43 protein-coding genes, 2 tRNA genes and 2 pseudogenes are annotated in these 49,273 nt (G+C 61.6%); 27 read left to right on the top strand and 20 right to left on the bottom strand.

The features are described 5' to 3' along the window. Positions 1-21: 21 nt before the first annotated feature. Positions 22-1,398: an L-serine ammonia-lyase gene (locus V7787_RS35265; protein WP_010951662.1), complete on the bottom strand. Its 1,377-nt coding sequence runs from the start codon at positions 1,396-1,398 to the stop codon at positions 22-24. Positions 1,399-1,850: 452 nt separating this feature from the next. Here V7787_RS35265 and V7787_RS35270 point away from each other — a divergent pair, with 452 nt between their 5' ends. The 3 genes from V7787_RS35270 to choV all read left to right on the top strand — a co-directional run bounded on the left by V7787_RS35270 (position 1,851) and on the right by choV (position 4,903). Next, positions 1,851-2,798, top strand: a complete 948-nt coding sequence (locus V7787_RS35270) for a choline ABC transporter substrate-binding protein (protein WP_014589371.1) — start codon at positions 1,851-1,853, stop codon at positions 2,796-2,798. An 81-nt stretch (positions 2,799-2,879) separates the two neighbouring features. Next, positions 2,880-3,728 carry a choline ABC transporter permease subunit gene (choW, locus tag V7787_RS35275; RefSeq protein ID WP_172830946.1) on the top strand — a complete coding sequence of 283 codons (849 nt, stop codon included), beginning with the start codon at positions 2,880-2,882 and terminating at the stop codon, positions 3,726-3,728. Beyond that, the gene (gene choV, locus V7787_RS35280; RefSeq protein ID WP_010951660.1) at positions 3,725-4,903 is read left to right on the top strand and encodes a choline ABC transporter ATP-binding protein; all 1,179 of its coding nucleotides are present in this window, start codon (positions 3,725-3,727) and stop codon (positions 4,901-4,903) included. The genes choW and choV overlap by 4 nt, the downstream gene beginning before the upstream one ends. Before the next feature lie 173 nt (positions 4,904-5,076). Here choV and hisF read toward each other — a convergent pair whose 3' ends face one another. The 6 genes from hisF to V7787_RS35310 form a co-directional block, all read right to left on the bottom strand. Next, positions 5,077-5,847, bottom strand: a complete 771-nt coding sequence (gene hisF / locus V7787_RS35285; protein WP_003255729.1) for an imidazole glycerol phosphate synthase subunit HisF — start codon at positions 5,845-5,847, stop codon at positions 5,077-5,079. A gap of 10 nt (positions 5,848-5,857) precedes the next feature. Further along, positions 5,858-6,595, bottom strand: a complete 738-nt coding sequence (gene hisA / locus V7787_RS35290; protein ID WP_064490893.1) for a 1-(5-phosphoribosyl)-5-[(5-phosphoribosylamino)methylideneamino]imidazole-4-carboxamide isomerase — start codon at positions 6,593-6,595, stop codon at positions 5,858-5,860. A 27-nt stretch (positions 6,596-6,622) separates the two neighbouring features. Continuing rightward, positions 6,623-6,883, bottom strand: coding sequence for a DUF2164 domain-containing protein (locus V7787_RS35295; protein ID WP_064490892.1), 261 nt, complete (start codon positions 6,881-6,883; stop codon positions 6,623-6,625). Then, positions 6,884-7,522 (bottom strand): imidazole glycerol phosphate synthase subunit HisH, encoded by a 639-nt coding sequence (gene hisH / locus V7787_RS35300; RefSeq protein ID WP_014589369.1) that lies wholly within the window; start codon positions 7,520-7,522, stop codon positions 6,884-6,886. Beyond that, positions 7,523-8,116 (bottom strand): imidazoleglycerol-phosphate dehydratase HisB, encoded by a 594-nt coding sequence (gene hisB / locus V7787_RS35305; protein ID WP_003255736.1) that lies wholly within the window; start codon positions 8,114-8,116, stop codon positions 7,523-7,525. 187 nt (positions 8,117-8,303) lie between these two features. Beyond that, positions 8,304-9,965 carry an OFA family MFS transporter gene (locus V7787_RS35310; protein WP_064490891.1) on the bottom strand — a complete coding sequence of 554 codons (1,662 nt, stop codon included), beginning with the start codon at positions 9,963-9,965 and terminating at the stop codon, positions 8,304-8,306. A gap of 268 nt (positions 9,966-10,233) precedes the next feature. Here V7787_RS35310 and V7787_RS35315 point away from each other — a divergent pair, with 268 nt between their 5' ends. From V7787_RS35315 to V7787_RS35330, 4 genes are all read left to right on the top strand, one after another. Beyond that, the gene (locus V7787_RS35315) at positions 10,234-12,480 is read left to right on the top strand and encodes an AsmA family protein (protein ID WP_064490890.1); all 2,247 of its coding nucleotides are present in this window, start codon (positions 10,234-10,236) and stop codon (positions 12,478-12,480) included. Beyond that, positions 12,477-13,544 (top strand): A/G-specific adenine glycosylase, encoded by a 1,068-nt coding sequence (gene mutY / locus V7787_RS35320; protein ID WP_010951654.1) that lies wholly within the window; start codon positions 12,477-12,479, stop codon positions 13,542-13,544. The genes V7787_RS35315 and mutY overlap by 4 nt, the downstream gene beginning before the upstream one ends. Then, positions 13,541-13,813 (top strand): oxidative damage protection protein, encoded by a 273-nt coding sequence (locus tag V7787_RS35325; RefSeq protein WP_003255742.1) that lies wholly within the window; start codon positions 13,541-13,543, stop codon positions 13,811-13,813. The genes mutY and V7787_RS35325 overlap by 4 nt, the downstream gene beginning before the upstream one ends. 90 nt (positions 13,814-13,903) lie before the next feature. Beyond that, positions 13,904-13,979 (top strand) — tRNA-Phe (locus V7787_RS35330). Positions 13,980-14,166: 187 nt separating this feature from the next. Here V7787_RS35330 and V7787_RS35335 read toward each other — a convergent pair. Continuing rightward, positions 14,167-14,394, bottom strand: coding sequence for a hypothetical protein (locus tag V7787_RS35335; RefSeq protein WP_019439077.1), 228 nt, complete (start codon positions 14,392-14,394; stop codon positions 14,167-14,169). A 239-nt stretch (positions 14,395-14,633) separates the two neighbouring features. On the opposite strand from V7787_RS35335, the gene V7787_RS35340 reads away from it, so the two are divergent. Continuing rightward, complete coding sequence (locus V7787_RS35340) at positions 14,634-15,077, top strand: hypothetical protein (protein ID WP_014589364.1); 444 nt, start codon at positions 14,634-14,636, stop codon at positions 15,075-15,077. 237 nt (positions 15,078-15,314) lie between these two features. Here the strand turns inward: V7787_RS35340 and gabP are convergent, their stop codons facing one another. Beyond that, complete coding sequence (gene gabP / locus V7787_RS35345; protein ID WP_020190016.1) at positions 15,315-16,700, bottom strand: GABA permease; 1,386 nt, start codon at positions 16,698-16,700, stop codon at positions 15,315-15,317. A gap of 630 nt (positions 16,701-17,330) precedes the next feature. Here gabP and V7787_RS35350 point away from each other — a divergent pair. The 5 genes from V7787_RS35350 to V7787_RS35370 all read left to right on the top strand — a co-directional run bounded on the left by V7787_RS35350 (position 17,331) and on the right by V7787_RS35370 (position 21,621). Further along, positions 17,331-18,104 carry an ABC transporter ATP-binding protein gene (locus V7787_RS35350; protein ID WP_336092051.1) on the top strand — a complete coding sequence of 258 codons (774 nt, stop codon included), beginning with the start codon at positions 17,331-17,333 and terminating at the stop codon, positions 18,102-18,104. A gap of 11 nt (positions 18,105-18,115) precedes the next feature. Further along, positions 18,116-18,868: an ABC transporter substrate-binding protein gene (locus V7787_RS35355; protein WP_021782626.1), complete on the top strand. Its 753-nt coding sequence runs from the start codon at positions 18,116-18,118 to the stop codon at positions 18,866-18,868. 54 nt (positions 18,869-18,922) lie between these two features. Then, complete coding sequence (locus tag V7787_RS35360; protein ID WP_003255749.1) at positions 18,923-19,615, top strand: ABC transporter permease; 693 nt, start codon at positions 18,923-18,925, stop codon at positions 19,613-19,615. Beyond that, positions 19,615-20,304, top strand: a complete 690-nt coding sequence (locus V7787_RS35365; protein WP_014589362.1) for an ABC transporter permease — start codon at positions 19,615-19,617, stop codon at positions 20,302-20,304. Before V7787_RS35360 ends, V7787_RS35365 begins: the two co-directional genes overlap by 1 nt. 111 nt (positions 20,305-20,415) lie before the next feature. Further along, a complete protein-coding gene (locus V7787_RS35370) occupies positions 20,416-21,621 on the top strand; it encodes a methyltransferase (protein ID WP_336092053.1) in 1,206 nt (401 codons plus the stop codon). A gap of 355 nt (positions 21,622-21,976) precedes the next feature. Here V7787_RS35370 and V7787_RS35375 read toward each other — a convergent pair whose 3' ends face one another. Continuing rightward, entirely contained in the window at positions 21,977-22,267 is a 291-nt protein-coding gene (locus V7787_RS35375; RefSeq protein WP_003255753.1) for a DUF3077 domain-containing protein, read from the bottom strand. A 525-nt stretch (positions 22,268-22,792) separates the two neighbouring features. Between V7787_RS35375 and V7787_RS35380 the strand changes: the two genes are divergently transcribed. Both V7787_RS35380 and V7787_RS35385 read left to right on the top strand, forming a co-directional pair. Then, positions 22,793-23,041, top strand: coding sequence for a hypothetical protein (locus tag V7787_RS35380; RefSeq protein WP_010951646.1), 249 nt, complete (start codon positions 22,793-22,795; stop codon positions 23,039-23,041). Positions 23,042-23,139: 98 nt separating this feature from the next. Continuing rightward, positions 23,140-23,215: transfer RNA gene (locus V7787_RS35385), tRNA-Thr, on the top strand. Positions 23,216-23,555: 340 nt separating this feature from the next. Here the strand turns inward: V7787_RS35385 and V7787_RS35390 are convergent. The 4 genes and pseudogenes from V7787_RS35390 to V7787_RS35405 all read right to left on the bottom strand — a co-directional run. Then, positions 23,556-23,747 (bottom strand): annotated as a pseudogene (locus V7787_RS35390) (helix-turn-helix domain-containing protein); the annotation flags it as partial. Positions 23,748-24,195: 448 nt separating this feature from the next. Further along, positions 24,196-26,664: a TonB-dependent siderophore receptor gene (locus V7787_RS35395; protein ID WP_064491787.1), complete on the bottom strand. Its 2,469-nt coding sequence runs from the start codon at positions 26,662-26,664 to the stop codon at positions 24,196-24,198. A 99-nt stretch (positions 26,665-26,763) separates the two neighbouring features. Beyond that, a complete protein-coding gene (locus tag V7787_RS35400) occupies positions 26,764-27,747 on the bottom strand; it encodes a FecR domain-containing protein (protein ID WP_064491789.1) in 984 nt (327 codons plus the stop codon). Between the two features lie 5 nt (positions 27,748-27,752). Further along, positions 27,753-28,262, bottom strand: a complete 510-nt coding sequence (locus V7787_RS35405) for a sigma-70 family RNA polymerase sigma factor (RefSeq protein WP_064491786.1) — start codon at positions 28,260-28,262, stop codon at positions 27,753-27,755. A 301-nt stretch (positions 28,263-28,563) separates the two neighbouring features. On the opposite strand from V7787_RS35405, the gene V7787_RS35410 reads away from it, so the two are divergent. The 3 genes and pseudogenes from V7787_RS35410 to V7787_RS35420 all read left to right on the top strand — a co-directional run. Then, a complete protein-coding gene (locus V7787_RS35410) occupies positions 28,564-28,887 on the top strand; it encodes a helix-turn-helix domain-containing protein (RefSeq protein ID WP_064491785.1) in 324 nt (107 codons plus the stop codon). After that, the gene (locus V7787_RS35415; RefSeq protein ID WP_064491784.1) at positions 28,887-30,113 is read left to right on the top strand and encodes a type II toxin-antitoxin system HipA family toxin; all 1,227 of its coding nucleotides are present in this window, start codon (positions 28,887-28,889) and stop codon (positions 30,111-30,113) included. Before V7787_RS35410 ends, V7787_RS35415 begins: the two co-directional genes overlap by 1 nt. A 41-nt stretch (positions 30,114-30,154) precedes the next feature. Next, positions 30,155-30,247, top strand: a pseudogene (locus V7787_RS35420) (DUF3079 domain-containing protein); the annotation flags it as partial. Positions 30,248-30,410: 163 nt separating this feature from the next. On the opposite strand, the gene V7787_RS35425 reads toward V7787_RS35420, so the two are convergent. Beyond that, positions 30,411-32,708: a TonB-dependent siderophore receptor gene (locus V7787_RS35425; protein ID WP_064491783.1), complete on the bottom strand. Its 2,298-nt coding sequence runs from the start codon at positions 32,706-32,708 to the stop codon at positions 30,411-30,413. A gap of 140 nt (positions 32,709-32,848) precedes the next feature. Here V7787_RS35425 and V7787_RS35430 point away from each other — a divergent pair, with 140 nt between their 5' ends. The 3 genes from V7787_RS35430 to V7787_RS35440 all read left to right on the top strand — a co-directional run bounded on the left by V7787_RS35430 (position 32,849) and on the right by V7787_RS35440 (position 36,853). After that, positions 32,849-33,568 (top strand): response regulator, encoded by a 720-nt coding sequence (locus V7787_RS35430; protein ID WP_060545248.1) that lies wholly within the window; start codon positions 32,849-32,851, stop codon positions 33,566-33,568. A gap of 1 nt (position 33,569) precedes the next feature. After that, positions 33,570-34,937: an ATP-binding protein gene (locus V7787_RS35435; protein ID WP_336092058.1), complete on the top strand. Its 1,368-nt coding sequence runs from the start codon at positions 33,570-33,572 to the stop codon at positions 34,935-34,937. 245 nt (positions 34,938-35,182) lie between these two features. Then, entirely contained in the window at positions 35,183-36,853 is a 1,671-nt protein-coding gene (locus V7787_RS35440) for an FMN-binding glutamate synthase family protein (RefSeq protein WP_020190008.1), read from the top strand. A gap of 151 nt (positions 36,854-37,004) precedes the next feature. On the opposite strand, the gene V7787_RS35445 is transcribed toward V7787_RS35440, so the two are convergent. Continuing rightward, complete coding sequence (locus tag V7787_RS35445) at positions 37,005-38,324, bottom strand: OprD family porin (protein WP_003255784.1); 1,320 nt, start codon at positions 38,322-38,324, stop codon at positions 37,005-37,007. Positions 38,325-38,798: 474 nt separating this feature from the next. On the opposite strand from V7787_RS35445, the gene V7787_RS35450 reads away from it, so the two are divergent. Continuing rightward, a complete protein-coding gene (locus tag V7787_RS35450; RefSeq protein ID WP_336092062.1) occupies positions 38,799-40,868 on the top strand; it encodes a TonB-dependent receptor in 2,070 nt (689 codons plus the stop codon). Positions 40,869-40,935: 67 nt separating this feature from the next. On the opposite strand, the gene V7787_RS35455 is transcribed toward V7787_RS35450, so the two are convergent. Beyond that, on the bottom strand, positions 40,936-41,133 hold the full coding sequence (locus tag V7787_RS35455; protein WP_011953221.1) for a hypothetical protein: 198 nt from the start codon (positions 41,131-41,133) through the stop codon (positions 40,936-40,938). A gap of 192 nt (positions 41,134-41,325) precedes the next feature. After that, entirely contained in the window at positions 41,326-42,432 is a 1,107-nt protein-coding gene (aguA, locus tag V7787_RS35460; protein ID WP_010951636.1) for an agmatine deiminase, read from the bottom strand. 277 nt (positions 42,433-42,709) lie between these two features. Between aguA and rfbC the strand changes: the two genes are divergently transcribed. From rfbC to V7787_RS35480, 4 genes are read left to right on the top strand one after another with little or no spacing between them, the layout of a single operon-like run. Further along, positions 42,710-43,255 carry a dTDP-4-dehydrorhamnose 3,5-epimerase gene (gene rfbC, locus V7787_RS35465; RefSeq protein WP_064491780.1) on the top strand — a complete coding sequence of 182 codons (546 nt, stop codon included), beginning with the start codon at positions 42,710-42,712 and terminating at the stop codon, positions 43,253-43,255. A 42-nt stretch (positions 43,256-43,297) separates the two neighbouring features. Continuing rightward, a complete protein-coding gene (locus V7787_RS35470) occupies positions 43,298-45,112 on the top strand; it encodes a sensor histidine kinase (protein WP_010951634.1) in 1,815 nt (604 codons plus the stop codon). Beyond that, positions 45,109-46,515, top strand: a complete 1,407-nt coding sequence (locus tag V7787_RS35475) for a sigma-54-dependent transcriptional regulator (protein WP_010951633.1) — start codon at positions 45,109-45,111, stop codon at positions 46,513-46,515. Before V7787_RS35470 ends, V7787_RS35475 begins: the two co-directional genes overlap by 4 nt. Then, on the top strand, positions 46,515-46,970 hold the full coding sequence (locus V7787_RS35480) for a thioesterase domain-containing protein (RefSeq protein ID WP_010951632.1): 456 nt from the start codon (positions 46,515-46,517) through the stop codon (positions 46,968-46,970). Before V7787_RS35475 ends, V7787_RS35480 begins: the two co-directional genes overlap by 1 nt. 160 nt (positions 46,971-47,130) lie before the next feature. Here the strand turns inward: V7787_RS35480 and cysQ are convergent, their stop codons facing one another. Further along, positions 47,131-47,949, bottom strand: a complete 819-nt coding sequence (gene cysQ, locus V7787_RS35485) for a 3'(2'),5'-bisphosphate nucleotidase CysQ (RefSeq protein ID WP_104886817.1) — start codon at positions 47,947-47,949, stop codon at positions 47,131-47,133. Beyond that, a complete protein-coding gene (gene nudE / locus V7787_RS35490; protein ID WP_003255794.1) occupies positions 47,946-48,512 on the bottom strand; it encodes an ADP compounds hydrolase NudE in 567 nt (188 codons plus the stop codon). Before nudE ends, cysQ begins: the two co-directional genes overlap by 4 nt. A 64-nt stretch (positions 48,513-48,576) precedes the next feature. Between nudE and yrfG the strand changes: the two genes are divergently transcribed. Then, on the top strand, positions 48,577-49,239 hold the full coding sequence (gene yrfG / locus V7787_RS35495) for a GMP/IMP nucleotidase (protein WP_021782608.1): 663 nt from the start codon (positions 48,577-48,579) through the stop codon (positions 49,237-49,239). Positions 49,240-49,273: the final 34 nt, after the last annotated feature.

Genomic DNA, 49,273 nt, shown 5'->3' on the forward strand with positions numbered 1-49,273 from the left:
CCAGAAGGTCAGATCAGGAAATCAGCACTCGATAGCGCTGACCGCCAGGCCGCCGCGCGAGGTCTCTTTGTACTTGTCGTGCATATCGGCGCCGGTATCGCGCATGGTGCGGATTACCTGGTCGAGGGAAATGAAGTGCTCACCATCGCCGCGCAACGCCATCTGCACCGCGTTGATGGCCTTCACCGCAGCAATCGCGTTGCGCTCGATGCAGGGCACTTGCACCAACCCGCCCACCGGGTCGCAGGTCAGGCCAAGGTTGTGTTCCAGGGCAATTTCAGCGGCGTTCTCAACCTGTGGCGGGGTGGCGCCGAGCACTTCGGCAAGCCCCGCTGCGGCCATCGCGCAGGCCGAGCCGACTTCCCCCTGGCAGCCCACTTCGGCACCAGAGATCGAAGCGTTCTTCTTGCACAGGATGCCCACAGCGGCGGCAGCCAGGAAGTAATCGACAACACTGGATTCATCCACCGCATCGCTGAAGCGCATGTAGTAATGCAGCACTGCCGGGATGATGCCCGCCGCGCCGTTGGTAGGCGCGGTCACCATGCGCCCACCGGCGGCGTTTTCTTCATTGACCGCCAAGGCAAACAGGTTGACCCATTCCATGGCACTCATGGTCGAGCCGATCACGTTGGGCTTGCCGATTTCCTGCAGGCTGCGGTGCAGCTTGGCGGCGCGGCGACGCACGTTCAGCCCGCCGGGTAGCGTGCCCTCGTACTTGAGGCCGTTGTTGACGCATTCCTGCATGGCTTCCCAGAGCTTGTGCAGGCCAGCGCGGATGTCTTCCTCGCTGCGCCAGACCTTCTCGTTGGCCATCATCAATTGCGACACGCTGAGGTCGTTTTGCTTGCACAGGCGCAGCAGTTCGGCGGCGCTGTTGAAGTCGTACGGCAGCACTGTCTGGTCAGCATCCAGCACACCGCTGGCGGCTTGGGCTGCATCGACCACAAAGCCGCCGCCCACCGAGTAATAGGTGTCGCGGTGCAACTCGCCCTGCTCGCCTTCGGCAATCAGGGTCATGGCGTTGGGGTGATAGGGCAGGTTCTCGTCCAGCAGCAGCATGTCGCGGGCCCAGACAAACTCGATGGGCAAGCGGCTATCCAGCTGCAGGGTGTTGGTTTCGCGCAGGTCGGCGATACGCGGCACGATCTGGGTCGGGTCAATGGCGTCAGGCCACTCGCCCATCAGGCCCATGATGGTGGCGTTGTCGGTGCCATGACCGATACCGGTGGCCGACAGCGAGCCATACAGGCGCACTTCGATCCGCTTTACACGTTCCAGCTCGCCGCGTTCTCGCAGGCCCTGAACGAACAGGGCGCCAGCACGCATGGGGCCGACGGTGTGGGAGCTGGAGGGCCCGACACCGATCTTGAACAGGTCGAACACGCTGATGGCCATTGTCGAATCACCTCTTGCTGGGCTTGTCTCTGCGCGCCATGCGCAGGGCGGCGTAGCTGCTAGGCTCAAACAGCGGGCCGCCTTGAATGCCAGCATCATCGGGCTTTTACCGCCCACCTCGCCGTCTGCAACCGACGTACTTTTGTCCAGCAGCGCCGCGCTGTTTTCAACCAGGAACTGCGCCCACCGCGCCGTTTTCCAGCGGCCTGGTGACGCAAAAATGCGCGCGAGGGGGTGGAAAAATCCATAAGCGACATCGCCCATACTGGATACGACCCGTTCCGTACTGGATACGACCCCACCAGTAGGCGATTGCCCGGCGCTGGAGGATTATCGAAAGCGACTCGTAAAGCACGGCCACGCATCCTGCCCTCTGCAGGCCTGGTCGACCGGACCCTCAGAAAGCCCGGCGACCCACGCGAACCCGAAGACAATATCTCAGGAGTCCATCCATGAAAGGTTCACCCTCGCTGTTGCTGGTTGCGTTGCTGTCCGCGCCATTGCTGGCCCAAGCAGCCGAACCCGAGCAATGTCAGACTGTACGCTTCTCCGATGTCGGCTGGACCGACATCACAGTCACGACCGCGACCACCAGCGTTGTGCTCGAAGCCCTGGGTTACAAAACCCACACCACCATGATCTCGGTACCGGTGACGTACAAGTCGCTGGCCACCGGCAAGGACCTGGACGTGTTTCTCGGCAACTGGATGCCGACCATGGAGAACGACATCAAGCAGTACCGCGATGCCGGCACGGTAGAAACCGTGCGCGCCAACCTGGAAAACGCCAAGTACACCCTGGCAGTCCCCCAGGCGCTGTACGACAAGGGCCTGAAGGATTTCAGCGACATTCCCAAGTTCAAGAAGGAACTGAACGGCAAGATCTACGGCATCGAACCGGGTAACGACGGCAACCGCACCATCCAGAGCATGATCGACAAGAACGCCTTTGGCTTGAAGGACGCCGGTTTCAAGATCGTGCAGTCCAGCGAGGCGGGCATGCTGTCGCAGGTTGATCGCGCGCAGAAACGCGGCGAGGCCTTGGTGTTCCTGGGCTGGGAGCCACACCCGATGAACACCCGCTTCAAGATGCAGTACCTGACCGGCGGGGACGAATTCTTCGGCCCCGACTTCGGCAAGGCGACCGTGCTGACAAACACCCGCAAGGGATATACGCAGGAATGCAGCAACGTTGGCCAACTGCTTAAGAACCTGTCGTTCGAGCTCAAGGATGAAAGCACCATGATGGGCTATGTCCTGGACGACAAGATGAAACCCGAAGCCGCCGCCAAGAAATGGATCAAGGACAACCCAGGCAAGCTGGATGCCTGGCTGGCCGGCGTTACCACCGTGGATGGCAAACCTGGCCTGGAGGCGGTCAAGGCCAAGCTTACGCAATAACGAACTACGCAGTAGCGCTACCTCGGGGCAGGACCGTGCCTGCCCCGGGTTGATTTCAATCTATGCAGGTGGAAGCTCGCTATCATGCTTATCGATCAGAAAATACCCCTGGGCCAGTACATCGCGTCGTTCGTCGAATGGCTGACCCAGAACGGCGCGAATTACTTCGACGCCATCGCGCAAGGCCTGGAGTTCATGATCCATGGCGTCACCAGCGCCCTGACTTTCTTCAACCCGTTCGTACTTATCGCCCTGTTCGCCGCCCTGGCGCATTTCATCCAGCGCAAGTGGGCACTGACCGCATTTGTCGCCCTGTCGTTCCTGCTGATCCTCAACCTGGGTTACTGGCAGGAAACCATGGAGACCCTGGCGCAGGTCACCTTCGCCACAGTGGTATGTGTGGTGATCGGCGTGCCTCTGGGCATCCTCGCTGCGCACAAGCCGATGTTCTATACCGCCATGCGCCCGGTGCTCGACCTGATGCAGACGGTGCCCACCTTCGTCTACCTGATCCCTACCCTGACCCTGTTCGGCCTGGGCGTGGTGCCGGGGCTGATCTCCACCGTGGTGTTCGCCATTGCCGCGCCCATTCGCCTGACCTACCTGGGCATCTGCGACGTGCCGCAGGAGCTGATGGACGCCGGCAAGGCCTTTGGCTGCTCGCGTCGTCAGCTGCTTACCCGTATCGAACTGCCGCACGCGATGCCAAGCATCGCCGCCGGTGTCACTCAATGCATCATGCTGTCGCTGTCGATGGTGGTCATTGCCGCCCTGGTTGGCGCTGATGGCCTGGGCAAACCTGTGGTCAACGCACTGAACACCGCCGATATCTCCCTGGGCTTCGAAGCGGGCCTGGCGATCGTGCTGCTGGCAATCATGCTCGACCGTATCTGCAAGCAACCGGAACTGCCGGTAAGGGGTGAGGCATGAGCATCATTCGTTTCGAAGACGTCGACGTCATCTTCTCCAACAAGCCGCGCGAGGCACTGGCGCTGCTGGACCAAGGCCAGACCCGCGAGCAGATCCTCAAGCAGACCGGCCTGGTGGTAGGTGTCGAAAAGGCCAACCTCGATATCAACAAAGGCGAGATCTGCGTGCTGATGGGCTTGTCCGGTTCGGGCAAGTCGAGCCTGCTGCGCTGCATCAACGGCCTCAACACTGTCAGCCGTGGCAAGTTGTTCGTCGAACACGAAGGCAAGCACATCGACATTGCCAACTGCTCCGCGGCCGAGCTGAAGATGATGCGCACCAAGCGCATTGCCATGGTGTTCCAGAAGTTTGCCCTGATGCCTTGGCTGACGGTGCGCGAGAACATCAGCTTCGGCCTGGAAATGCAGGGTCGCCCGGAAAAGGAACGGCGCAAGCTGGTCGACGAGAAGCTTGAGCTGGTGGGCCTGACCCAGTGGCGCAACAAGAAGCCGGATGAGCTGTCTGGCGGCATGCAGCAGCGCGTGGGCCTGGCCCGGGCGCTGGCGATGGATGCCGACATCTTGCTGATGGACGAACCGTTCTCGGCCCTGGATCCACTGATCCGCCAGGGCCTGCAAGATGAGCTGCTTGGCCTGCAGGCCAAGCTGAGCAAAACCATCGTGTTCGTCAGCCATGACCTGGACGAGGCGCTGAAACTGGGTACCCGCATTGCGATCATGAAAGACGGTCGGATCATCCAGTACAGCAAGCCGGAGGAGATCGTGCTGAACCCGGCCGACGAATACGTGCGCACCTTCGTCGCCCATACCAACCCGCTGAACGTGCTGTGCGGGCGCAGCCTGATGCGCAGCCTGGACAACTGCAAGCGGGTCAATGGCTCGGTGTGCCTGGACCCAGGTATCGATTCATGGCTGGACCTTGGCGAAGGCGGCGCGCTCAAGCGTGCACGCCAAGGCCAGAACGGGCTGGACATGCAGAAATGGGCACCGGGGCAAGATGTGGAGCTGCTGGAGCGCAGACCGACCGTGGTGCACGCCGACATCGGCATGCGTGAGGCACTGCAGATTCGTTATCAAACTGGCAACAAGCTGGTGCTGCAGGATAACGACAGGGTGGTGGGGATACTCGGGGATACCGAGCTTTACCACGCGCTGCTCGGCAAGAACCACGGGTGAGGCAATTGGGGCCGCTTCGCGGCCCTTCGCGGGCACGCCCGCTCCCACAGGTTAGGACTGCCCCCAAGAAGTTGGACACCAATCCAACTCTTGGGGGGCAGTCCAGGTTTGCTGAGATCTCTGTGGGAGCGGGCGTGCCCGCGAAGGGCTGCAAAGCAGCCCCGATCAATGGATCAGCGAACGACAATCCCGCGCGAAGCCATGTAGGCCTTGGCCTCCGGCACTGTGTACTCGCCAAAGTGGAAGATGCTGGCCGCCAGCACCGCGCTGGCATGCCCTTCCAGAATGCCGTCTGCCAAGTGCTGCAGGTTACCCACACCCCCCGAGGCAATCACCGGAATCCCCAGCGCATCACTGATAGCGCGGGTAACGCCCAGGTCGAAGCCGTTCTTCATGCCGTCCTGGTCCATGCTGGTCAGCAGGATCTCGCCAGCGCCCAGGCCTTCCATCTTCTTCGCCCACTCGACTGCATCCAGCCCGGTCGGCTTGCGCCCGCCGTGAGTGAAAATCTCCCAGCGCGGCGCTTCACCTGGCCCGGACACTTTCTTGGCATCGATGGCGACAACGATGCACTGCGAACCGAAACGGTCCGCCGCCTCACCGACAAACTCTGGGTTGAACACCGCGGCGGTGTTGATCGAGACCTTGTCGGCACCGGCGTTGAGCAGGTTGCGGATGTCCTGCACGGTCCGCACGCCACCACCAACCGTCAGCGGGATGAACACCTGGCTGGCCATGCGCTCGACGGTATGCAGCGTGGTGTCGCGCCCATCGACGCTGGCGGTGATGTCGAGAAAGGTGATTTCGTCGGCACCTTGCTCGTCGTAGCGACGGGCGATTTCCACCGGGTCGCCGGCATCACGGATGTTCTCGAACTTGACGCCCTTGACCACCCGGCCGTTGTCCACGTCCAGGCAAGGGATAATGCGCTTGGCCAATGCCATGGTTCAGTCCTCAGCCTTGGTAGTTGTCACAGAAGGTCTGGGCCTCAGCGACATCCAGGGTGCCTTCGTAGATGGCACGGCCGGTGATGGCGCCGATGATGCCCGGGGCCTTGGCGTCCAGCAGGGCCTTGATGTCGCCCAGGTTGTGAATGCCGCCCGAGGCGATCACCGGGATACGGGTGGCTTCAGCCAGTGCCTTGGTGAAGGGCACGTTGCAGCCCTGCATCATGCCGTCCTTGGCTATGTCGGTGTAGACGATCGCCGAGACGCCATCGGCCTCGAAACGCTTGGCCAGGTCGATGACCTGCACCGAGCTCACTTCGGCCCAACCGTCGGTGGCGACGAAACCGTCCTTGGCGTCCAGGCCGACGATGACCTTGCCCGGGAAGGCTTTGCACGCTTCAGCGACGAACTCGGGCTGCTTGACGGCCTTGGTGCCGATGATCACGTAGCTGACGCCAGCCTTGACGTAGTGTTCGATGGTTTCCAGCGAACGGATACCGCCGCCGATCTGGATCGGCAGGTTCGGGTAGCGCTTGGCGATGGCGGTAACCACTTCACCATTGACCGGCTGGCCTTCGAAGGCGCCGTTGAGGTCGACCAGGTGCAGGCGGCGGCAGCCACCCTCGACCCACTTGGCGGCCATGCTCACCGGGTCGTCGGAAAATACCGTAGAGTCTTCCATGCGGCCCTGGCGCAGGCGCACGCAAGCACCGTCCTTCAGATCGATAGCGGGGATAATCAGCATCTTGGGAACCTGTCTATTTGTTGGGTTTCAGGGCTTCTCGAGTGCCCACAGGTCGCTTTCGATGCTCTCGAACCGCTCCTTGAGGTGCAGCTGAACATCGGCAATCGCCCTGTTGTAGTAATGGGGTGCAATCTCTTTGCTGAACAGCTCGAGGACCTCGGCCACCTCGAACGACCCCAACTGCAGCTCGAAGCGGTCTTCGAGAAAACGCTTCAAGCTGTCGAGCGCTTCGCGCTCCTGCTCGGGGGCCAGGGTGATGGTCGGGGCTTTGGTCTTCGACCTGCTCATTTACCAGCGCCCGTCCCAGGCGATGAAGTTCTGCAGCAGCTGCAGGCCATGGGTATGGCTCTTCTCCGGGTGGAACTGCACGGCAAAACGCGAACCGTCGGCCAGCGCTGCGGCAAAGTCGACGCCATAGTGACCGCGACCCACCACCTGGCCCGGCTTGCCGGCATTGATGTAGTAGCTGTGCACGAAGTAGAAACGTGCGCGGTCAGGGATGTCGTGCCACAGCGGGTGGTCGATGGTCTGGCTGACTTCGTTCCAGCCCATGTGCGGCACCTTCAGGTGCTCGCCCTCTTCTTGCAGGTCTTTGCCGAAAAAGCGCACCTGGCCAGGGAACAGGCCAATGCAGTCGACGCCAGTGTTTTCCTCACTGTGCTCGAGCAGCGCCTGCATACCGACGCAGATGCCGAGGAACGGGCGGTCCTGGCTGACTTCGCGCACCAGGCTGTCGAAGCCCAGGCGGCGGATCTCGGCCATGCAGTCGCGAATCGCGCCCACGCCCGGGAACACCACACGGTCGGCCTCGCGGATCACTGAGGCATCGCTGGTAACCAGCACTTTACCTGCACCTACGTGCTCAAGCGCCTTGGCCACCGAGTGCAGGTTACCCATGCCATAGTCGATTACGGCTACCGTTTGCATTTACAGGCACCCTTTGGTGGAAGGCATCTGCCCGGCCATACGCTCGTCGAGGGTGATGGCCATGCGCAGGGCGCGGCCGAAAGCCTTGAATACGGTTTCGATCTGGTGGTGGGTATTGTGGCCACGCAGGTTGTCGATATGCAGGGTTACCAGGGCGTGGTTGACGAAGCCCTGGAAAAACTCCTGGAACAGGTCGACATCGAAGCCGCCAACGCTTGCACGGGTATACGGTACGTGCATCTGCAGGCCTGGGCGGCCAGAGAAGTCGATGACCACGCGTGACAGCGCTTCGTCCAGCGGCACGTAGGCGTGGCCGTAGCGGAAGATACCTTTCTTGTCACCGATGGCTTGGGCGAATGCCATGCCCAGGGTGATGCCGACGTCTTCGACGGTATGGTGATCGTCGATATGCGTGTCACCCTTGCACTCGATATCCAGATCGATCAACCCATGGCGGGCGATCTGGTCCAGCATGTGTTCAAGGAAGGGCACACCGATATCGAATCGGGCCTTGCCACTGCCATCGAGGTTGATCGAGCACTTGACCTGGGTTTCCAGGGTATTGCGCTCGACGGAAGCCTTACGTTCAACCATCACCAGCTCCGCAAAATCATTGGGCGAAAAGGGTTTCATTATAGGCCCAGAACGCGCCAGCTTGAAACGCGGATGACATATGGCAAAGCCAGGTTTTACGCGGGCTGGATGCCGCTACAGGTCTATACAACCACAACGGCCCGCTCCTGCATCTGCGAAAGGGGCGCAACGCGCCCCCCCCTGCTGATCAATGGAACAGCACAGCGGTCTTCTGCAAGGTCACCCAGACACCCCAGGCCAACGGCACGACCACCACCGCCCAGGCCAGCAGCACCAGTGGCAGGCTGCCTGGAGCCGCTTTCCACTCCAGCGACCGCGCCCCATCGGCGCCCTTGTCATGGCTCAACGCCCGCTCGGCCGCCAGTTCGGCATCACTCATGAAGTGCTTGTCGGCCACCGGGCGCACCAGCATGTTGCAGATAAAGCCCAGCACCAGCAGACCCGCGAGGATGTACAAGGTCATGTCATAAGCCGCCGCCCGCTCCACGCCCGCTGCCAGTTGATACTCGCGCAGGTAGGTGATCAGCACCGGCCCCAGCACCCCTGCTGCCGCCCAGGCGGTCAGCAGGCGGCCATGGATGGCACCCACCATCTGCGTGCCGAACAGGTCGGCCAGGTAGGCCGGCACGGTTGCAAAACCACCGCCATACATCGACAGGATGATGCAGAACGCTGCCACGAAAAGCGCCACGTTGCCCAGGTGCCCCATGTTCGGCACCAGGCTGTACAAGCCCACGCCCAAGGCGAAGAAGGCAAAGTAGGTGTTCTTGCGGCCGATGTAATCGGAGAACGATGCCCAGAAGAACCGGCCGCCAATGTTGAAAAGGCTCAGCAGGCCGGTAAAGCCGGCGGCGATCGCGGCAATCTGCGCCAGCTGCGCAGTGCTCAGCTGGCTGAAGGTCAGTTCGTTGCCCAGTAATTTACCGGCGAACACTTCCTGCAGCAGCGGTGACGCCATGCCCAAAATGCCGATGCCCGCCGACACGTTCAGGCACAGCACCAGCCAGATCAGCGCGAACTGCGGGGTCTTCCAGGCCACACTGACGTGCACATGACGGTCGGTGACCATGGCGTTACCGGCATTCTTCAACGGCGCAGCCCAGCCCTCAGGCTTCCAGCCGGTCGGTGGTACGCGATACGCCAGGGCGCCAGCGGTCATGAACACAAAGTAGATTGCCGCCATGGCGACAAAACTCTGCCATACGCCAACCTCGTGCTCATTGCCAAAATGCCCCATAAGCGCGGTGGCCAGCGGCGCCCCGACCATGGCCCCGCCGCCAAAGCCCATGATCGCCATACCGGTGGCCATGCCGCGTTTGTCCGGGAACCACTTGATCAAGGTCGACACGGGTGAGATGTAGCCCAGGCCCAGACCGATACCGCCAATCACGCCCGAGCCAAGCCACATCAGCCACAGCTGATGGGTTTTCACACCTATCGCCGAAAGCAGCATGCCACCGCACCAGCACAAGGCCGACACCAGGCCAGCCTTGCGCGGGCCGGCGTGCTCCAGCCAGCCGCCCAGCACCGCCGCCGAGCAACCGAGGAAGACGAAGAACAGGGTGTAGATCCAGCTCAGCATCGAGATTGGCCAGTCGCATTCGGCGCTGAACATCCGGGCCATGAAGCCCATGTCTGCCGCACAGGCGACGGGGGCGGTGATCCCCAGGGCTTGCGACAAAGGCAGCCAGAATACCGAGAAGCCGTAAGCCATACCGATGCACAGGTGAATGGCCAAGGCAGCTGGCGGGACCAGCCAGCGGTTGAAGCCCGGGCGGGCGATTATGCGTTCCTTCGACAGGAAGCCTGGCTCACTGGCCGAGCTTCCCGTCGCGACGGTACTGGTCATGAATCTGATCCTTGTTATAGGGAGGGTGCTCGCAAAGCGGCGCAAGGGTAGCAGCATCAGGCAGCATGAAAGCAATCTGCCATCGTTCATTTTCGCCTGACTGAAACGGTCATGTTCCCGGCAAAAGCTCAATATTAGGCTGTCGAAAGCCGTACCCTCTGATGCAGGCGTAGGAATTTCCTACATCTCTAGTCGTACAAGCAGGGGTAACCGCTACAGCGTTATACTCTGCCGCCTGAACTCACTAACGGACTAAAAGGACTCGCCCATGAAAGCGTTCGGCAAAATCCTGGGGCTGGGGCTTCTCGGGTTACTGCTGATCATCGTGGCGCTGGGCTTCGCCCTGACCCACCTCTTTGATCCCAACGACTACAAAGACGAGATTCGCCAGCTGGCACGCGACAAGGCGCACGTCGAACTGACCCTCAACGGTGACATCGGCTGGAGCCTGTTCCCGTGGCTGGGCCTGGAGCTGCACGAAGCCAGCATCGCCACCCTGAACAAACCCAAGGAACCGTTCGCCGACCTGCAGATGCTTGGCCTTTCGGTCCGTGTGCTGCCGCTGCTGCGCCGCGAAGTGCAAATGAGCGACGTACGTGTCGAGGGCCTGAACCTGACCCTGGCGCGTGACGAACAGGGTCATGGCAACTGGGAGGACATCGGCAAGCCGCTGCCCGCGCAGAATGGCGCAAGCACCGATGCATCCGCACAGGCACCTGCCGAGCAGACGCCTGCGACCACCAACAGCAACGACCGCGCCATCAAGCTGGACATCGACAGCCTGACCGTGAACAACGCCCGCGTGCAGTACACCGATGCCAAGACCGGCCACAGCTACAGCGCCGAAAGCATCCAGCTGAGCACCGGCCCAATCCATGAAGGCGCAAACATTGCGCTCAAGGCCAGCGCCTTCATCAGCGCCAGCCAGCCGAGCATCAAGGCCCGTACCGAGCTGGCTGGCGAATTGCGCTTCGACCGCAAGCTCAAGCGCTACAACTTCGAAGACATGCGCCTGTCGGGCGAGACCTCGGGTGAGCCTACCGGCGGCAAGACCGTGACCTTCGCCGCCCAAGGCCAACTGCTGGTCGACCTGGCCGCCAATGTCGCCTCGTGGAACGGCCTGAAACTTTCGGCCAACCAACTGCGCGCCCTCGGTGAGCTGAACCTGCGTGATCTGGACAAGGCACCCCAGCTGAGCGGCGGCCTGTCCATCGCCCAGTTCAACCTGCGCGCCTTCCTTGAAAGCATTGGCCACCCGCTGCCGGCCACCAACGACCCGGCCGCCTTCGCCAAGCTGGAGCTGGTGACTCGCCTGCAGGGCACACCCAGCAGCCTGGCCCTGGAAGACCTGGCAGTGAAGCTGGACGACAGCACCTTCAGCGGCCGCGTGGCCGTCGAAGATTTCGCCAAACAAGCCCTGCGCCTGCAGCTTAAGGGCGACACCTTCGACGCCGACCGCTACCTGCCGGCCAAGAGCGAAGAAGCCAAGGGCGCCACCGCTGCGCGCCAGGCCGAGGTCAAGCAACAAGAGGCCAGCGCCGTAGCCGGTGCCGGCACCACACCACTGCCCAACGCCCCAACACAAGTGGCATGGAGCGACGACAAGCTGCTGCCGGTCGACCGTCTGCGCGCCCTCGACCTGCAGGCCGACCTGGCCTTCGGCTCGTTGACCCTGGATAAGCTGCCGATCGAGAGCGCCCAGCTCAAGGCCGTTGGCCAAGGCGGCCTGTTGACCCTGCAAACCCTGCGCGGAGAGCTGTACAACGGCACCTTCGAAGCCAAGGGCACGGTCGACGTGCGCCCTGCCGTGCCACAGCTGGGTGTGAACACCAATATCCAGCGGGTGCCGGTGGAACACTTCATCAAGACCGAAGGCAAGGAACAGACGCCGCCGGTCAAGGGCCTGCTGACCCTGACCAGTGATCTGACAGCCACCGGTAACAGCCAGAAAGCACTGGTCGACACCCTGAACGGCAGCGCAAACTTCGCCATCAACGATGGCGTGCTGGTCAATGCCAACCTGGAACAGCAGCTGTGCCAGGCCATCGCCACGCTCAATCGCAAGACGCTGAGCAGCGAACCACGCGGCAAGGACACCCCGTTCCAGGAGCTGCGCGGCAGCCTGGTAGTACGCAACGGCGTCGCCAGCAACCCGGACCTCAAGGCGCGCATCCCGGGTCTGACCGTCAATGGCCATGGTGACCTCGACCTGCGCGTGCTGGGCATGGACTACAACATCGGCATAGTCGTCGAAGGCGACCAGCGTGCCATGCCGGACCCGGCCTGCCAGGTCAACGAACGTTATGTGGGTGTTGAAGTCCCCCTGCGCTGCCGTGGTCCGCTGGAACTTGGCGCAAAGGCCTGCCGCCTGGACCAGAACGGCCTGGGCAAGGTTGCCGCCAAGCTGGCCGGCAACCGCCTGAAAGACAAGATCGATGAAAAACTTGACGAAAAACTTGGAGACAAAGTGAGCCCGGAACTGAAAGACGCGCTCAAGGGGCTGTTCAACCGATGAGCCCCGAGCAGTTCTCCAGCGCAGTGCTGGACTGGTATGACGAGCACGGCCGGCACGACCTGCCCTGGCAACAGGGCATCACGCCGTACCGGGTGTGGGTGTCGGAAATCATGTTGCAGCAGACCCAGGTCAGCACCGTGCTCAATTACTTCGACCGCTTCATGCAGGCCCTGCCAACCGTGCAAGCCCTGGCCGAGGCACCGGAGGACGAAGTGCTGCACCTGTGGACGGGCCTGGGCTACTACACCCGCGCACGCAACCTGCAAAAGGCCGCCAAGGTCGTCGTCGAACAACATGGCGGCGAATTCCCGCGCAGTGTCGAGCAGCTTACCGAGCTGCCCGGCATTGGCCGCTCCACTGCCGGCGCCATCGCCAGCATCAGCATGGGCATCCGCGCACCGATCCTCGACGGCAACGTCAAGCGCGTGCTGGCACGCTACACCGCCCAGGCCGGCTACCCTGGCGAACCCAAGGTTGCCAACCAGCTATGGGCCACCGCCGAGCGCTTTACCCCGCAACAACGCGCCAACCACTACACCCAGGCGATGATGGACATGGGCGCCACGCTGTGCACGCGCAGCAAGCCCAGTTGCCTGATCTGCCCGTTGCAGCGCGGCTGCGAAGCGCACCTGCACGGCGAAGAAACCCGCTACCCCGAGCCCAAGCCACGCAAGGCTCTGCCGCAACGGCGCACACTGATGCCACTGCTGGCCAACCACGAAGGTGCCATCCTGCTTTATCGACGCCCTTCCAGCGGCCTTTGGGGGGGCTTGTGGAGCCTGCCGGAGCTGGACGACATCGCCCAACTCGACGACCTGGCCTACCAGCACGGCCTGCGCCTGGCTGGCCGCCACGCCATGGACGGCCTGACCCATACCTTCAGCCACTTCCAGCTGGCGATCGAGCCCTGGCTCGTGCACGTCGACCCGGTCGGCGAGCACGTGGCCGAGGCCGACTGGCTCTGGTATAACCTCGCCACCCCGCCGCGCCTGGGCCTCGCCGCCCCGGTGAAAAAGCTGCTTGAACGCGCGGCCGACGAACTGATCGCAGGAGACGCCCGATGACCCGCACCGTGATGTGCCGCAAATACCAAGAAGAACTGCCAGGCCTGGAACGCCCGCCCTATCCCGGTGCCAAGGGCCAGGACATCTTCGAACACATCTCGCAGAAAGCCTGGGCCGACTGGCAGAAGCACCAGACCATGCTGATCAACGAGAAGCGCCTGAACATGATGAACGCCGAGGACCGCAAATTCCTCCAGGCTGAGATGGACAAGTTTTTCGCCGGCGAAGAATACGCCCAGGCCGAAGGCTACGTTCCACCGGCCGAATGACCCCAAAAATCGTAAGCGACGGAATTAATTTAAAATTTTTTCAAAAAGTCGTTGACGAGCGGTCCGGAAATCTATTTAATTCACCTCGTCGCCCAGATAGCTCAGTCGGTAGAGCAGAGGATTGAAAATCCTCGTGTCGGCGGTTCGACTCCGTCTCTGGGCACCACCTTCAAGCTTCTGGTGGTTGCAAAGTTACCCGAAGCGACAACAAGAAACCCGCCTAGTGCGGGTTTTTTGTTGTCTGTGATTTTTAACTTCAGGCGGCTTCGAAGAACACCAGATTTCACAACGCAACCTGAAGGCTCGCCATGCAATCGAGAAACCCGCAGCCTAAGCAGACTGCGGGCCAACCCTTACTCGTCCGACATGGAACGAAGATGATTGAATGCGTCCTCGGTCATGTGCCCCATGTAGGAGATGCTGTGCAACTGAAGGTGGCCGTGTTGCTTGCCTTTTTCGATAATGGCGGCGATGTCAGCCTTTGTAATCCTTTGCTCGTCGCAACCGGCGAAACCGGTTGGATAGTAAACCCTGCCATCGTCCGTGTAGCCGTACAGGGTGACCAGATAAAAGTGCTTCATGACTCCTCCTTTGTAGCGCAAACGTGCGCATCACTCACAGACGCCGAATTGGCGCAGTGACAGGCTGCCAGCCAGCATGGCTGGCAGCAGGAGAGAAGCTACGCAGGGCCCACGGTCCGCATAATCTGGATATGTATCCCACAGACATCTCAAGCTGCAGCGCCCAGGCGCGCTGCTTGGGTTTATCGGGCAATTGCGCTTCAATACGCGCACTTTCAGACACACCCAAGGATTTCCCCATGGCCACCCCCACCAAGCAACAGAAACGCGCCAAGCGCGCCGCCAGCAAGGCCAAGCAGAACCGCATGGTTCGCAGCGGCCAAGCGGTCAAGGCCAGTGCCGGCGACAGCGCCAGCGTCGAGCAGGTGTACAACAAGGCCATGGAGTCGGGCAGCTACGACGCGATGTTCAACAAGATGAAGGAAGCTCAGGAAGGCGGCCTGGTGCCAATGATCTCGGTGTTCCTGGTGGATCCGCTGCTCGCCCTGGTGCTCAAGGGGCACAAGGAAGAACACGCCACCGACTACATCGTGCTGGTGTTCAACGCCTACCGCAAATGGCTGGACGGCGCTGACGAAGAGACCACCATGGCCTGGCTGGAGAGTGATGAGTTCCAAGACGCCTATATCGCCGCTTCCGAACTGGTGGCCAAACAGCAGCAACAGCAGAAGCAGTTCGGCTGACAGGGCCATATAACCTGTTGCGCCCCCTGTAGGAGCGGGTTTACCCGCGAATACGATGGCGGCTGCAACGGTGATTAGCCAAGGAAATTGGCCAGCAGCCCGGCCCTTTCGCGGGTAAACCCGCGCCTACGGGCCTGTGGTGAACCTGCGGGCTTGCCCGCGAAAGGGCCATCACAGGCCACAAAAAAAGGCCGCACCCTTCACAGGGCGCGGCCTTCTCATTTCAGCCAGCGCCGATCAGCTGTCCAGCGCCGCCCGCCCGGCAGCCTCGCGCTTGCGGTGCACCAGCAAGCCAGCCGCCACCACACCAATACTCAGCAGCGCAGTCGCAATGATCTCCGCACGGTGATCCTCACGCAGCGCCATGACCACCAGAATGGCAACGATGAAGGCAATGGTCGCCCAGGTCAGGCCCGGGAACAGCCACATCTTGAAGGTGATCTTCTCGCCGCGGGCTTCACGCTGGGCGCGCATGCGCAGCTGCGAAACGGCAATCACCAGGTACACCAGCAGCGCGATGGCGCCAGAGCTGGCCAGCAGGAACTCAAACACCTGGGCCGGTGCCACGAAGTTGGCGAACACGCAAAGGAATGCCGCTGCGGTGGACAGCAGTACCGCCACATGCGGGGTCGCCGCCTTGGTGGTGCGCTGGGCGATGGCCGGAGCATCACCACGCTTGCTCAGCGAGAACAACATGCGCGAAGAAGTGTACAGCGCCGAGTTCAGGCAGCTGGTCACGGCAATCAGCACGACAATGTCGACGATCAGCTTGGCATTCGGCACACCGATACGGCTCAGCACGGTCTGGTAGGAGCCCGTCTCGGCAAGGGCCGGGTCGTTCCACGGCACCAGGGCCACGACCAGGAAGATCGACACCAGGTAGAACAGGCAGATACGCCAGATTACCGAGTTGGTGGCACGGCTGATCTGCTTGCCCGGGTCCTTCGACTCGGCAGCGGCGATGGTGACGATTTCGGTACCCATGAACGAGAACATGGTGGTCAGCATGGCTGCCAGCACCGCGCCCAGGCCGTTGGGCATGAAACCCTGGGTATCGAACAGGTGGCTGGCACCGCTCACCTGGCTGCTCGGTACAAAGCCGAACAAAGCAGCACAGCCCACGGCGATGAAGCCGATGATCGCCAGCACTTTGAGCAGGGCAAACCAGAACTCGAACTCACCGTAGTTCTTCACACTGCACAGGTTGGTAAGTGTCAGTGCCAGGGTAATGACGAGGGAGAACGCCCACAGGTCAACCGCCGGGAACCAGGCATGCAGAATGGCTGCGGCGGCGTTGGCCTCCAGCGGAATCACCAGCACCCAGAACCACCAGTACAGCCAGCCAATGGTGAAACCGGCCCAGCGCCCGATGGCACGGTCGGCATACGTAGAGAACGAACCGGTGTCAGGCGAGGCGACTGCCATTTCACCCAACATACGCATGACCAGCACGACCAGCGTACCGGCGGCAGCGTAAGCCAGCAGCACGGCAGGGCCGGCCGCTGCGATGGCGTGGCCGGAGCCTACGAACAGGCCGGCACCGATGACGCCAGCGATGGACAGCATGGTCACATGCCGTTGTTTGAGCCCCTGAGCGAGGTCATTGGAATTGTTACCGCTCATTGAAACTACCTTTGTAAGGAGTGGACCACGCCGACTGCGAGTACAGAGCGCGCCAGGGTTGACCTAGGCGTCGCTGCAATCGGCGGTTTCCAACTGGCAATAAGCGCGCCATATGACGAATGCACTCGTCAGAAAATTCTGCAGGCCTTTTAGGATGCGGCCTGGAGGGCTTTCGGCCATTGCATGACCGAAAGGGCATCAAATCAGCGGATTACTGAAATACCCACTTACAAATGCACCAAAGGTGCTCCTCGGTAACACCTGTGCACCACTGCAATGCCAAAAAGTGCAACCCATGGGTACAACCTTGTGACATCAACATGGCATTCTTGGGTGAACCCGTTTCCATTGCCAAAAGGTCGGGTTTACCCCTCCAATGGGTCAAAACAGCTTCCATGAGCCGGCCAAAGCTGGCACCATCGCGCCTTTTTTCATCAAGGCTCTGGTGCTGGGCGACACCTTCGCGGACATCTGCGCGACGTTACGCTGTAGCGATGCGACAAACTGCCCCACCAGCGCCCCCAGTCCCCGGCGACCCTGTTGGCCGTCATAATGCCGCTATGCTAGCTTGGCGCACGCCAGGAAGGCCGCCAACAGCTGGGAACGCACCCGAACACATGAGGACCGCACATGGCTCAGGCCACGCCCGCGCTGGAAATCCGCAATTTGCACAAACGCTACGGCGAGCAGGAAATTCTAAAGGGCATTTCGCTGACCGCTCGCGACGGTGACGTGATCTCCATCCTGGGGTCGTCCGGCTCCGGCAAGTCCACCCTGCTGCGCTGCATCAACCTGCTCGAGAACCCGCACCAGGGCGAAATCCTGGTCGCCGGCGAAGCTCTCAAGCTCAAAGCCGCCAAGAATGGCGACCTGATCGCAGCCGACAACCGCCAGATCAATCGCCTGCGCAGCGAAATCGGCTTTGTCTTCCAGAATTTCAACCTGTGGCCGCACATGTCGATCCTCGACAACATCATCGAGGCGCCACGCCGCGTGCTCGGCCAAAGCAAGGCCGAGGCCATCGAAGCCGCCGAAGCGCTGCTGAACAAGGTCGGCATCTACGACAAACGCCACAGCTACTCCGCCCAGCTTTCCGGTGGCCAGCAACAGCGCGCCGCCATTGCCCGTACCCTGGCCATGAAGCCCAAGGTCATCCTGTTCGACGAGCCCACTTCGGCGCTCGATCCGGAAATGGTCCAGGAAGTGCTTAACGTTATCCGCGCATTGGCCGAAGAAGGCCGTACCATGCTGCTGGTGACGCACGAGATGAGCTTTGCCCGCCATGTGTCCAGTGAAGTCGTCTTCCTGCACCAGGGCCTGGTCGAAGAGCAGGGATCGCCGCAGCAGGTCTTCGAAAACCCGACCTCGGCGCGTTGCAAGCAATTCATGTCCAGCCACCGCTAACGGAGCAATACATGCACACCTACAAGAAGTTTCTCCTGGCAGCTGCTGCCACGCTGGTGATGTCGGCAAACGCCATGGCCGCAGAAAAACTGCGCATGGGCATCGAAGCCGCCTACCCACCGTTCAACAACAAGGATGCCAGCGGTAACGTGGTTGGCTTCGACAAAGACATTGGCGACGCCCTGTGCGCCAAGATGAAAGTCGAGTGCTCGGTCGTTACCTCCGACTGGGACGGCATCATCCCGGCCCTGAACGCCAAGAAGTTCGACTTCCTGGTGTCGTCGCTGTCGATCACCGACGAACGCAAGCAGGCTGTGGACTTCACCGATCCGTACTACTCCAACAAGCTGCAGTTCATCGCGCCGAAAAACGTCGACTTCAAGACCGACAAAGCGTCGCTCAAGGGCAAGGTCATCGGCACCCAGCGCGCCACCCTGGCCGGCACCTACCTTGAAGATAACTACCCGGATGTCGATATCAAACTCTACGACACCCAGGAAAACGCCTACCTTGATCTGGTTTCCGGTCGTATCGACGGCATCCTGGCCGACAAGTACGTGCAGTACGAGTGGCTGAAAAGCAAAGACGGCTCGAACTTCGAGTTCAAGGGCGAGCCGGTGATGGACAGCGACAAGATCGGCATTGCCGTGCGCAAAGGTGACACCAAGCTGCGCGACGACCTGAACAAAGCCCTGGCAGAAATCAAAGCCGACGGTACGTACAAGAAAATCAACGACAAGTACTTCCCGTTCAGCATCGAATGATCCGCCCTGACCGGCGCGCCCTTGCGGCGCGCCAGTCCCTAATATGACCTGCCCATGAATATCGACCTGCACGGATTCGGTCCGGCCATGATGGCCGGCACCCTGATGACCGTAAAACTGGCGCTTTGCGCCTTGCTGCTGGGGCTGGTCCTGGGCCTGCTCGGCGCCCTGGCCAAGACCTCCCCGCTCAAGCCGCTGCAATGGCTTGGCGGCTTCTACTCGACCCTGGTTCGCGGCGTGCCCGAACTGCTGTGGGTACTGCTTATCTATTTCGGCACCGTCGGGCTCATGAACAGCCTCGGCGAAGCCCTGAACATGCCGGGCCTTGAGCTAAGCGCCTTCGCCGCGGGCGTGATCGCCCTGGGCCTGTGCTTTGGCGCCTACGCCACCGAAGTGTTCCGTGGCGCCATCCTGGCGATCCCCAAAGGCCACCGCGAAGCTGGCCTGGCGCTGGGCTTGTCCAAGGGCCGCATCCTCTCGCGGATCATCCTGCCGCAGATGTGGCGCATCGCCCTGCCCGGCCTTGGCAACCTGTTCATGATCCTGATGAAGGACACCGCCCTGGTATCGGTAATCGGCCTTGAAGAAATCATGCGTCATTCGCAGATCGGCGTGACCGTGACCAAAGAGCCGTTCACCTTCTACATGGTCGCGGCCTGCATCTACCTGGGCCTGACCGTGCTTGCCATGACCGGTATGCATTTCATGGAAAAACGCGCCGCTCGCGGCTTTGCGAGGGCTGAATAATGAATTGGGAAGTCATCTTCAAATGGCTGCCACGCCTGGCCGAGGGTGCGGTCCTGACCCTGGAGCTGGTGGCCATTGCCGTGGTTGCAGGGTTGATCCTGGCCATCCCGCTGGGCATCGCCCGTTCCTCGCGCCACTGGTACGTGCGCGCGGTGCCGTTCAGCTACATCTTCTTCTTCCGTGGCACGCCGCTGCTGGTGCAGTTGTTCCTGGTCTATTACGGCCTGGCGCAGTTCGATGCAGTGCGCTCCAGTTCGCTGTGGCCGTACCTGCGCGATCCGTTCTGGTGCACGGTGCTGACCATGACCCTGCACACCGCCGCGTACATTGCCGAGATCCTGCGTGGCGCGCTGCAGTCGATCCCCAAAGGTGAGATCGAAGCGGCCCGGGCGCTGGGCATGTCGCGGGGCAAGGCGCTGTTCTACATCATGCTGCCACGCGCTGCGCGCATCGGCCTGCCGGCGTACAGCAACGAAGTGATCCTGATGCTCAAGGCCAGTGCCCTGGCCAGTACCGTGACCCTGCTGGAGCTGACCGGCATGGCCCGTACCATCATCGCCCGCACCTACCTGCCGGTGGAAATCTTCTTCGCCGCAGGCGTGTTCTACCTGGTGATCTCGTTCATGCTGGTGCAAGGCTTCAAGCTGCTGGAGCGCTGGTTGCGCGTGGATGCCTGCCAAGGCCGCTGACATCTCCTAGCCTTCTTCGCGGGCACGCCCGCTCCTACAACAGGCCTATGCTGAACCTTCGTAGGAGCGGGTTTACCCGCGAATAGGCCCTCAACCCCAACACACATCCCGATGCCCAGCCCCCTCCACAACCACCACCTAAGCACCCGCTTCCAGGCCCTCGACCAGTTCCTGATCGAGCACCAACAGCTGTGGAAACCCCGCCCCTTCACCACCCTGCAACTGGCCTGGGAAACCCCCCACCCAGAGCTTGCCGCCCACCTGCGCCAATGTTCCCTGGCAGACGCCGAAGCCGACAGCGCCGCTGACCGCTTGCCTGCCCCATTCCCGCAACTGGCCGAACAAGCCCGACTGCTCGCCACGCTCGGCAGCCTTGCGCAAACCGACCTGCCACCTGCCGCCCACCGCTTGGACGTCGCCGTCCCCGGCCGCAAATGGCAGCAGATCGAAGCCTTCGCCAGCCACCTGGCCTTCCGCGAGCAGCCCCGCCACTGGCTGGACTGGTGTTCTGGCAAAGGCCACCTCGGCCGTCGCCTGCTGCAACCCGGGCAACACCTGACCTGCCTGGAGTACGACGCCGACCTGGTCGCTGCCGGTCAGGCCCTGAGTGCACACCACCACTTGCAAGCACAGCACGTACATCAGGATGTGATGGCCAGCGACAGCGCTCGCCACCTGGCTGACGATAAAAGCGTGGTTGCCCTGCATGCCTGTGGCGATCTGCATGTACGCCTGATGCAACTGGCCAGCCAGCAAGGTTGCCGGCAACTGGCCATAGCCCCGTGCTGCTACAACCGCATCGCCGCGCAGCAGTACCAGGCGTTGTCCACAGCCGCGCAGGCGTCGAGCCTGCAGCTGTCGCTGGACGACCTGGGCCTGCCCTTGAGCGAAACCGTCACTGCCGGCGCCCGCGTGCGGCGCCAGCGTGACACCTCGATGGCCCGGCGCCTGGGCTTCGACCTGCTGCAACGCCAGCAGCGCCAGAGCGATGAATACCTGCCGACACCTTCCCTGCCGGTGGCCTGGCTGGAGAAGCCCTTCGAGCAATACTGCCGTGACTTGGCTGAACTGAAGCAATTGCCAGTGAGCGGCGACCCGGACTGGGCAATGTTGGAAGCTGCGGGCTGGCAACGCCTGGCCGAGGTCCGCAACCTCGAGCGCGTACGCAACCTGTTCCGTCGGCCACTGGAGCTGTGGCTGGTACTCGATCGCGCCCTGTTCCTCGAAGAGCAAGGCTATGACGTGCGCCTGGGCCTGTTCTGCGATTACCCACTGACCCCGCGCAACCTGCTCATTCTTGCGGAACGCGACGGTTAGCCGCAGTACAACCTGTGGATAAGTCTGTGAACAAGCTTGTGATTACCTGTTGGATCCAAGCGCTATTTCAAGCGCTTGGCTTATTCCTGCTTGCGGCTGCAGCCCAGTAAAAACAGGCGTTTGCGCAAAGACCAGCGGCGTAGCGATCCGGCATGCCTTTCGCTCAGGTCCCAAATGCCACTTGTGCATAAACATTTCTTGTGGTTAGCGCAAGCGGCTTTTGTGGGAGCGGCCTTGCGTCGCGAAAGGGCCGCAAAGCGGCCCCCGTTTTCAGCGCAATCTCTGAAATCGCCGGGGCTGCTCTGCAGCCCCATTCGCGACGCAAGGCCGCTCCCACAAATGACCGCGTCAATGCCTAATGCGCCTTGCCCTTGGCAATCTCGATATCGTTCATCAGCGCCTTGGCCATGTCGCAAAGGTAATCGGCTGCACCCAGGAATTTATGGTCGTCCTCCATATCCCCCTCGCGCACCAGGTGCTTGATGTAGCCCATCAGGATCGAGACATGCTCGTAGGCCGCGTCGACGGGGACGCCGGGCTCTACGCGTAGCAGATTGAGGGATGGGTTACCGGCTGCGAGGAAGGTTTCCACGCCTGCGGTTGTGATTGGTTTGGGGCTGTTGGGATCAGAATCGATCGTTTTCACTTTTCAAACTCCCTAGTTCAAAAGGAGTTGCCGTGTTCATTCTTTCTCACGGAACAAAGGCGGCAACCGTGCACGAGGTGAGAAACCGAGTGAACGTAGGAAGCTCGGCCAGACCAAGGTCTGCCCGCGCACAGTCGCCATTACGCAGCCGATACGTTCAAAGTCGGGTTCTCACACCCGGTCGCCAGAGCGACCCGAAAACGGTATCCGTGAGCCACTTCCCCGACAACAGCGTTACTTCGGCGGCGCGCGTAGGATACTTCCGAAGCATCCAAACCCTGAAGCTTTTGACCCCATGGTTCAGAATTCCCTTACACAGATAACCCGGCTTACCCGCCCCCGTGTAGGAGCGGGTTCACCCGCGAAGAGGCCATACCAGACAACACAAGGCTAATGCTCCACCGCCGCAACGGTGTATCATCCGCCCCCCAAATCATTAAAAAGTGACGTCGCGCGCTGCCCGCCAGCCCCGCGACCTTCTGGCGTTGCGCCAGAACCGACAATGGACCACCGGACCTGAGCATCGTGACCCGAGCCAACCCCCTCGCCCTGCTGACCTTCGCCCTGGCCCTGACCGGCTGCGCCGGCGGCACCTCGCCCCACCCCAACAGCAACCTGGGCTGGAACCACCCCGGCATGCAGCTGGGCGGCGACAAAGGCCTGCCCCTGCGCACAGAAGCCCCATGCCGCAAGCGCGGCTGCGACAACGACAAGCTGTTTTTCAACCCGGGCAAAAGCGAGCCTAGCGTCACCACCATGCACCGCGGCTGGTAGGAAAATTCTTCTTTTAGGCCGGTGACTTAGGTCTTTTGCGAACATTCGCAAGGAAGTGGTTTACAGGCGCCAAACGATCGCTATAATGACGCCCCATTGCCGGTATAGCTCAGATGGTAGAGCAACTGACTTGTAATCAGTAGGTCCCGGGTTCGATTCCTGGTGCCGGCACCATACGCAGTATCAAAAAAGGCTCACCGAAAGGTGGGCCTTTTTTGTTTTCGGCTAGGAGGTATGACTCAAATGGCGGACTCCCCCAGCCTTGCGCAAGACGCTGTGCACTCAGCTTGCTCACGCTACGGGGCAACCGCCGCGGCGACTCGGCCGTAGAGCTGCCTCAACAATCCCATAGCGCTCTTCCAGGCTGCACCGTCGCACAGAGTAAAAGATTCAAAAGCACGCCGCGTCGTCTGTAGGAGCGGCCTTATGTCGCGGAGGGCCGCAAAGCGGCCCCGGCAATCTCAGGCCAGAATAGCGAAAGCTCAAGCCCTCCGAGATGGCTCAAAAAGCCCTGTCAGGCGGCTTTCTGCTCCAAACTCTCCCAACCTAGGCAAGCTAGCGCCAATGTGCGTGGTACCGCTTCACGACCACTGCTGTAGCGGCTGATGCTACGGGGGCTGACTCCCAGCGCTTCGGCAGCCTGGTCGAGCGTCCGGTTGGAGTTATCCACAGAACAGCATGAAGCTCTTTCGCGCAGCCACGCGGCTAAGGGCCCAAACTAGATGAACAACTTCTGGGCCACGATCAGCTGGGACAACGGGGTCTGTGGAAACCCGATGACTCCACGTAGGAATACGTTTTATCCACAGGCGCTAATCACCTGAAAATGCATTTCTTGACGACCATTGTCCACAAGCGTTGACTGCTGTTTCTAATGCTGCCGGGGCAGCAAAATTTGGCCTGGAGCCGGGAAAGCCACACCGCAACCGGAGTGGTTCAAGCCGAGTAGGATCCGCATCCGACAGTTCGTACGTTCACTACCTATGTGATGCCGAAGAGCTTGGCTGCTCAACTAACCCAGCATTCGCGTAGACGCGCGATTTAGGATGTTTTGAACAGCTCGATTGCTCGGAGGGTTTTCACAAAGCCTCGGTCGATACCCGCCATTCGCCAGTGAGCGCTCTCGACCCAAAGCCAATGCCCGGTGGCTAATTTCAGAAGTCGTATCGCGTGTTCAACATCACATTGCGCGGTTCACCGTAGTACCCGCTGTAGAACGTGGTGTCCAACGCACTGATGTACTTCTTGTCAAACAGGTTGTTCACGTTGAGCGTGGTGGAAAGCTGGTCGGTGAGCTGATAGCGGGCCATGAGGTTGACCACGGTAAATTGCGATTGCTTGGCCTTGACCGTGCCCATCGCCGTGCTCGGCGTAACGGTTATGTGGGTGCCGCTTTGCCAGTTCGCGCCACCGCCAACGGTCAGCCGATCGAAATCGCCCGGCAGCCGGTAGGTGCTCCACAGCTTCACCATGTTGGCAGGGGCTTCGGTGTTCAAGCGCTCGCCGTCGCGATCCTTGGTGATGCCATGGTTGTAGCTGGCGGAAACATTCCAGCCAGGCATCAGCTCGCCATTGGCTTCGACTTCAAAGCCACGGGTAGTCGCCCCGCTTACTGCCTTATAGGCGGCGGTAGAGCCATCGTTGTTGACGGTCTTGCCTTCGTCGAGTACAGCAAGGTTGTCTTGCTTGATCTCGTACGCCGCGATACTGGTGTTCAACAGGCCACCAAAGAATTCGCTCTTCAAACCTATCTCGTAGTTGTCACCTTCACGCGGTTCAAGGGTCGAGCCATCGGCGTCACGCACGCTCTGTGGTTTGAAAATGCTGGTCCAACTGGCATAAACCGAGTGCACGTCGTTGAGGTCGTAAACCACGCCTGCATAGGGTGTCACCACGCCGTTTTCCTTGTAATCCGTCGTGCGATTGCTGCGTGGCGTCGCCGGGTAGGTCAGGTCGTAGTCGTAGTTATACTTGTTGACGCGCGCACCGAGGATCACCGACAAGTTGTCGGTCGGGCGCAGCCGAGTGGCAATGTAGGTGCCACTCTGGTGAATGACGGTGTCGCCATCGTAGAGCTTGCCGCCACCCATGACAGGTTGGTTGGTGTAGTTGTCCCATTCGTAGAAATTGACGAAGGTCCCTTCGATCCCGGTACCACGGGTGGGCGTATGGCGATTCTCGTAACGCGAATAGTTGTAGCCAACGATCAGCTCGTGCTGGCGGCCGAAGAGCTGGAAGGGGCCTTGTGCCTGCAGGTCTACGCCGGTCTGTTTCTGCCAGGTGCTGCCCGCGCCACCGTACAGACGCACGCCAGCGCCCGTGTTCTCGTCAGGGAAGCCCCAGCTGGCGGTGGCCAGCTTGTAGTCGTCACGCTTGATGTACATGCGGTTCACGGAAGCCTTCAAGCTCCAGTCATGAGCCAGCTTCTGCTCGATGCTTGCGAAAGTGTTGAGGGCATCTTGCGGGTTGTGGCTCCAGCGTGCGGCACTGTTGGTCGAGCGAGAGAAATCGGTCTGTTTGCCATTGCTGTAGAACAGTGGGAAGGCCACGGATGACGAGCCTTGCGGGTTATTCTTCTGGTAGTCGGCGCCGACGGTAAGCAGGGTGGTATCGGTCAGGTCGGCTTCGAGGACACCATAGAAAATCTGCTTTTCTTGTGAATAGTGGTCAACGAAACTGTTGTTCTGCTGGTACGCCGCGACCATGCGGCCACGCACGTTACCGGCTGGGGTCAGCGGGCCGGACAGGTCGACTTCGGTGCGATACTTGTCCCAAGAGCCCACTCCAGCGGTGATGTGGCCTTTGAATTGATCAGTAGGGCGTTTGCGCACCAGATTGATGGTGGCCGAAGGGTCTCCCGCGCCGGTCATCAGGCCAGTCGCACCGCGCAGCACTTCGACACGGTCGTAGATGGCCATGTCCGCAAGGCTTTGCGCCGACATTTGCGTTGCGATATCCAGCGTCGTCGGAATGCCATCGAATTGGTAATTATCTACCGAGTACCCACGTGAATAGATGTTGAAGCGTTCGCTCCCCAGGCTCTGCACCGACAGCCCAGGCGTCTGCTGCAGCACTTCGGTAATGTCATTGAGCCCCTGGTCATCCATGCGCTGGCGAGTGATCACGCTCACCGACTGCGGCGTTTCACGTATCGACAGGTTCATCTTGGTAGCGGTGCTGCTTAGCCCTGTGGTGTACGAGCCTGTCCCTTCTGTGGTTGCACCTAATGACCGCGAATTGATCGACGTCACCCCCAGCTCCAACGCCCCGCTCGGCTCAGCGGCCTGCATCAGCAGGTAGTTGCCGCTGTCGGTCCTGAACACGTTCAGACCGGTGCCAGCCAGTAACCTGGCAAAGCCCTGCTCCACGTTGAAACTGCCCTTGACCCCAGGACTGGTCTTGCCGGCCGTTAGGCTGGCATCGATCGATAAAGGGATACCAGCCTGGCGACCAAACTGGCTGAGTGCCAGGTCGAGCGGGGCCGCATCAATGTCGAAACGAATGATGCTACTGGCCGCCGGCTGGGCCAGTGCGGCATTGGTACCAGACAGGCTGCACAGGGTCAGGCCAGTGGCGAAGGCCAGGTGGATGGCGCGGGCCAGCGGGGTGATTCGATGCGTCATGTGGAACGTCCGAAAGGGTCAGAGGAACCGCGGTATTGGCGGGGTATGCCCTGAAGCCAATCGAGAACGAAAAAACTGCGCAGAGGGTGAAAATATTTTTCAGGCGCCAGCTCTCGGTACCACCGTCACCCAGTAGCGGGTTCGCCGTTGAATGCTCACTGGCAGGCTACTTTCCAGCAGTGCGAGGATGCGTTCGTTGTCATCCAGCGGGTAGGACCCCGTCACCCGCAAGCCGGCCACACGCGGGTCGCAACGCAAGATGCCCGGGCGGTAGCGGCCGAGCTGGTCGATCAGTTCGTCCAGGCGTGTGGCCTGGGCAATCACGAAGCCGTCGATCCAGGCATCGTCCTGCACCGCCGGTTGACTGACGACGATCCCCTCGCTATCGAGCCTTGCGCGCTGGCCGCTGTCGATGACGCGCTGACCCCGGCCATGTCGCAGCGTGGCAGCCACGCGCCCGCTGCTGACCGACAGCAGCGTACCCGGACAACCATCCCCGCAACGTACTGTGAAGCGGGTGCCGAGCGGCCGCATCAGCGCATCGTCGGTTTGCACCAGCAGCGGTCGGCCGAAGGGGTCGTGCCCGGTGAGCACGTTGATTTCGCCATACCGCAACAAAATGCGCCGCTCGTTGGCATTGAAATCGATGTCCACCGCCGTGGCGGTGTTCAGCCACAGTTCGGTGCCATCGTCCAACACCTGACGGCGGCGCTCTCCGGTCTCGGTGCTGAGGTCTGCCAAACCGCCCTGCAGCCATTGGCTTTCTCTGTTCTGCCAGGCGATGGCCCCCAGCAAGCTGGCACCCATCAACATTTTCAATACCTGGCGACGGTCACCGCTGACATAGCGGGCCTGCTGTAGCGCAGACCGGGCGACCGGGTCGCCTAGCACGCCAGCGTTGTTGCGCAGCAGCGCCGGCAAACCCACCATGCGCTGCCACGCAAGTTCGTGCTCGCTGTCGGCCTGACGCCAGCGTTCAAGCTCCCGGATTTGCTCGGCGGTGATATCGCCGGACTGGGTCAACGAATACCAGGCGATGGCCTGCTGGCGCACGCTGGCGGAAATCGGCTGGGCTTGGGACATGGCGGTCACTCGAACTGACTGGCATAGCAGCGATCGAAGGCCTTGAGCATGGCCCTCTGAACCTGGTCGACACTCAGCGCCAGCTGCGCGGCGATCTGCTTGTAGGTCAGCCCATCGAGCTGCGACAGCAGAAAAATCTCCCGCACTCGCGGCGACAGCCCGTGCAGCAGCTCATCGAGCTGTGTGAGGGTTTCGATCAGCAAGTGTCGCTCTTCGGCGGAGATCTCGTATTGCTCCGGTTGCGCCGCCAATGCCTCGGTATAGGCACGCTCCACCGCCAGGCGCCGCCAACGGTTGATCAACAGGCTGTTGGCGATGGTGGCCAGGTACGCCAAGGGGCGCTGCACATCGTTGAGCGGGCGTCGCGCGCGCATGATACGCACGAACGTGTCCTGGGCCAGATCATCAGCATCAGCAGCCTCCCCCAGACGCTTCATCAGCCAGCGCTTCAACCAGCTGCGGTGCTGCGTGTAGAGGCGCTCGACATCCAGGTCGAAGGAGCTTGGGGGTCCCATAGGCGAGTGGCCTGTCTGCGTTCTTGTGAGCGGAATATGATAATCACTCGCAATTAAGCAGTGCAAGCAGCGGGGGGGACGGAGTAAAAGGCTCACCGAAAGTTGGCCTTTTTTGTTTTAACCCCCACAGCCCCCACTCCACTCTAGGCCCTGCAAGCTCATCCCCTTTATAAAATATCTTTTGATGATATCTTATCGAATATAAGGTGCCATAAAACGAGACCTTAATTTTCTGATACGTTTTATTAGTGTGTATTGAGTGGTACCTTATCCTCTATAAAATGTCGCTTGGTGCCACTTTATGAAAGACTTTTTCCCTGTTCAGAGCACCTCAGTGCTGCACCGAATAGGCCTTCTGATGAAGGAGGCGCGTCTGCGCATGAGAATGCGTCAGGCAGACCTTGCGGACCTGGCTGGAATTTCTCTCCGCACTGTTCGTCACCTCGAGAGGGGTAAGGCTGACGGTGTTTCGTTGCGAGATTTCATGCTCGCGCTGTTCACTGTTGGAATCTCTGACCGGGTTTTCCAGGCGTTGATCGATGACCCTGCGCTTGATCTCAACTCTTTAGAAACCAACACGACCAAGCGCGTAAAGCTGCCGCGCTGCAACGCGGAGGACTTCTGATGTCACGCGCTTACATCTACATGGAGTGTCCGGAAACAGGTGAGACTGTGACGTTGGGTAGGCTGACCCTTGCTGGTCGCACGGGAACCTTCGTCTATGCGCCGGAGATCGTGGATGCCAAGCGTTGGGTGCCCGACCCGATACGATATCCGCTCTCCGCTCGACCCTTTCCGGTACATAAGAATGGCGGCGTTCCTGGGTTCATTGATGATGCGATGCCAGATGGCTGGGGGGAACGACTGCTGCGCCGCACCCTAAAGGGAGAACTCACTCCGATCCAGCTCCTGCTGCTGTCTCCCAACGAAGATCGCGCCGGAAATATCATGGCTGGCGAAGTTCGCACACCGCGGCCGGGCATAGGCGAAAGGCCGGTGAAAATGCTTGAAGCCAAAGGGCTCGATCACTTCATAGAGGTTTGTGCTGCGATCTATGACAGCCAGCTGAGCGCAGAGCAGCTGGAGGCATTGAGAATACGGGATCAGCGCTCAGCAGTGGGTGGTGCCAGGCCCAAGCGTACGTACCGTTTTGATCACAAGCTGATTCTGGCGAAGCCACGCGATAAATTTGACCACTACGACCTACCGAAATTTGAGTATGCCTGCATGACTTTTGCGGCTACCAAGGGAATGAATGTCGCCCGGACAGCACTCCATCAAAGTGAAAAAGGCAACACGCTGCTAGTAGAGCGATTTGACCGAAAATGGTCAGAGAATGATGCAAGGTTTCGGCGCATCCCGATGATGAGTGGCTTAACTCTTCTCGATGCCGAATGGCATGCGCAGCGCAACAAAGGGTGGATCTACGCGGCGCTCGCCGATGAGCTGTACCGCAGAGGCGCGCCAGATGCTGATAGGCAGGAGCTCTACAGGCGAATGGCCTATAACGCTCTCGTGGGGAACAGTGACGATCACCCTCGTAACCACGCCGTGATTTGGCAGGAAGGGGCTTGGCGCCTCTCGCCAATGTATGACGTTCTTCCCGTACTGGGAGAGGGGCCTGCACAGGGACTGTCAATGGATGTTGGGATCAACGGTCCCCTTCTAAGTCGAGCTAACTTGCTTAGCCAGCATAAGCATTTTGCACTGACGGAAGATGAGGCGGCAGGCATATTGGATGAGGTCGCTTCTTGGCAGTCAGAGCTGATGGAACACTATGCAAAGCATTTGGCTGGGGCTGAGCTGGATGCGGCGGCGGACGCAACAAGCTGCGAGAGACTGCTGGCTTAGGGGCGGGCTGCGAAGGCCTCGCTCGAAAGCTTCGCGCTTACGCAGATCGGACCATGCACCAGGTCGAGCTGTTTGGCGAAGATTGGGATAGCTTCGAGGGCCGATTGGAGATGCCAGTTGAGCCAGCAAGCGCCAGAGCACAGGTGAGAAAGCGCCGCTTGGCGGCCCAGCGCAGGCCTTGGAGCGAGCGCTGGTTCTGTAGGAGCCGGCGCTGCGGTTGCAGGCACCGGCTGCGCCGGTGTTCGCGGGTGAACCCGCTCCCACAGGTACAGCGCCAGGCCTTGTGGAAGGGCTTGATCAGAACGCGGTGCTTACCGTCAACGACAGGTTACGCGGGTCGCCGTAGATGGCCCCGGCATAGAACCCGTACTGGCTGTAGTAGTGCTTGTCGAACAGGTTGTTGGCGTTGAGGCTGACACTGGTGTTGTCGGTCAGCTGGTACTTGGCCATGGCATTCCAGATGGCATAACCGGACCAGTTCACGTCAGTGGCACCATTGCTCACACCGTTCGTGGGCTGGCCAGCCGGGCTGGAGATGGCGCGGATGTTGGTCTGCGCAGTCACGCCGGCGCCCAGGGTCAGGCGGTCGAGCGGGCCGCTCAAGCGGTAGGTGGTGGAGGCCTTGAACAGGTGCGACGGGTCGCTGCGGCCGTCGCTGTCGACGCGGCGGAAGTGCAGGTAGGTGTAACCGGCGTAGACGTTCCAGTTGGGGGTCAGGGCGCCTGCGACTTCCAGGTCGATACCGTCGGTTTCCTGCCCGGAGCCGGCCTTGTAGGCGCTGCCGCCAGTCGGGGTGGTCAGGTCGCCGTCCAACACGGCCTTGTTTTCCTGCTTGGTGCGGAAGTAGGCCGCCGAGGCGTTCAGGCGGCCATCGAACCACTCACCCTTGATACCTGTCTCGTAGCTTTGCCCACGAATCGGCTCGACCTTGCTGCCACTGCTGGTTTCAGAGGTTTGCGGGGTGAAGATGTCGGTGTAGCTGGCGTATACCGAGTAGTTGTCATTGAGGTCATACACCGCGCCCAGGTAGGGGGTGACGATGCCGTTTTCTTCCTGGCTGCTGCGCTCGCCGGCCACGCTGCGGGTGACCGAGGAATAGTTGCTGGTGCGCACGCCAACGATCACCGACAACGGGTCGGTGATGCTCAGGCGGGTGGCGGCGTACATGCCCTGCAGGCGAGTGGTGGTCTTGCTGTGAAGGCCGGTGCGCGAGGCGATGAGGTCGTAGTCGTCATCCACGCCATTGTGCCAGTCGGTGACCGGGAAGCCGTTGTTGGCGCGGAACTGGCAACCCAGTGCAGGCGCGCTGGTCATGCCGTCGCCGACCATGGTGCAGGTGTACTGAGGCGACCAGCCGACGGTGCGGCTGTCGTTGTAGCCGACCATGGCCTGGTGGGTGCGGCCAAACAGCTGGAACGGGCCGGACAGGTCGATCTGCGCCGACTGCTGGGTGGTGTCGCTGGAGCTGTGCAAACCGTTCAGCACGGCGCCGCTGCCGTCCTGGTCCCAATAGCCACCGTAGCTGCCGCGCCCAGCTGAGTTCACCTTGGCAAGGCCGCGATGGTTCAGGGCTTCGGTGGTGGCTTGGGCGGCTTTCAGGTCCAGGGTCCAGTCGTTGTCGAAGCGGTGCTCGAGCGAACCGAACGCAGTGCGGGTGGTGTACTCGCCAAAGCTCCAGCTGGGCACCACGTTGGTGCTGCGCGGCAAGTCGGTCTTGCTGCCGTCGCGGTACCAGATCGGGATGTTCGCGCCCCAGCCGCCACCCACGACCTTGTTGTATTCATACTGGTAACCGGCGCCCAAGGTAGTGGCGTCGTCCAGGTCGAACTCGAAATTGGCCAACGCGGCGCGGGAACGTTCGGACTGGTTGTCGCGGAAGGAGTTGGCATCCTGCTGGGTCATCACGAAGCGCGAACGCAGGCGGCCATCTTCGGACAGCGGCAGGTTCAAGTCAGCACCCAGACGACGCTTGTCCCAGCTGCCATAAGTGGCATAGGCACTACCGCCGAAGGTTTTGGTGGGTGCCTTGCGGATCAGGTTGACGGTGGCCGAGGGGTCGCCGGTGCCGCCCAGCAGGCCGTTGGCGCCGCGCACGATGTCGATGCGTTCGTACAGGTCCATGTTCAGCGCATTGCCGCTGCCACTGAAATCGGAGCCGCCCTGGGTCTGCAGGCCATCAACCTTCCAGTTGCTGATCGAGTATCCACGCGCGCGGTAGTCGGTGCGCCCACCCACCTCGGACTTGTTGGCCGTTACGCCTGGGGCGGTTTCCAATGCCTGCTCGATGGTGTGGATGTCGCGGTCATCCATCTGCTGGCGGGTGATGGTGGTAACCGATTGCGGCGTCTGCCGTGGTGTCAGTGCCAGGCCAGTGGAGCTGCGGGTGCTCTCGACCGTATAGCCCAACTGGCCGGCCTCGTCGGCAGGCTGTAATGCGCTGTCTTCGATCTGTGTGGCGTCGAGTTCAAGGGGTTTACCGTCGGCAGCCACTGCACCACCGCTGATGGCGACGGCGACGCAGAAGGCCAGCGGCTTGAGGCAATTGCCGCTTTGACTGAAGGGGATGAACACTGGCGTGATGCTTTGGGGATTCATTTGGGAAGGCTTCGTATTTGCAGATGATTTTTTGTTAGGATTCTAGGGATCAGCCCTCCGGGCTCCAGACCCGACATGTACGGGGATGTAATTGAACGTAACGAGCGCCACCGGCCCTCACCGAACAGGTGTTTTTCTGCATGAGCACAACCCTGCTGGTTGTCGATGATGACGACGAGATCCGCGAACTTCTTTGTGATTACCTGACCGATGCCGGCTACAACGTACTGGCGGCAGCCGACGGTCAACAGATGCGCGACCAGCTGGCCCGGCACAAAGTGGAGCTGGTGGTGCTCGACCTGATGCTGCCGGGCGAGGACGGCCTTAGCCTGTGCAGGCAGTTGCAGGCCACACCAGGGTTGGCAGTGATCATGCTGTCAGCCAAGGGCAGCACACTGGACCGCATCATCGGCCTGGAAGTAGGAGCCGACGACTATCTGGCCAAGCCCTTCGAACCACGCGAACTGATCGCCCGGATCAAAGCCGTACTGCGTCGTCCGCAACGCCTGGGCACCTCTGCCGAAGAACCCGTGGTGGACGCCCAGCTGTTCGCAGGCTTTCGCCTGGAACACGTCAAGCGCCTGCTCACCCGCCCGGATGGCGAGACCCTGACCCTGCCGCGCTCCGACTACCGCGTGCTGCGCGAACTGCTGGAAGCCAACAACCGAGTGGTCTCCCGTGACCAACTGACCCGCAGCGCGTTCGGCCGCGATCACCTGCCCGACGACCGCTCGGTGGACATGTGTGTCAGCCGCCTGCGCCAGCAGCTGCGCCGGGCGCCGGCGGGCACCGCGCAAATCCTGACCATCCGCAACGAAGGCTACCTGCTGAGTCTCGCCCCCCTCGCGGCCGGTGCCTGACATGCGCTGGTTTCACCGGCTATGGCCTCGCACCTTGTTTGGTCAGCTGCTGCTGATCATGGTCAGTGGCACGCTGGTGATTCAGTTGATGTCGAGCAGCATCTGGTTCGATGTGCGTTTCGCCCAGGCGCTAGAGGTGCCCGTGCGACTGGTTGCTGCACGCAGCGCCCCCCTGATTGCCCAAGCCGACTGCCACGGCGGTATGCTGCAGGCGCCAGCCCACTACCAGCTTCTCTGCGTCGAAAGCCCGCCTGCGCAAGAGCATGACGAGCGCCGCGGGCACAGGCGGGTCGAGCTGTTGTTGCAGCAGGCCCTGAAGTACGAGCTGGGGCATGCCCAGGACGTGCGCCTGATGAACGTGCAACTCACCGACGAGCTGGGCCAGCCGATCGTCTGGCGCAGCCTGTTCGGCCTGCGCACGGCCCAGGCGCATATCCAGTTCGCGGTGCCGTTACCCGATGGCCACTGGCTGACCGTTGCGGGCCAGGAACTGCAGGGCTGGAGCGGCGAGTCGGCCTGGGTGCTGATCAGCGATTACCTGCTGCGGGTGTATGCGCTGCGCATCGTCGCGGTGCTGCTGGTATGCCTGGTTGCCGTGCGCCTGTGCCTGCGCCCGTTGCGGCGCCTGGCCGATGCCGCACGCGGCCTGGGCAGCAACCTCGAGCAGCCTCCCCTGGCGCTGGATGGCCCGGAGGAAGTGCGCCAGGCGGCGCAGGCGTTCAACGCGATGCAGCAGCGGCTGATTGCCATGGTCAACGACAAGGCCTACTTCCTGGCCGCCGTGTCTCATGACCTGCGCACCCCACTGACCCGCATGCGCCTGCGACTGGAGCGCTTACCCGATGACGAACACCGTCAGCGCCTGCGGCAGAACATCACGCAGATGGACAATATGATCGGTCAGGTTCTGGATTACCTGCGTGCCGGAGAGCAGCAGAATTTGCAGCAGGTGGACCTGGACCGATTGGTTGCGCGCCAGTGTGCGGACCTGGCCACTGCCGCAGAACCACTTCCGGTGCACGGCAAGGCGGGCAACTTGCGGGTAGATGCCTTGCTGTTGCAGCGCTGCCTGCAAAACTTGTTGGTCAACGCGTTGCGCTACGCCAAGAACATTTCGGTCACGTTGGAACGGGCCACCACAGGTGTATTGATCCATATCGACGACTGCGGGCCAGGGATTGCCCCGGGCCTGCTGGCGACCATTACCGACCCCTTCGTGCGCGGTGACGGGTCGCGTAACCAGGCGTCCGGCGGATATGGGTTGGGGTTGAGCATTGCCCAGCGGATCGCCACCAGCCACGGGGGTGAGCTGATGCTGTCGAACCGTGAGAGCGGTGGGTTGCGGGTCAGCATACTGCTGCCAGGCTAACGCGATCTTCTGTGGAAGCGGCCTTGTGTCGCGATGGGCTGCGCAGCAGCCCCGACGATTAGTGCCGTGACACCAATATCTGGGGCTGCTGCGCAGCCCATCGCGACACAAGGCCGCTCCCACAAAATAGGGCTGCGCAGACCTGGGAGTTCGCAATCAGGTAACAGTCTTTTACCGATTACCCAGGTTTTCCGTCCCCTGCGTTTGCCTATCCTAGGCCCGGTCATCCTGCCTGCGATGGACCCATGAAACACTCTCTTCCCAGCCGCTACGCCTGCCTCGTACTCTGCCTTGTCTTCACTTTCGCCAGCCTGCCCCTGCTGGCCCAACATGCCTGGCTGTGGCCGGTAACGCTGATCACCGCGCTGCTCAGCCTGGTCGGTCTGAATGACCTGCGCCAAAGCCACCATGCGGTGCGACGCAACTACCCGATCCTGGGCAATATCCGTTACCTGATCGAAACCATCCGCCCGGAAATCCGCCAGTACCTGATCGAAGGTGACGACGACAAGCTGCCGTTCTCCCGCTCGCAACGCTCGCTGGTCTACGCCCGCGCCAAGAACGAAAGCGCCGAGAAAGCGTTCGGCACGCTCAACGACGCCTACAAACCTGGTTTCGAATTCATCAGCCATTCCATGCTACCGGTGGCCACGCCAGACCCTGCGTCGTTCCGCATTGCCATCGGCGGGCCGCAATGCCGAATGCCCTACTCGGCCTCGATCTTCAACATCTCGGCGATGAGTTTCGGCGCCCTCAGCGCCAACGCCATCGCCGCGCTCAATCGCGGCGCGCGCATGGGTCGGTTTGCCCATGACACTGGCGAAGGCAGCATCAGCCCGTACCACCGTGAACACGGCGGCGATCTGATCTGGGAAATTGGCAGCGGCTACTTCGGCTGCCGCACCGAGGACGGTCGTTTCGATCCACAGCGCTTCGCCGAACAGGCCCGTTCGGCACAGGTGAAGATGATCGAGATCAAGCTCAGCCAGGGCGCCAAGCCTGGCCACGGCGGCATTTTACCGGGGCACAAGGTCAGCCCCGAAATTGCCGAGACCCGTGGCGTACGTGTAGGCGAGGACTGCATCTCGCCGGCGGCGCACAGCGCCTTCCGCACACCGGTCGAGCTGCTGCAGTTCGTAGCCGGCCTGCGCGAGCTTTCGGGCGGCAAGCCCGTGGGCTTCAAGTTCTGCCTGGGCCACCCTTGGGAATTCATGGGCATTGCCAAGGCCATGCTCGCCACCGGCATCACCCCTGACTTCATCGTTGTCGATGGCAAGGAAGGCGGCACCGGCGCGGCACCTCGCGAGTTCAGCGACAACATGGGCGTGCCAATGCGCGAAGGCCTGATGTTCGTGCACAACACGTTGGTCGGCCTGAACCTGCGCTCCAGCATCCGCATTGGTGCGGCGGGCAAGATCGTCAGCGCCTTCGACATTGCCAGCGTATTGGCCATCGGCGCTGACTGGGTCAATTCGGCACGCGGTTTCATGTTTGCCATTGGCTGTATTCAGTCGCAGAGCTGCCACACCAACAAGTGCCCGACCGGCGTGGCGACCCAAGACCCTCTGCGCCAGCGCGCGCTGGTGGTGCCAGACAAGGCCGAGCGGGTAGCCAGCTTCCACCGCAACACCCTGCACGCACTGGCCGAGATGTTGGCTGCCGCAGGCCTGGAGCACCCTTCGGAGCTCAAGCCCAAGCACCTGGCACGGCGCATCAGCCCCAGCGAAATCGGGTTGTTTTCGGACTTGCACACATTCCTCAAGCCGGGCGAATTACTCAGTGGCTCGATCGAAAGCGAGTTTTATGCGCGGATGTGGCGGATGGCGCGTAGCGACAGTTTTGCGCCGGAGACGGGGGACACTGCAACACGAACTGTGGCATCAAGACTGCGCCACGAAGAGACTGAACCTGCATGACAAACATGACTGGGGCTGCCCTGCAGCCCTTCGCGGGCGTGCCCGCTCCCACAATTTGCAGCGCCATCGAAGGCGGCGCTTTACCTGCGGGAGCGGGCAAGCCCGCGAAGGGCCGCAGCGCGGCCCCAGCTTTCATGCAAAGAACTGCGGATCAGAAGATGCTGATCGGGTACTCGACGAATACGCGGACTTCGTTGCCGTCGTCGTTGTAACCGTTCTGCTGCACGGCGTTGTTGGTACGCAAGAACGAGCTACGCAGCTTGATCGACAGGTCCTTGGCCGGGCCGTCCTGCACCACGTAACGGATCTGGTTGAAGATTTCGCGCTCTTTACCTTCGCCGAAGCCTTGCGGGTTGGCGACGTTGCGGGTGTTGATGTTGTCACCCACCACGTAAGCCAGCTTGTAGGTCAGGCCCGGAATGCCGTAGGCACCGAAGTCCAGGCCGTAGCCCAACTGCCAGGAGCGCTCGTCTTCGGCGTTGAAGTCGGACCAGTACGAGTTGGCCAGGTAGATGGTGGAACCACCGTCACCCACGCCGCCGGCGTTCTGGTAGAAGCCGTAGTTGTAGCCCGTGCTGCCGGTGCTGCGCTGGTGAGCGAGGGTGAACGAGTGCGCACCGTACGCGTAGGTGGCTGCAAGGCTCCAGATGGTGTTGGAGTCGCCGTTCAGGCCTGCGGCTTTTACGTACTTGTTGTTGATGTCCGACTTGTAGCCGTTGAAGTCCAGGGTCAGGGACTGGTCGCTGGCGATCGGGAAGACGTAGTTCAAGCCCAGGTAGTGCTTCTTCATCACATCTTCGTTGTCGGCGGTGTACAGCGAAGCGGTGAAGTTGTCGGTGAACTTGTAGCTGCCACCTAAGACGTTGATCGACTTCAGGCCACCACCATCACGGCGCTCGGCGCTCTTGCGCGCTTCCTGGGTGAAGCGGCCGGCGTTCAGTTCCAGGCCCTGGATCTCTTTGGAGGTGATCAGGGTGCCGGTGAAGCTTTCTGGCAGCAGACGTGCATCGTCGTACTGCAGCACTGGCAGTGCTGGCATCTGGTCACCGTACTTCAGCACGGTGTTGGAAATGCGGAATTTCACAGCAGCACCACCACGCGCCAGGTTGTGCGGCGAGCTGGCGTTGCCTTCGGCATTGGTGGTTTCGTGCGGTTTGAAGAAGTCGACGCCGCCACCACCGTTGTGGCCTTTGCCGCCATCCAGGCGCACGGCGTACAGGCCGAATGCGTCAACACCGACGCCAACGGTGCCTTGGGTGAAACCGGAGGAGAAGTTGGCGATGAACGCCTGGCCCCATTCGATCTGGTCGTCGGTGCCATGCTTCTTGTCACGGTTGATGTAGGCGTTGCGCAGAAGGACGTTGGCGTGACTGTCCTCGATGAAGCCCTTGCTGTCAGCCTGGTCATTGGCCTGAGCCTGGGTCGCGGCGATCATCGCCAGGGCGACCAGGCTGATCCTGGTTTTCAACATGTTGTTTTCCTTATTTCTTAATCAAAAACGCGCTGCAATATGACGCCAGGAACCAACGCCCCTTCGTAGGTTCGACGCTATGCGGATCCAGCCGGGTGGGCCGACCGGTAATTTCACGGCGGCCCTTGGCAGCAGCTTGGCCAATACCATGGCCAGCAGGCGTTGGCCGAATCCTAGCCGTGTGCGATTACAAATGTCAAAAAGTCGTGAAATGCAGGTTGATATAACCGAAATTAACGGCCTGTCCGGTGCATTTACATGCAGGTTTGCGCTATCAGCGGACAAATTATCTTGTGTAGGAATTTGCCATTTGATCGAACGGACAATTTCCTGGGAGCAGGCAGAGCGTGGCCGCAGAGGCCGTTACAAACGGACACATATGTAAAGACAAGCCTTTACAAATACCCAAGCAAGAGTAAATAGCAAGCATTACCATTCGCACCTAATTTTCAACTGTCCGGTTTGAATGTGCCCATGCTTGTACCCTGCCGTCTTTCACCCCTGACGCTTGGCCTGTCGCTGCTTTTCAGCGCCAGCCTGGCCAGTGCCGCCACCACCACACTGCCGGAGTCGTCGGTTACCGCCGACAGCGAACGCGAGAAGGACAACCCGCGGGTCAAGGAGGTGAGCACCGCAACCCGCACCTCAACGCCCGTGCGTTATGTGCCCCAGGCCATCGATACGGTGAAAACCGCCAATGTGCTGGATTACGGCAGCAACACGCTGGGCAAGGCGCTGGAGGGTATCCCCAACGTCAGCAACGGCGCCGACACCCGTTTTGACAGCGTACGCATCCGCGGCTTCGAGGCCAGCAACGACTTCTACCTGGACGGTATCCGCGACGACAGCCAGTACATCCGCGACCTGCACAACATCGAGCGGGTCGAAGTGCTGAAGGGGCCTGCAGCGGTACTGTATGGCCGTGGCAGCCAGGGCGGCATCGTCAACAGGGTCAGCAAGGCACCGGAGCCGGGTCGCCGCTCGACCATCGAAGCGCAGGCCGGCAGCGAAGACCTGCGCAGCCTGTATGCCGACCTGAGCGCCGACCCCAGCGACACGGTCAGCCTGCGCCTGAACATGGGCAACCAGGACAACAACAGCTTTCGCGATGGTATCGACGGCAGCCGCCAACTGTTCGCCCCGTCGATCAGCTGGCAGATCACCCCCGACCTGAACTGGCTGGTGCAGTATGAATACAGCCGCTACAACCGCACACCAGACCGCGGCATCCCGAGTGTCAACGGCCGCCCGGCAGACGTCAGCCGCAGCGCCACCTACGGCGACCATCGCGACTACATTGACGACCGCGCCCAGTCGCTGCGTTCGCGGCTGAACTACCAGCTGAACGAAACCTGGCAGCTGCGCCACACCCTGGGCCTGTTCAAACTCGACAGCGAGTTCGACAACACCTATGTCACGGGCTACAACGCCGGCACCAATACCTTGACCCGCCAACGCTGGCAGCAGGACCTGAACACCCGCAACCTGTTCAACAACCTGGAGGCCGAGGGCGACTTCGACACCTTGGGCCTTGAACACAAGCTGCTGCTGGGCCTGGAGTTCGGCAACCAGCGGCGCGATCCGCTGCTATACAGCGCCGGCAGCCAGAGCCTGCCAGGCCTGGGCAAACCCAGCCAGCCGCACAATGGTACGTTGGCGGTATCGAGCAACAACCACACCGTGGTCGACAGCCGCGGGGTTTATCTGCAGGACCAGATTCGCCTGAACGATCAGTGGCAGGTTCTCGCCGGCGTGCGCTTTGACCAGTTCGAAGTGGAAACCACCAACAAGGATGGCTTGCGCGAACCGCAGGACAGCAACAGCACCAGCCCACGCCTGGGCGTGGTCTACACGCCATGGCGCGACCATTCGTTCTACGCCTCGTGGAGCAAGACTTTCTCACCGGTGGGTGGCGGCTTGATCGGCATCACCCCAGGGGCACAGGGCAACACCAATAAAACCGACCCGGAAGAGACCCGGCAGAAAGAAATAGGCGTAAAGAGCGACTGGTTGGATCAGCGCCTGACCACCACCCTGGCCATCTACGAGCTGGAACTTTACAACCGCCGCACCCGCGACCCAAACGACCCGAACATCATCTTGCTCAGCGGCATGCAGCGTTCACGCGGCATCGAGCTGACTGCCACCGGCAACATCGTCGGCAACTGGTATGTACGCGGCGGCATTGGCCTGCAGGATGCGATCATCGTCAAGGACAATAACGGCCAGGAAGGCAACCGCATCAATGACGTGGCCAAGCGCAATGGCAGCCTGTTCGTGACCTGGAAGCCAGAATTGGGGTGGTACGCCGAAACCGGGCTGACACTGGTGGGCGAGCGTTATGCGGACAACCAGAACACCACGGTATTACCAGGGTATGGCCGTTGGGATGCACTGGCGGGGTATCGGACCCATGACTGGGATGTGCGGGCGGCATTGAGCAACATTGCTGACAAGACCTACTACAGTTCGGCGACCAGTGCGGCGCAGATCCAGGTGGGCGATCCGCGTAGCCTTGTGGTGACGGGTAGCTACAGTTTCTGATTTTAAGTTGCCTTTACCTGCCTCTTCGCGAGCATGCCCGCGAAGAGGCAGGTAAAGGTGCAATCGATCAGTGCCACACCGCCATCAGCGCCTGCATCTCTGCTTCGCTGATCAACCCTTGGGGGTATCGCCCGGCAAGCAGACGTCGTGGGTCGGTCGTCCTGACCCTGATGCTTCCATGGTGTTTCAACCGCTTCGCCAAAAGCCTGAGCGATTGGCGATCAACTGCCGATGGGCGCAAAGCCGACTCACTTGCTGCGTTCATGTCCACACGTACTCCCTGGCCCGTGAGCGGCTAATTTACGTAGGTATTGTTACAGATCAGAGGCGCGGCCTGACCGTGCCATCTCGCTATCTGCTTGAAAAACAATACAAAACGTATGCCAGCTCGGCCTCCGGGCGTCGCCCGCGCAAAAAAGAGGCCCGTCACATGACGGGCCTCTCATTCATTACGGGCTCAGCGCTTGACCGGCGCCGGCTGCTGTTGGGTCAGGCAGTGAATGTTGCCGCCACCCAAGAGCAGCTCGCGGCCCGGGATCATCACCACCTCATGGTCGGGGAAGATCCTTGCCAGGATCGCTCTGGCTTCAGCATCTGCCGGGTCGTCGAAGCTTGGGGCAATGATGCCACCGTTGACGATCAGGAAGTTCACGTACGAACCCGCCAGGCGCACCGACGGGTCACGCTCCTGGCTGCCGGCGACCTGGTCGACACCGGCGCATTCTTCGGCAGTGGCGAACAGCGGGCCCGGGATCGGCATCTTGTGCACGATGAACTCGCGGCCCTTGGCGTCGCGGGTGTTCTTCAGCACATCCATGGCCGCGTGGCAGCGCGCATAGTTGGGGTCGTTGGAATCATCGGTCCAGGCCAGTAACACTTCACCCGGGCGCACGTAACAGCAGAAGTTGTCGACGTGACCGTCGGTTTCGTCGTTGTACAGGCCATCGGGCAGCCATACCACGGTGTCGACCGCCAAGTGATCACGCAGCACCGCTTCGATCTGCTCGCGGCTCAGGTGCGGGTTGCGGTTGCGGTTGAGCAGGCATTCTTCAGTGGTGATCACGGTGCCTTCACCGTCTACGTGGATCGAACCACCTTCCAGCACAAAGCCTTCGGTCTGGTAGCGCTGGCAGCGCTCCATTTCCAGCACCTTGGCGGCCAGTTCCTCGTCGCGGTTCCAGGGTGCGTACAGGCCGCCATCGAAGCCACCCCAGGCATTGAAGCCCCAATCTACACCGCGCACTTCGCCATGGTCGTTGATGACGAAGGTAGGGCCGGTGTCACGCACCCAGGCATCGTCGTTGCTGATTTCAACCACACGAATGTTCGGCTGGTCGAGTTGGCGCCGGGCGTTCTCGTACTGGCCGGCGGAGACCGCGACGGTTACAGGTTCGAAACGGGCAATGGCCTTGGCCAGGGTTACGTGGGCAGCCTGCGCCGGCTTGCCGCCCAGACGCCAGTTGTCCGGGCGCTCCGGCCAGACCATCCATACCTGAGTTTGTGGGGCCCACTCGGCGGGCATGTGGAAACCATCGGCACGGGGCGTGGAGTTGAGGGTTTTCATGGGTGACCTCTGTGATGGCCCTGAGCCGGGTATGCTGGGGCGTTTGTCAATTTATAACCGATATATATCGATATTTGAAGCCTGAAAATCGAAGAATGCCGCGCCATTCGGCGAATTTAAATCGATAACAATCGACACCTGTCAGCACTGGTCTGGTGAAAGGAACGGCCTGCTGTCTACCATAGCCACACCTTATGCATCCTGTTACAGCTACGCGCGGAAATTTCCGGCAAGGCCGACTAGGGTCAATACTTGAACGACGGGCCAGCGAGCCGCTATGAACATCATCCCTACAGCAATCCCTGAAGTACTGATCATCGAGCCGAAGGTGTTCGCTGACAGCCGTGGTTTTTTCTTCGAGGCATTCAACGCCCGTGAGTTCTCAGAGCAAACCGGCGTGAACGTGGCGTTCGTCCAGGACAACCACTCGCGCTCCATCAAGGGCGTGCTGCGTGGGCTGCACTACCAGGTGGCAAACACCCAGGGCAAGCTGGTGCGCGTGGTGCACGGGGAGATCCGCGATATCGCCGTGGACGTGCGCAAAAGCTCGCCAACATTCGGCAAATGGGTCGCGGTGCACCTGTCAGCCGACAACCATCGCCAGCTGTGGATTCCGCCTGGCTTCGCCCACGGTTTTGCGGTGATGAGCGAATCGGCCGAGTTCCTCTACAAGACCACCGACTACTACAACCCTGGCGCCGACCGCTGTATTCGCTGGGACGACCCGGAACTGGCCATCGACTGGGGGCTGCAGCAGCCACCGCTGTTATCGGACAAGGACAAGGTGGGCTTGCCATTGGCAGAGGCGGAAGTGCTGCCTTAACTAGCGCATAATTGCGTCAGACTTTTCTGGCGCATTTACCTGATGATTGCAAAGCCCACGCCCCCACGCCGTCCCCGCTGGCGCAGCCTGGCCCTACTGGCGCTGATCTTGGCCCCATTACTATGGCCACTGCATCACTTGGCCGAACGCTATTACCAGGAAGAACTGGCCTCGCAGAACCGCCAGACCCTCGACCTGTATGTCGCCAACCTGCTCGGCACCCTGCACCGTTACGAGACCTTGCCGCAAATTCTCGGCGACTTGCCGGCGCTGCGTGGCGTGCTGGCCGACCCTTTCCGCCTGGAAGCGGTGACCAACGCCAACCGCCTGCTCAAGGACATCGTGCAGAAGACCGGTGCCGAGGTGATGTACCTGATGGACGTCAGCGGCAACACCTTGGCCGCCTCGAACTGGGACAAGCACGACAGCTTCGTCGGCCGAAACTTCGCCTTCCGCCCTTACTTCAACGAAGCCATGGCCGGCCACCTGGGCCGTTTCTTCGGCCAGGGCACCACCTCGGCCAAGCGCGGCTATTTCTTTGCCGCGGCCGTGCGCGACCGCGAGCGGATCGTCGGCGTGCTGGTGGTCAAAGTCGATCTCGACCACACCGAAACCCTGTGGGGCCGTACGCCCGAGCAGCTGTTGCTGACCGATCACAATGGCGTAGTCATCCTGACTTCGCGCCCCGACTGGCGCTTCCGTGCTACCCGCACGCTGACCGACGCCGAGCGCCAGGCCATCATCGCCATCCAGCCCTATCCGACCCAGGCCCCACAGCCGCTGGTTCTCAACCCGCAGGCCTGGATCACCCAGACCCGCGACATCAAGGAAACTGGTTGGCAAGTCAGCATCCTCGCCCCGCGCACGCTGGTTGATCGCTCGGTGCAGACGGTAATGGCCATCGGTGCCGGTACGCTGCTGGTACTGATGTTGCTGGCAGGCCTGGTGATGCAACGGCGGCGCCATTACATCGACCGCATCGACTTCGAAGCCCGTGGCCGCCAGGAATTGGAAAAGCGCGTGGCCGAACGTACCGCCGACCTTGAAGGCCTGAACACCCGCCTGAAAAATGCCGTGCTGGAGCGCGAAAACGCTCAGCAAGAGGCAGTGCGCGCACAGGACGAACTGGTGCAGGCCGGCAAGCTGTCGGTGCTCGGCACCATGTCGGCCAGTATCAGCCATGAGTTGAACCAGCCCCTGGCCGCCATCCGCAGCTACGCAGAAAACGCCGAGATCCTGCTCGACCACCAACGTACCGAAGACGCCCGCGGCAATCTCAAGCTGATCGGCGAGCTGACCGGGCGCATGGCCTCGATCATTGCCCACCTGCGTGCCTTCGCCCGTCGTGACCGTCATGCCCCGGAGAGCGTGGCCCTGCAGCCGGCCCTGGACGATGCCCTGGCGCTGCTGGCCAAGCGCCGCCGGGCGATGGCCGTAGAGCTGATCCGCGACCTGCCGGAAGCCACCTTGTGGGTACAGGCCGGCGAAACCCGCCTGCGCCAAGTACTAGGCAACCTGCTGGCCAATGCCCTCGACGCCCTGACCGAAAAGGCCAACCCGCGCCGCCTGTGGTTAAGTGCCGAGCAACGTGATGACTGCGTCTACCTGTACATCCGTGACAACGGCCCCGGCTTCAGCCGCCAGGCCCTGGAGCACGCCAAGGAGCCGTTCTTCACCACCAAGACCCGCACCCAGGGCCTGGGCCTGGGGCTGGCCATCTGTGAAAGCCTGATGCGCGCCCTGGGCGGTGAACTGCTGCTGGCCAACCACCCGGAAGGTGGCGCAATGCTGACTCTCCAGCTGCGGGTGGCCGCATCTGGCGCTACTTTGCCCAATTCGGAGGACCCCTCGGCATGACCACCGAGACACTGATCGACAGCCGAGCCCAGGTCATCCTGGTGGACGATGACCCCCACCTGCGCCAAGCCTTGAGCCAGACCCTGGACCTGGCCGGGCTCAAGGTAGTCGCCCTGGCCGAAGCCCAAGGCCTGGCCGAGCGTATCGAGGCCGACTGGCCAGGCGTGGTGGTCAGCGACATCCGCATGCCGGGCATCGATGGCCTGCAGTTGCTGGAACAACTGCACGGCCGCGACAGCGAACTGCCGGTGCTGCTGATTACCGGCCACGGCGATGTGCCGCTGGCGGTGCAGGCGATGCGCGCCGGGGCTTATGACTTCCTGGAAAAACCCTTTGCCACAGACGCCCTGCTCGACAGCGTACGCCGCGCCCTGGCCTTGCGCCGGCTGGTGCTGGACAACCGTAGCCTGCGTCTGGCACTGAGCGACCGCCAGCAGCTGGCAACCCGCCTGGTCGGCCATTCACCGGCCATGCTGCGCCTGCGCGAGCAGATCGGCGCCTTGGCCGGCACCCGCGCCGACGTGTTGATTCTGGGCGAAACCGGCGCCGGCAAAGAGGTGGTGGCCCGCGCGCTGCACGACCTGTCCAGCCGCAGCGAAGGGCCGTTCGTGGCGATCAACGCCGGCGCGCTGGCCGAATCGGTGGTCGAAAGCGAACTGTTCGGCCACGAGCCCGGTGCGTTCACCGGCGCGCAGAAGCGCCGTATCGGCAAGTTCGAATTTGCCAACGGCGGCACGCTGTTCCTCGACGAAATCGAGAGCATGAGCCTGGATGTACAGGTGAAGTTGCTGCGCATGCTGCAGGAGCGAGTGGTCGAACGCCTGGGCGGCAACCAGTTGATCCCGCTGGACATCCGCATCATAGCCGCGACCAAGGAAGACCTGCGTCAGTCTGCCGACCAAGGGCGTTTCCGCGCAGACCTGTATTACCGCCTGAACGTGGCGCCGCTGCGTATTCCGCCACTGCGTGAACGCGGCGACGACATATTGGTGTTGTTCCAGCATTTCGCCGATGCTGCCAGCCAACGTCATGGCCTGTCGCCGCATGCGCTGCAACCCGCGCAACGCGCCCTGCTGCTGCGTCATGACTGGCCAGGCAACGTCCGCGAGCTACAGAACGCGGCCGAGCGTTTCGCCCTTGGCCTGGAACTGGCACTGGATGGCCAGGCACCCTCGGCAGCAGCACCGGCAGCGCCCATGCTCAGCGGCAACCTCAGCGAACAGGTCGAGCAATTCGAACGTTCGCTGATCGCCGCCGAACTGGCCCAGCCACACGGCTCCATGCGGAGCCTGGCCGAAGCACTGGGTATCCCCCGCAAAACCTTGCACGACAAGCTGCGCAAGCATGGCTTGAACTTCGACGGCGGCAGCGGCGGGCATGACGATCAAGAGGACAACCGTTAATGAGCACCGATAGCCAGTACCTGCAGTCCGTACTGCACAGCGACATCCCCCTGACCCGCGAAATGGGCCTGGAAGTGATCGATTGGCAGCAGCACACCCTGCGCCTGCAACTGCCGCTGGCGGCCAACGTCAACCACAAAAGCACCATGTTCGGCGGCAGCCTGTACTGCGCAGCAGTGCTGGTGGGTTGGGGCTGGCTGCACCTGCGCCTGCGTGAACTGGGGATCGATGACGGGCATATCGTCATCCAGGAAGGGCAGATCAGCTACCCGTTGCCAGTGACCGGCACGGCGGTGGCGCGTTGTGCAGCGCCCGACGAGAAAACCTGGGAGCGGTTCCTGACCCTGTACCAGCGGCGTGGGCGGGCACGGTTGACGTTGGAGACCACGGTGAGCAATGACGGCAGTGACGAGCCGGCGGTGAGGTTCAGCGGCCAGTACGTCCTGCACCGCTAGCCCAGCAGCCGCTGAAAGTAACTGCGCTGCACAAAACCCAAAGGCTGGCGCAAAACCTGTGGGAGCGGGCAGGCCCGCGAACACCGGCGAAGCCGGTGCCCCGCACCGCGGTGCCTGCTTCGCGGGCTCGCCCGCTCCCACAGGATAGGGTGAGAGTCCGTCAAATCAGGTTCAGGAAGGCCTGGCGCCATGCAGCATTGGCAGGTAATGCCAGGAAATGCGGATTGAGCAGCGACTCGCGTGGCGGATACCGGAACGGCAAGCCATCCAGCCCGATCACTTCGCCACCGGCCCCCTCCACCACACCCTGCGCCGCAGCAGTGTCCCACTGCGAAGTCGGCGCCAGGCGCGGATAGCAGTCTGCGCTGCCCTCAGCCAGCAGGCAGAACTTCAACGAACTGCCGATATTGGCCAGCTCCAGCTCACCCACCGCAGCCCCAAGGCCGGCCAACAGCGCTTCCTGCTCCGGGCTGGAATGCCGACGGCTGGCCACCACGGTAAAACGCTCGCCCTGCGCGGGTTCGTTGCGTACTTGGATCAGCTGGGCTGCCTCGCCGGCATCTGCACGCCAGGCCCCCATCCCGCGCCCACCGAAGTAGCAGCGTCCATTGGTCGGCATCGACACCACGCCAAACACCACGTCGCCGTTCTCGATCAGGGCGATGTTGACCGTGAACTCTTCACTGCCGGCAATGAACTCCTTGGTGCCATCCAGCGGATCGACCAGCCACCAGCGGCTCCAGCTTTGCCGCTCGGCCAGCGAAATATTGCAGTCCTCTTCGGACAGCACCGGAATCTGCGGCGCCAGCGCCAGCAGGCCATCGGCAATTACCCGGTGCGCCGCCAGGTCGGCGGCGGTAACCGGCGAATCGTCGGCCTTGTTGGTCACCGCAACATCGGCGCGCCAGAATGGCAGGATCGCCTCGCCTGCCGTCAGTGCCAGCTTGACCACTTCGTGCATCAGTTGCAGGTCGTTCATAGCTCCAGCAACCCCCGCTGAATCAGCAGGTCACGGGCCAGGTACAGCGCCGCCAGGGCGCGGCCCTCGGTGAACTGCGGATGCATGGCCAAGGCCGACAACTCACGCAGGTTGACCTTGTCGACCCGCATCGGCTCGGGCTCGTCGCCTTCCAGGCGCTCTTCGTACAGGTCGCTGGCCAGCACCACCTGAATCTTCTGACTCATGTAGCCCGGCGACAACGACAGTTCCGTCAGGTGCTCCAGCTGGCGTGCGCCAAAACCGGCTTCTTCCTTGAGCTCCCGGTCGGCTGCCGCCAGCACGTCTTCGCCCGGCTCGATCAAGCCCTTGGGCAACGACAGCTCGTATTCATCGGTGCCACCGCAGTACTCCTCCACCAGCACGGCGTGCTCGGCATCGAGCATGGCCACGATCATCACCGCGCCGTAGCCGTTACCCCGGCCCACCAGGCGCTCATAGGTGCGCTCGGCGCCATTGCTGAAGCGCAGCTGTACGGCTTCGACGCGGAACAGGCGGCTACTGGCGACAATTTCGCGGCTGAGTACGGTGGGTTTCTGGCGCATGGGGCGGCTCCTTGGCGTGAACGGGTTACTATACCGTGGCTTGCCGACTGATCGAGAGTTTCCCATGCCTGTTCTTCCCTGGTCTGCCATCGATACCGTCCTGCTGGACATGGATGGCACCCTGCTCGACCTGCATTACGACAACCGCTTCTGGCTGGACCACCTGCCCCAGCGCTATGCCGAGCTGCACGGTGTAAGCCGGGCCATGGCCGAAATGGAGCTGCAACCGCTGTTCGAACGCAATGCCGGCACATTGAACTGGTACTGCCTGGACTTCTGGAGCCGCGAGCTACGCCTGCCCATTCGCGAGCTGAAGCGGGAAATTGCCGACCTGATTGCCCTGCGCCCGGATGCCGATACCTTCCTGGCGGCGATTCGCCAGGCCGGCAAGCGTGTCGTGATGATCACCAATGCCCACCGTGACTCGCTGTCGCTGAAGCTGGAACGGGTGGAGCTGGCGCCGTACTTCGAGCGGCTGATCAGCTCGCACGACTATGGCTACCCGAAGGAAAGCCCGCAGTTCTGGGATGCCCTGCAGGCGGATATCGGCTTCGAACCGGAACGCAGCCTGTTCATCGATGACACGCTGGCGATTCTGCGCAGTGCACGGCGGTTTGGTGTGGGGCACTTGCTGGCGGTGCGCCAGCCCGATAGCCAGGCACAACCACGCGATACCGAAGAGTTTGCAGCGGTCGAGGATTACCGGGCGTTACTGGAAGGCCTGTAAGGCCCCATTCGCGGGCATGCCCGCTCCCACTCAG

The organism is Pseudomonas sp. CGJS7, from assembly GCF_036961695.1.

Excerpts from the sequence above, each read along its gene's own strand:
- cysQ (WP_104886817.1), bottom strand. The coding sequence starts at position 47,949 with ATGAACGACCTGCAACTGATGCACGAAGTGGTCAAGCTGGCACTGACG.
- V7787_RS35450 (WP_336092062.1), top strand. The coding sequence starts at position 38,799 with ATGCTTGTACCCTGCCGTCTTTCACCCCTGACGCTTGGCCTGTCGCTG.
- choV (WP_010951660.1), top strand. The coding sequence starts at position 3,725 with ATGAGCATCATTCGTTTCGAAGACGTCGACGTCATCTTCTCCAACAAG.
- V7787_RS35430 (WP_060545248.1), top strand. The coding sequence starts at position 32,849 with ATGAGCACAACCCTGCTGGTTGTCGATGATGACGACGAGATCCGCGAA.
- V7787_RS35415 (WP_064491784.1), top strand. The coding sequence starts at position 28,887 with ATGTCACGCGCTTACATCTACATGGAGTGTCCGGAAACAGGTGAGACT.
- V7787_RS35370 (WP_336092053.1), top strand. The coding sequence starts at position 20,416 with ATGCCCAGCCCCCTCCACAACCACCACCTAAGCACCCGCTTCCAGGCC.
- V7787_RS35335 (WP_019439077.1), bottom strand. The coding sequence starts at position 14,394 with ATGAAGCACTTTTATCTGGTCACCCTGTACGGCTACACGGACGATGGC.
- V7787_RS35435 (WP_336092058.1), top strand. The coding sequence starts at position 33,570 with ATGCGCTGGTTTCACCGGCTATGGCCTCGCACCTTGTTTGGTCAGCTG.
- V7787_RS35400 (WP_064491789.1), bottom strand. The coding sequence starts at position 27,747 with ATGTCCCAAGCCCAGCCGATTTCCGCCAGCGTGCGCCAGCAGGCCATC.
- aguA (WP_010951636.1), bottom strand. The coding sequence starts at position 42,432 with ATGAAAACCCTCAACTCCACGCCCCGTGCCGATGGTTTCCACATGCCC.
- V7787_RS35325 (WP_003255742.1), top strand. The coding sequence starts at position 13,541 with ATGACCCGCACCGTGATGTGCCGCAAATACCAAGAAGAACTGCCAGGC.
- V7787_RS35480 (WP_010951632.1), top strand. The coding sequence starts at position 46,515 with ATGAGCACCGATAGCCAGTACCTGCAGTCCGTACTGCACAGCGACATC.
- V7787_RS35475 (WP_010951633.1), top strand. The coding sequence starts at position 45,109 with ATGACCACCGAGACACTGATCGACAGCCGAGCCCAGGTCATCCTGGTG.
- hisF (WP_003255729.1), bottom strand. The coding sequence starts at position 5,847 with ATGGCATTGGCCAAGCGCATTATCCCTTGCCTGGACGTGGACAACGGC.
- V7787_RS35425 (WP_064491783.1), bottom strand. The coding sequence starts at position 32,708 with ATGAATCCCCAAAGCATCACGCCAGTGTTCATCCCCTTCAGTCAAAGC.
- V7787_RS35365 (WP_014589362.1), top strand. The coding sequence starts at position 19,615 with ATGAATTGGGAAGTCATCTTCAAATGGCTGCCACGCCTGGCCGAGGGT.
- V7787_RS35395 (WP_064491787.1), bottom strand. The coding sequence starts at position 26,664 with ATGACGCATCGAATCACCCCGCTGGCCCGCGCCATCCACCTGGCCTTC.
- V7787_RS35350 (WP_336092051.1), top strand. The coding sequence starts at position 17,331 with ATGGCTCAGGCCACGCCCGCGCTGGAAATCCGCAATTTGCACAAACGC.
- V7787_RS35310 (WP_064490891.1), bottom strand. The coding sequence starts at position 9,965 with ATGACCAGTACCGTCGCGACGGGAAGCTCGGCCAGTGAGCCAGGCTTC.
- mutY (WP_010951654.1), top strand. The coding sequence starts at position 12,477 with ATGAGCCCCGAGCAGTTCTCCAGCGCAGTGCTGGACTGGTATGACGAG.
- V7787_RS35340 (WP_014589364.1), top strand. The coding sequence starts at position 14,634 with ATGGCCACCCCCACCAAGCAACAGAAACGCGCCAAGCGCGCCGCCAGC.
- V7787_RS35405 (WP_064491786.1), bottom strand. The coding sequence starts at position 28,262 with ATGGGACCCCCAAGCTCCTTCGACCTGGATGTCGAGCGCCTCTACACG.
- hisB (WP_003255736.1), bottom strand. The coding sequence starts at position 8,116 with ATGGTTGAACGTAAGGCTTCCGTCGAGCGCAATACCCTGGAAACCCAG.
- V7787_RS35440 (WP_020190008.1), top strand. The coding sequence starts at position 35,183 with ATGAAACACTCTCTTCCCAGCCGCTACGCCTGCCTCGTACTCTGCCTT.
- V7787_RS35455 (WP_011953221.1), bottom strand. The coding sequence starts at position 41,133 with ATGAACGCAGCAAGTGAGTCGGCTTTGCGCCCATCGGCAGTTGATCGC.
- V7787_RS35445 (WP_003255784.1), bottom strand. The coding sequence starts at position 38,324 with ATGTTGAAAACCAGGATCAGCCTGGTCGCCCTGGCGATGATCGCCGCG.
- V7787_RS35295 (WP_064490892.1), bottom strand. The coding sequence starts at position 6,883 with ATGAGCAGGTCGAAGACCAAAGCCCCGACCATCACCCTGGCCCCCGAG.
- V7787_RS35470 (WP_010951634.1), top strand. The coding sequence starts at position 43,298 with ATGATTGCAAAGCCCACGCCCCCACGCCGTCCCCGCTGGCGCAGCCTG.
- hisH (WP_014589369.1), bottom strand. The coding sequence starts at position 7,522 with ATGCAAACGGTAGCCGTAATCGACTATGGCATGGGTAACCTGCACTCG.
- V7787_RS35315 (WP_064490890.1), top strand. The coding sequence starts at position 10,234 with ATGAAAGCGTTCGGCAAAATCCTGGGGCTGGGGCTTCTCGGGTTACTG.
- V7787_RS35270 (WP_014589371.1), top strand. The coding sequence starts at position 1,851 with ATGAAAGGTTCACCCTCGCTGTTGCTGGTTGCGTTGCTGTCCGCGCCA.
- V7787_RS35265 (WP_010951662.1), bottom strand. The coding sequence starts at position 1,398 with ATGGCCATCAGCGTGTTCGACCTGTTCAAGATCGGTGTCGGGCCCTCC.
- nudE (WP_003255794.1), bottom strand. The coding sequence starts at position 48,512 with ATGCGCCAGAAACCCACCGTACTCAGCCGCGAAATTGTCGCCAGTAGC.
- V7787_RS35410 (WP_064491785.1), top strand. The coding sequence starts at position 28,564 with ATGAAAGACTTTTTCCCTGTTCAGAGCACCTCAGTGCTGCACCGAATA.
- yrfG (WP_021782608.1), top strand. The coding sequence starts at position 48,577 with ATGCCTGTTCTTCCCTGGTCTGCCATCGATACCGTCCTGCTGGACATG.
- gabP (WP_020190016.1), bottom strand. The coding sequence starts at position 16,700 with ATGAGCGGTAACAATTCCAATGACCTCGCTCAGGGGCTCAAACAACGG.
- V7787_RS35355 (WP_021782626.1), top strand. The coding sequence starts at position 18,116 with ATGCACACCTACAAGAAGTTTCTCCTGGCAGCTGCTGCCACGCTGGTG.
- rfbC (WP_064491780.1), top strand. The coding sequence starts at position 42,710 with ATGAACATCATCCCTACAGCAATCCCTGAAGTACTGATCATCGAGCCG.
- V7787_RS35360 (WP_003255749.1), top strand. The coding sequence starts at position 18,923 with ATGAATATCGACCTGCACGGATTCGGTCCGGCCATGATGGCCGGCACC.
- hisA (WP_064490893.1), bottom strand. The coding sequence starts at position 6,595 with ATGCTGATTATCCCCGCTATCGATCTGAAGGACGGTGCTTGCGTGCGC.